We start from the raw sequence: 57671 nt of genomic DNA on the forward strand, positions 1-57671 counted from the left end.
TGCATATGAGCAGGTATTACGGGAGGCAAAAGCCACTGCCATGTCCGAAATGGAAATGCAGGCAAGGGCTTTTGGCGCAACCGGAATAGTGGGGATCGACTTGGATTATGAGACCATCAGGGAAGGAATGCTGATGGTGACCGTAGCAGGCACAGCGGTCAAAATTGAGAAAATCTTTTAATTCACTATTTCAATTTTCCCTGAACTCACTTCGCAAAAGCCCAAGGTGGGATATAAGTATTTCCAGAAGAGGCTTTAAGAGAAGTTTCCGCATTCAATCCTGTTGCTTTAGCAAACAACTGACCGGATGACAAGGTAGCTTTTCTTAAAGCCTTTACTTTTTGACAATCAGATTTTAGACCAAATAAAAAAGCAGCCCTCTCAAAAATTCTTTCGAAAGGCTAAATGGATAAGTCTGTTTACCTCATTGCCTTATCTAGTCGACCATAAACATATTCTAGACTACACCGGAAAATATTTCTCATCGTTCTTGCATATCCGGCAATTCACTTATTTATTTGCATTGTCCTTTCACTTTTTGTGTGGGGATTTATAAAGAAGAGGTAAGAGACAGGCTCTGTGACCCTCTGGCAACCAGGAAAATCCAAGGTGCCAAATCCTGCCAGGTAAAATTTATTTCCTGGAAATATAAATTCTTAACATCATGGATCAATTCCTTTTCAAACATCCCTTCGTTTTAAGATACACGCCATCAGTTTTGGGTGAAATTTTGTGCACCTTTCCGTATTCGGAACTAATTTTTTTCTTTTACCAAACCAAAAGGTTTAAATTTAATCCTTTCAAGATCTATAATTTTTAACAACACCATAAACCAGAGATACCATGTCAAATTATCGTTTCGAAACATTGCAATTGCACGCCGGACAGGTTCCAGATCCTACCACCAATTCCCGCGCGGTGCCCATTTACCAGACAACATCATATGTGTTCAATTCCGCTGAACACGGGGCCAACCTTTTTGCCCTAAAAGAATTCGGAAACATCTATACAAGGATCATGAATCCTACCACGGATGTGTTTGAGCAACGCATTGCTGCATTGGAAGGTGGCGTAGCCGCTTTGGCAACCGCATCCGGACAGGCCGCACAATTCCTTGCGCTCAACAATATCCTTCAGGCGGGAGAAAATTTCGTTTCCACTTCTTTCCTCTACGGAGGTACTTACAACCAATTTAAAGTAGCATTCAAAAGAATCGGCATTGAAGCACGATTTGCCAAAGGCAATGACCCGAAGGAATTTGAAAAACTGATTGATGAGAAGACAAAAGCCATCTATCTGGAGACTATCGGTAATCCTGAATTCAACATCCCGGATTTTGAAGCTATTGCCGCCATGGCAAAAAAACATGACCTGCCTGTCATCGTGGACAATACCTTTGGCGCCGGCGGCTACTTGTTTCAGCCATTGAAGCATGGTGCCAATATCGTCACCGCTTCCGCCACCAAATGGATCGGCGGACATGGTACTTCTATTGGAGGAGTAATCGTCGACGGGGGAAATTACAATTGGGGCAACGGAAAATATCCTCAATTCACAGAACCATCCGAAGGTTATCACGGAATGAAATTTTGGGAAGTATTCGGAGAAAACAACCCATTGGGACTTCCAAACATGGCCTTTATCATCCGTGCAAGGACTGAAGGTCTGAGAGATTTTGGACCGGCATTGAGCCCTTTCAACTCTTTCTTATTAATTCAGGGATTAGAGACTTTATCCCTGAGGGTCCAAAGGACAGTAGACAATGCACTCGCCATCGCGCAATGGCTAGAGGCCCATCCTAAAGTGCAAAAGGTGAATTATCCGGGTTTGAAATCTTCTCCTTACCATGAACTTGCCAAGAAATACCTGAGAAATGGTTTCGGTGGGGTTTTGAGTTTTGAACTGAAAGGTGACAAAGAAAGCACCTCCAACTTTATCAACAACCTCAAATTGATCTCCCACCTTGCCAATGTCGGTGATGCCAAAACATTGATCATCCAACCTGCTGCGACGACGCATCAGCAGTTGAGTGAAACTGAACAAGCCGCTGCGGGTGTCACCCCTACCCTTTTGAGGATTTCATTGGGTATTGAGCATATTGAAGATATCAAAGCCGATTTAGAACACGCTTTCAACAGTTAAAAAAATTCAGGAAAACCTGAGAAGAATTCCAATAGTAAAGTAATGAATGTAGCAAGCAACTACCTGATTATTGATATGGCGCAAGAAACCTACACGCATGAGGGCGTATTTGACCTGGAGTCCGGAGAGTCTCTTCCCGGATTCCAACTGGCTTTTACCACCCAAGGACGTCTGACCACAGCAAAAGACAATGTCATCTGGGTCATCCATGCGCTCACCGGAGATGCCAAAGTCCAAGAATGGTGGAACGGTATGGTCGGAGAAGATAAATTTTATGACCCGGGCAAGTATTTTATCGTTTGCGCCAACTTGCTGGGTTCTTGCTACGGATCGAGCAGTCCCCTTTCAGAAAATCCCCTGACAGGCAAACCTTACTACTATGATTTTCCAAATCTCAGCACAAGGGACATGGCAAGGTCATTGGATTATCTCAGAGAATATCTTGGTATCAATACCATCAATACCGTCATTGGAGGTTCGCTAGGTGGACAGGTAGCTATAGAGTGGGCTTACCTTCTTCAACATCAGGTCAAAAACACCATCATCCTTGCATCAAATGCGAAGACTTCCCCCTGGACCATAGGCTTCAATGAAACCCAAAGAATGGCGATCGAGTCCGATTGTACCTGGGGAGAAAACCATGCGGATGCCGGCAAAAAAGGGATGGAAGCGGCAAGGGCAATTGCCATGCTTTCCTACCGACATCCTGAGGACTTCGCACTCAAGCAAACCGACTCAGAAGAAAAACTCGACAACTTCCGCATTTCCTCTTACCTCAGGTATCAGGGCCAAAAACTCGGGAATAGGTTTAACGCATTTTCATATTGGGTGCTGAGCAAAGCCATGGACAGTCATGACCTTGGACGTGGGCGCAGAGGAACGGAAAAAGTACTCCAACAAATTCCCTCCAAAGTATTGGCAATCGGAGTGGACAGGGATTTATTGTTCCTCAAAGAAGAGTCCCAATTCATATCACGGCATGTTCCCAAAGGAACGTACAGAGAAATCCAATCACCATATGGTCACGATGCTTTTCTCATCGAATATGGGCAGTTACAGTATATTTTGAAGGGATTTTACTTGGAGAATAATGGGTAATTGGTTTTAGCAATAATTAAAAAAAAGATGAAAAAAGCTGGACTTAGTGATGAAGTACAGCTTTTTTTCTTTCTGCCAATTATGAATTCAAAATCGAACATTAGAGAAGTATATGACAACTCCTAACAATTCTGTTGAGTCATTGGTCAGAATGTCTTAGCTTCTATGATGAAATATACTCAAATCAAGGAAACCTGCCTGTATGTCACAGATTTGGATCTGGCAGAAAACTTTTACGGCCAAATCCTTGAAATGCCCATCATATCCAAAGTGGCAGATAGACATATTTTTTTTCGTTGCGGCAGTTCTGTGTTGCTGTGTTTCGTTCCGGAGGTAACAAAATTTGAAAAGACATTGCCTCCACATTATGCTTATGGGAAGCAGCATATCGCTTTTGAGGTAAGTAAGAGAGATTACCTGAAGGCCAAATCCAACCTACTCGAAAAAGGAATCACCCTCACCCATGAGCAGGAATGGAACCACGGCCTGAAAAGTTTTTATTTTGACGATCCTTTTGGAAATGTATTGGAGATTGTGCCTGTCGGGATTTGGGAATGATTGGTATATCTAAGTTTCATTGGTTTTTTGTTTTTTTTGGCGCAAAGGCAAAAGTTTCTTTAAAAAAGTAAGTAGACTTAATCAGATGTTTGAAATACAAAAAATGGATAGTCAATTCTTTCATTAAAAAAAATACTTGATTCTCCCTGTAATCAATTTTCATTCAGGCTTTTGACGAATTTCAATACATCTTGCCGGTTGACACTTTTCAGGTTTTCTATTGCCTCCGGGTCATCTTCTAAAAATTCCTCCAGCTTTTTTTTCCATCCACTGACTCCACTCACCAAAAAATCTATAGAATCTCCTCTAGCATTGAATAACACATAATACGGTGTGGTGATAGTCACTCCGTTGACAATTTCGCTGTTATTTTGAATATACAGCTTGTAGGGATTCCCGTTTTCAATTAGCCGGAAAAATCCGGTTTCTACTTTCCGACCAAGGTCAACGAACAAATAATCAAATGGCACTCCCATCTGATCGAAACCATAAGCAAGAACTTGTTTATCCTTTGTTTTATAAATTTTCCCCTTGCCATCCGCTGTTATGGTAGAGATTTGGGTTTTGTCGGTTCCATTTGGACCACCAAAAACAATTTTACAGGCGATCGTATCGCTTTTTGAAAGAACGACATAACCGTTTTTTAGCTCTTGCGCTTCTCCATTATTGGAAAAACAAAAAATAAGAGCAATAAAAAAGACAGCAACCTGTTTCATGTATTTGTTTGACTTTAAAAGCATTGGAGTTTTTTGTCTCAGACTATAGGCAAATTTAAATGAACCCATGTTTTCAATAGAAGAAATTTTCTATCCCCTACTCCGCCTTCGTCCACTCTACCGTCCTTCCGATCATGGAAAACCCAACAAAGCCCCGGACTTCAAGCGTTTTGGCATTTTTCTTCTTGATGATGCAGGAGTAGGTTTTTCCGTTTTTAGGATCGTAAATAGTCCCGTTTTCCCAAGTATCGCCGGTATGCTCGAAATTACTAAGCAGCTTCATCCCCATGATTGGTCTTGTCCGCTTGGCTTGGTCGGTGTTGTTTTTGTCTGTTTTGGGTTTTCCGTTTTCGGTCGGGTCTTTTAGCCAAACGATTTTTCCGGAATATTTTCCACCTTCTTTGAAGATTTCTACTTGGGCATCTTTCTCGGTGTTGTACCATTTGCCGACAATGGCATCGGCTGATTGTGCTTGGACGTTGATTCCAAACCCTATCATCAATAAAACGATAAATGTCAAAATTGCTTTTCTTTCAGTCATGGTCATGTAATTTTTCAATCTCCGTCGAATAATAATACTTTTACTACGCCAATTCAAGTGGCTATGTTATTTTCTTAATCATTTCATTTGAAATCCCAAAATTTGATCCAAAATCAAGGAATGCAAACCTATCCTAAAGGAACCCAAACCATCCAAATCCAAGACAAGGAAGTTTGCCTTTTGCCAGAAAAAGCTGTTTTCCTCCCCGGAAGCCATTCCTTCCTTATTGCTGATCCGCATTTTGGCAAGGCCGCACATTTCAGAAAATCGGGAATACCTGTTACTGAAAAAGTACACATCCATGATTTTCTCATAATCCAAAAACTGATCGAAAGCCTCCAACCGACGGATATCTATTTTTTGGGAGACCTTTTTCACAGCGATTGGAATGAGTCTTGGAATGACCTTGAAGCATTTGCGGGATATTTCCCGGGATGTCAGTTTCACTTGATCAAAGGCAATCACGACATACTTCCTGAAGCATTTTACCGTTCAGAAGTTTGGAAGGTCCATGCCGAATCTCTGGTTTTGGAAAATTATATCCTTACCCACGAACCCATGGAAAGTGTCCCTGAGGGATTGTTTAACTTCTGTGGACATATCCATCCGGGAATTTCTTTATTTGGAGCAGGCAAGCAGAGATTGACACTTCCCTGCTATTTCCTCTCCGGAAACCAGATGATACTCCCAGCATTTGGAAGGTTTACCGGACTGTTTGGGATGAAATGTGAAAAAAGCGATCAAGCCTTTGCCGTGACGGACAAAAAAGTAATTCCTGTCAATTTCATGCAATAGGTTGGTTTAATTGGCCAAGCTGTTTAATTTTGAACCCATTAGAAAAAAAACATGAGTACATATCCAAGGAAAAAAGCAAAACTGGGAAAATTCAAATTTGCATCAGTTCTTTTTAGCACTACCCTATCCTTGTTTATTTTGGGACTTTTTGGGGTGATCATCATTCAAGCAAAAACCTTGACCAAGATCATCCGGGAGAATATCGAAATCCAGGTTTTTCTCAATAAAAATGCATCTGAAGCCGAACTGAAGGCAATTGGAAAATCCTTTCAATCCAAACCTTATGTCCTGCAGACAGGTGATTCGCTTGCCATCACCTTTATCTCCCAAGATGAAGCTGCGAAATCTTTCCTTGAAGATACCGGCGAGGATTTTACACAGTTTTTGGATGACAATCCTTTGAGGGACAGCTACACGATTGCGATCGCGGAAGAATACCAAACCGCAGCTCAAATCGAAGAAATAGTCAAAGAAATCGAAGCCATGGACGGGGTTTTTGAAGTGACTTACATGGAAGATTTAGTTGAATCGATAAACAAAAACCTCTTCAAAGTGGCCCTTGTCATGGGAGGATTTATTCTGATTTTGGTTTTTACGGTAGTGATGCTGATCAACAATACGATCAGACTGGCGCTATTTTCACAAAGATTTCTGATCAGAAGCATGCAGTTGGTCGGTGCCACAAGAGGTTTTATCCGCAAACCCTTTTTGGGAAGGGCTTTTGTTTTTGGAATGCTTGCGGGCGTCATTGCCTCGGCTATCCTGTTTGGGATCATCGAATATACCAAAGCCAATATTGATGGATTTGCGCTGCTGCAGGACTACAATCTATTATATGCTCTTTTTGGAGGTCTGATTCTTTCTGGCATTTTGCTTTCCGTTTTGAGTACCTTACAGGCAGTAAACAAGTATTTAAACATGTCTTTGGACGAACTATATTAATATGGAGCAATCACAATTTCCTTTTTCCAAAAAGAATTACCGATTGATGCTGATTGGAATCGGGATCATCATTTTGGGTTTTGTCATCATGGGTATGGATTCTGAGCCACACGGCTTTGGTTTTCTTGGCCTTACTTTGGGTCCGATAGTCACTTTGGCGGGATTCATTTTTCAATTTTATGCGATCTTCGCCCATTCTGAAAAGAAATAATTTAGAGTATCATGGAATTTAATTTTCGGTAATTCCATGATGACTGAAGCAACATAAGGTTTCTTTTTGAAAGGTCAGATATTGCCTTCACCAAAGACAAATTAATCTACTTAGCATTTTATTGCTCCTGGGCGGCCTGACCGGGAAATTCACAGATGTATAATTCTAACATGCAAGAGGAACCCTACGGAGAAGTTTTCCTGATCAACAAACCTTATCAATGGACTTCTTTTGATGTGGTCAAAAAGGTAAGGAATGCGTTGAAAATCAAAAAAGTAGGGCACGCTGGGACCTTGGATCCTCTTGCTACAGGACTTTTGATCGTCTGCGCAGGAAAGAAGACCAAGTCCATAGATTCCTTTATGGCGCAGGAAAAAGAGTATACCGGCACCTTTGTTTTGGGAAAAACCACGGAGAGCTTTGACCTGGAAAAAGAAGTCACTGATGTCGCAGATCCCTCTGCCGTCACTTTTGACCAAGTCAAATCAGCAGTCGCTCAACTGACAGGAGATATCCTTCAAATCCCACCCATGCACTCTGCCATCAAAGTTGATGGAAAAAGGGTATATGAATCTGCGCGAAAAGGCATTGAAGTAAAAATGGAAGCTCGACCGGTGACGGTTTCAGAATTTGAAATAACAGCATTTGAAAATCCTGAAGTCCATTTCAGAATTGTCTGCTCCAAAGGAACTTATATCCGGAGCCTTGCAAGAGATTTGGGTGAAATTTTGGGAGTTGGCGCCTATATGTCCGCCTTGACACGAACAAGGATAGGTGAGTTCAGTTTAAAAGATGCAGAAGAATTGACTGCCTTGATCGAAAAAATTAAAGCCAGACAGGATGAGAATCTATGAAGGAATAGAAGACTTCAGGCAAGTGCCAAATCCCGTCGTGACGATTGGGACTTTTGACGGAGTCCATCTTGGTCATCAAAAAATCCTCAATCGCATCAGGGCCATCGCAGACGAAATCGGAGGAGAGACCGTCATGATTACTTTTTGGCCACATCCCAGGCTGATTCTTTATCCGGAAGAGCATAATCTCAGGCTTCTGACGACATTCGAAGAAAAGGCAAAACTGCTCCGGGAATTTGGAATTGACCATTTGTTGACAATCCCTTTTACCAAAGATTTTTCAGAATTGACTTCGGAAGAATTTATCCAAAACATCCTTATTGATAAAATCCAAACACGTAAATTGGTAATCGGCTACGACCACCGCTTCGGTAAAAACAGGGAAGGTAGTTTTGAGTTCCTGAAGGAAAATATCGGCCGCTACCACTTTGAGTTGGAGGAAATATCACGCGAGGACGTGGATGATGTGGGCGTCTCAAGTACCAAAATCCGACAGGCACTTGAAGTAGGTGAAGTGCATATCGCCAATGAATTTCTTGGCAGACCTTATGAACTCAATGGCATCATCATCAAAGGACAGCAACTTGGCCGCTCTATTGGATTTCCGACGGCTAATATCCATATTCCTCACGATTACAAGCTTATCCCTTGTGACGGAGCTTATGCGGTGACCATTGACATCGAAGGAGAGTCTTTCCTTGGCATGCTCAACATCGGCAACCGACCTACCGTAAACGGAAGTAGCAGGACAATCGAAGCGCACTTGTTTGATTTCAATGGAGACTTATATGACAAAAGAGTCTGTGTCCATCTGAAATCCTACCTGAGACCTGAGATCAAATTTTCAGGTTTGGAGTCTCTCCAAGAGCAATTAGCCAAAGACAAGGAAATGGCCCGACAGATTTTGACCCAAGTATAAACCCAAAATAAATTTTTGTATGATCACAAAAACCGTTACGAATGCTGCAGAAGCCGTGAGGGACGTTGTCTCTGATTCGGTGCTGATGTTTGGAGGCTTTGGCCTCTGCGGAATCCCCGAAAATTGTATCCAAGCTTTATTACAAAAAGACCTTACGGGACTCACCTGCATTTCAAACAATGCCGGCGTGGATGATTTTGGCATTGGACTGATGCTCAAGAAACGCATGGTCAAAAAGATGATTTCAAGCTATGTCGGCGAAAATGCGGAGTTTGAAAGGCAGTTGCTGAGCGGAGAACTGGAAGTGGACTTGATCCCACAGGGAACGCTAGCCGAAAGAATCCGTGCCGGCGGCGCAGGTATTCCTGCTTTTTTTACTCCCGCAGGAGTGGGAACCGAAGTGGCTGAGGGAAAAGAGATGAGGGAATTTGATGGAAAAATGTACCTGATGGAAAAAGGCCTGAAAGCGGATTTTGCATTTGTCAAAGCATGGAAAGGTGATACTGCGGGGAATCTGATTTTCAAAGGAACCGCAAGAAACTTTAACCCCATGATGGCGACAGCCGGGAAAATTACCATCGCCGAAGTAGAAGAATTGGTCCCTGCCGGCCAACTCGATCCAAACCATATCCATACTCCGGGCATTTATGTCCAAAGGATCTTTCAAGGTGTCGATTACGAAAAGAGAATCGAGCAGAGGACAGTGAGTAAAGGGTAGATGGTCGCAGTAGGCAGTTTTCAGTGCGCAGTCGCAGTAGGCAGTTATCAGTAATCAGTCTCAGTAGGCAGTTTTCAGTAGGCAGTCTGTGTGTGCAATCAGAAGGTAAACTTGACAACCTGATAACTTGACAACAATTACAACAGCTAAAACCATTACAACAACTACAACCATTACACCATCCCCATGCTAGACAAAACCCAAATAGCCAAAAGAATAGCCCGAGAAGTCAAAAACGGACAATACATCAATCTTGGAATCGGTATTCCGACTTTGGTTGCGAATTATATTCCTGAAAATCTTGAAGTCGTCCTTCAGTCCGAAAACGGATTGTTGGGAATCGGCCCTTTTCCGACCGAGGACAAAATAGATCCGGACCTGATTAACGCCGGCAAGCAGACCATTACCATGGTAAAGGGTTCAGCCTTGTTCAATTCCTCAGATTCATTTGCCATGATCCGTGGCGGTCATGTCCATTTGACTATCCTTGGGGCGATGGAAGTTTCTGAAAACGGAGACATTGCCAACTGGAAAATTCCCGGAAAAATGGTCAAAGGAATGGGTGGGGCGATGGACTTGGTGGCTTCTGCCGAAAACATCATCGTGGCCATGCAGCATTGCAGCAAAGACGGACAGTCCAAACTATTGAAAGAATGCAGCCTTCCGATCACCGGAATCAAATGTGTCAAAAAAATCGTGACCGACCTGGCAGTTTTGGATGTTCTCCCTGAAGGAGGATTCAAATTACTGGAAAGAGCACCTGGAGTAACTGTGGAAGAAATCGTCAGCAAAACTGAAGGCAAACTTTTGGTCGAGGGAGAAATCCCTGAAATGGTTTTTGATTGAAAAGGAAAATTGTTGAGACAAAATTTAAATGAGCAAACAGGAACTTGCAAAGGCCTTTGCTAGTTTTGCATAGAAATTATCAAACCACGATGAAAAATTCAGAAATAAAATTCTCCATAAATCTTGACGATAAAAACCTTCCCAAATCTATTCAATGGGATGCTTCTGACAAGGAAGAAGAAGGATTCGAAACCACAAAGAGCATCAGCCTGAATGTTTGGGACAACCTGAACCAAAGTACCCTGAGGATTGACCTTTGGACTGATGACATGTCTGTAGTCGAAATGAAAAGATTTTATATCGATATCTTGGGAGGAATGGGACAGACCATCCTAAACAGTACCGGAGATGAATACATATCTGAAGAAATCAAAGCCCTTTGTGACAGGTTGGTTGCCCACGTCAACGAAGAGAACAAAAAAACTTTGAAATGATCCAAACCCTGCCTGTCGGCAGGGTTTTTCTTTTTTTACTCCCTAAAGAAAAAATCTCTGTGGGTAATACCTGAATGAAAATTAATTTTTACTAATCCTTATTATATTTTTTGCAATTTTCAGACCTGAGGAATTCAATTCCTCATATTATTTGCAATAAAATGGAATATTGATTAAAATTTTTTTCGGCAAATTATATTGATAATTGGTAATTTCATCTAAATTTCAAACAAATAGTCTACCCTCAAAATAATCAAAAAACAAACCCAATATACCCTATGCAAAAATTTACTAAAAACAGGTGGCAAGTTATACTATTGCTGCTCATGATGGTCTCCTTCACTACCCCCGAGGTTTTCGCCCAAACGACTACGATTTCGGGAAAAGTATTGGAAGAAGGAACAAAAGAAACCCTTGTTGGCGTCAACATAGTGGTCAAAGGAAAAGTAGTCGGTACCATCTCTGACCTTGATGGTAACTTCACCCTAAGGGTAAACCAAGCACCTCCACTTACTTTGATTTTTTCGATGGTTGGTTTTTCCAGTAAGGAAGTTGAAATCACTCAAGACAATGTTTCAAACCTTGAGGTAAGTCTTTCTGAGGCTTCTATCTTGGGTCAGGAAATTGTCGTTTCCGCTTCAAGAGTGGAAGAAAGCGTGCTTCAATCTCCTGTAACAGTAGAGAGAATGGATATCATATCCATCAGAGAGGCTCCACAGGCGAATTTCTATGATGGCTTGAATAACCTGAAAGGTGTAGAAATGAGTACCCAATCACTCACTTTCAAATCCTTCAATACCAGAGGTTTCAATGCAAACGGAAACGTCCGAACTGTTCAAATGGTGGATGGAATGGACAACCAAGCACCGGGATTGAACTTCTCTGTAGGTAACATTGCAGGTATTTCTGAATTGGATCTTGAAAGCCTTGAATTGCTTCCAGGAGCTGCTTCAGCCCTTTATGGACCAAATGCCATTAACGGAATCTTGTTGCTCAACAGCAAGAATCCATTTCAGTACCAAGGACTTTCTGTACAGATGAAAGGTGGAATTATGAGTGCGAATAACAGAAATACTGCAAGCACAGGTTTCTATGACTTTGCAGCAAGGTATGCCACAGCACTCAGTGACAAAGTGGCGATCAAAGTCAATGTCAGTTACCTGAATGCGGACGATTGGGAGGCCAATGACTTCAGGGACCAATCTCTTTTGAACGGTTCAACCATTGAAGGTGGATCAAGAACAAATAACCCAGGATTCAACGGTGTCAATATCTATGGAGATGAGACCAATGTAAATATGCTAAGTGTTGGTAATTCCTTGGTTGCTGCAGGATTGCTTCCCTCAGCAGCGCTGGGATTGATTCCACAAAATACCTTTGTATCCAGAACAGGATATGAAGAAAGAGATGTGGCTGATTATGATACCAAGTCGTTGAAACTGAATGCTGCTTTACATTGGAGAATCAATGACAAAGTGGAAGCGATTTTTCAAGGAAATGTGGGAAGCGGAACCACAGTCTATACTGGTGCTGACAGGTATTCCATTACTAACTTTATGTTGAGCCAATACAAAGCAGAATTAAGAGGATCTAATTGGTTTGTAAGGGCATATACCACACAAGAAAGATCAGGAGATGCATTTGCTGCAGGTATTGCTGCGCAAGGTGTCAACGAGGCTTGGAAATCCAGTCAAACTTGGTTTGGTCAATATGTGGGAACTTACGTGGGCGCAATTAGCCAGGGAGCTTCCCCTGAGGTAGCACATGGTGCTGCTAGAGGTGCTGCCGATACCGGAAGATACTTGCCAGGAACACCTGAATTCAACCAAGCTTTGGCAGACGTAACTTCCAGACCTATCCCAGGTAATCAAAATGGGGTTGGGGCAAAATTTGTCGATAAGACAAACCTTTACCACTACGAAGGTTCATATAGCTTCAAAGACATCAAATTTGCTGACTTTATCGTGGGTGCCAATTTCAGGACATACCAATTGAACTCCGAAAAAACGCTTTTTGCAGTAGATGATGATGGCAATGAATTCACTATCCAAGAATATGGTGGATATGCTCAGGGATCTAAAAGAATGATCAATGACAAATTGAAATTGACTGCATCTATCCGATATGACAAAAATGAGAATTTTGAAGGTCAGTGGTCTCCTAGGGTGTCAGCAGTATACACCGCTGGTCAACATAACTTCAGGGCTTCTTACCAGACAGGCTTCAGGTTACCTACTACACAAGATCAATTCATTGACTTGGTGACACCACAGGCAAGATTGATCGGTGGATTGCCATTGTTCAGAGAGAGGTATAATTTCAATACCAACCCTGTATATACCCTACAGACAGTAACACAATTCGGAGGTGCAGTACAACAATGGGCAGGCACTCCTGCTAACCAAGCGGCGGTATTCGCCGAAGTGCTTAGACTCTTCCCTCCGGGAACATCTCCAAATGATCCAGCTGTTAGGGCCGCATTTGCACAATTGTTACCTGTGCGTGCTGCAGAGGCAAATCAAGATAAAAAAATAGCCTATGAGCCTACGACATTCAAACCTGAAATTGTTAAGTCTTATGAATTTGGATATAAATCTTTGATCAAAAACAAATTATTGATTGATGGTTATTATTACTATAACAGATTTGAAAACTTTATCGGTGGTCAGGTATTGGTTCAGGACAGAAATCCGGGACCAGGTCCAGCTTCCCAATTAGGTTTGAATCTTTTGAGCGCCAATACAAGAAACGTGTATTCCATGCCTGTCAACAGGCAAGAAATTATCAAGTCTTATGGTTGGGCTTTGGGATTGGATTATCAGTTGCCTAAAGGGTACACAGTTGGCGGTAACGTCTCTTTCAACAAGTTGGACAATATCGATGATTTGGATGGCTTCCAGCCTTCATTCAACACGCCGGAATACAGAACTGTGTTTACCTTTGCCAATAGAGAAGTCATCAAAAACCTAGGTTTTGGTATCTCCTGGAGATGGCAAGATGAATTTGTATGGCAGTCTTCTTTTGTTTCAAACGTTGTTTCCACACAAGGACTATCTGTCATGCCTGCATTCAGTATCTTCGATGCGCAGGTCAGCTACAAAGTTCAATCCATCAAATCCATCATCAAAATAGGCGGTACCAACTTATTGAACAGTGGCTATCGTCAGGCTTGGGGTAACCCAACAGTTGGATCCATGTACTTTGTATCCATCACATTTGACGAATTCTTGAATTAATCTAACTTTAATAACCGAGATAAAAAGCCATCCCCCAAGGATGGCTTTTTTTATTGCGTAACAATCATCACAAATTACAATGGCATTTTTTTGGAATTTTGGGGATGATTTCAGGGCTAAACAAACAAGTCCTTGAATTTTGCTAACTTGAGAATAGAATTCCAGCTATGAAAAATAATTTTCTCCAAAGCGTAAAAGGGTACATCCCTATCTTGGAATGGTTGCCCAAATACCAAAAAACAGACCTTCAGGGTGACCTCTCCGCGGGTCTGACGGTGGGTATTATGTTGATCCCTCAAGGGATGGCCTATGCCATGCTTGCCGGATTAGAACCTATCCATGGATTATATGCGGTCACTGTTCCCCTGATCTTATATGCCATTTTCGGAACTTCCAGGCAATTGGCAGTAGGTCCGGTGGCGATGGTCTCCCTGCTGACTGCTGCCGGGATTGCTACACTGAACGCCACCTCACCGGAGCAATACCTCCTCTATGCCCTTTCTTTGGCATTTTTGGTGGGTTTGATCCAGTTTGGAATGGGGCTTTTCAAATTGGGTTTTGTGGTCAACTTCCTCTCCCACCCTGTCATCAGCGGATTTACCTCTGCAGCGGCCATTATCATTGGATTGAGTCAGATCAAGCATTTGTTTAGGATCAACCTTCCCAATTCAGAACACATCCAAGAAATGATTGTTGCCATCTTTCAAAATATCGGGGACATCCATTGGATAACTTTTGGAATTGGCGTAGTAGGAATTATCATTATCAAATACGGAAAGAAAATACATAAAAGCTTTCCTGCACCTTTGGTGGCAGTAGTTGTGGGGATTGCTTTGGTTACAGGCTTTGACCTCACAAGCCAAGGTGTCAAAATCGTCGGCGATGTTCCAAGCGGATTGCCATCGCTTTCCTCTCCTTCTTTTGACCTTGCTACATGGAAAACATTGCTTCCAATAGCCTTGACCATCTCTCTTGTGGGTTTTGCAGAATCTTTTGCAGTAGCAAAAACCATTCAGGCAAAACATAAAAACTATAGACTAAATGCCAATCAGGAATTGACCGCATTGGGACTTGCGAATTTTGGTGCTGCCTTTTTTCAGGGATATCCTGTTACTGGTGGGTTTTCAAGAACAGCAGTAAACAATGATGCAGGTGCCAAAACAACGCTTTCTTCCATCTTCAGTGCCATTTTGATCGTGCTTACCTTATTGTTTTTCACAGGACTATTCTACAACCTTCCAAGTGCCATCCTTGCCGCTGTGGTCTTGGTGGCAGTTTCTGGACTGATTGATTTCAAGGAACCTGTGCATTTGTGGCACAAGGACAAGGCAGACTTCGCCATGTTGGTTGCTACATTTGTCATCACCCTGACCTTGGGGATCGAAACAGGGATTATCTCAGGAATGGTCCTATCCTTGTTGGTAATCATTTACCGGGCTTCAAGACCTCATATTGCACAACTTGGCAGGGTACCGGGAACAAATACCTTCAGAAACATTACAAGATTCAAAAACCTTGAGGTAAGGGATGACCTATTGATGGTGAGGATTGATGGTCCCATTTATTTTGCCAATGTGGAATTTATCAAGGACAAATTGGATCTATGGATTTCCGAAAAAGGAAAGAAAGTGAAAATGCTTGTTTTCAACATGGAAAGTGTCAGCAATATAGACAGTACCGGCGCGCACGAACTCAATGAGTGGATCAATACCTGGCGAAAATCAGGAATGGATATTTCCATGACCAGTATCAAAGGACCTGTAAGGGATGTATTGAACAGATGGGCATTATTGGAAAGTGTCGGTACAGACCATATTTTCTTGGATGACAATACGGCCCTGTCTGCTTTTGACCATGCCATCACGGAGGAAACTTTGGAAAAATATTCATCCTACGCCACTCAAACCAATACAAAGTAATGTGCGCAACAGATATCAATCATTATTTGGAAAATAACCAAAATTGGGTCAAGTCGGTATTGTCCCAAAACAAGGAATATTTTGACGACCTGAAAGAAGGCCAACAGCCCAAAGCGCTTCTCTTGGGTTGTTCGGATAGCCGGGTTTCACCGTCAATGGTTTTGGGTTCAGAACTTGGCGAACTGTTCATCCACCGGAATATAGCCAATGTGGTGTCGCATACAGACCTTAATTTTCTTTCGGTTATGCAGTTTGCAGTAGAAAATCTCGGAGTTAGAGACATTATTGTTTATGGACATTATGGCTGTGGTGGGGTAAAAGCCGCCTTTGAAAACAAGTCCAATGGATTGATAGACAATTGGCTGGCAAATATCAAAGATGTCATCCGTCATCATAAGTCTGAACTTAACAAAATTGAAGACAAAGATGAAAAACTAAACAGGCTGGTAGAATTGAACGTCTTGGAACAGATTGAAAACATCAAACAGACTTCGGTCTACAAGCAAACGATTGAATCGGGGATCAAATTAAAGCTGTATGCATGGGTGTTTGATTTCAACACCGGGCTGGTTCATGACCTCAAAAAGAAATACAATATCATACCAAGCGTTAACTAAATCAAAAAACCGGGGGAACCCGGTTTTATATTTTCTTTTTTTTAAATCAACTAATCAATTCCTCAAAATCGTCCCTCACATAGATAATATTTCTACCGAGTTCGATCCATTTTTTCTTCTCGAGTTGCTTCAATAATCTTGAAATCACTTCTCTTGATGTCCCAAGTTCATTTGCGATTTCCTGATGGGTGGTATGCAATTCATTGGATTTATGTTGTTTCATTTTGGTAAGGATATACCGCATCAATCTTTCGTCCATTCTTTTGAAAGCCACCGCATCCAGGGCAACGAGCATTTCATGAAATCTCGATTGGTAAGTCATTGCAACAAAATCTTTCCACTGTTTGAAATGGTCTGACCACTCTTCGTGTTTTTCAACAGGCACAGCCAAAATCACTGTTCTCTCTTCTGTAACCGCCTTAATCTCACTTGGACGGGAGGAGGTGCAGCAGGTCAGGGAGAGTGCACAGGTTTCGCCCGGTTCGAGATAATACAAAAACAATTCCTTGCCATCTTCATCCATCCTCATGATTTTAATAGAACCTTCCAATACAATCGGAACCATTTTAACAAACTGTCCAGGCTCGGTAATTACTTTCCCGGGCTGAAAAACCAGCTCTTTACCATAATCCAAAAGTGCTTTTAGAAGTGAAGGATCGGTTATATTGGGTAGTTTTTGTTTTAAATCTTCTAATTCCATAATCAAAATTTGGTCAAAAATATCCTTGTCTATTAGGCAATTTAGTGACATCTGCCACAAAAAAAAAGGCTGAAGAAACACTTCAGCCTTTTTAACCTTTTTAACCCTATGAATTTAATTATTACCATCCAATTGGATGACTTCAATTTTTAATTTTTATCTGATTATGAACAATGATCTCTTTGAAATACTCCCCCTACTTGGCGCTTGATACACAGCAGGGAAAATTATTATTGAACATGAATAATTTTTCTTTTTATGCTAAATAACAAATCCGCCATCTACCACATGGATTGATCCTGTGATATATTTGCTTTTATCAGAGGCAAGGAAAGTGACCATGGAGGCAATGTCTTCATTGGTAGCATACCTTCCTAACGGAATCTGACTTTCAAAACCTTTTTTGACCTCTCCGCCTGCCCCAGGCGCAAACCCTTCTTCCAAGGACCGCATCATTCTATTATCCACAGGTCCGGGATGGACAGAATTGACCCGGATTTTATAAGGTGCTCCTTCCAAAGCAGCGACCCTCATGGTACCGATTACGGCATGCTTGCTCGTCGTGTAAGCCATCATCTGCGCCGTGCCTGTGAGTCCGGCTACAGAGGAAGTGATGATAATCGAGCCCCCTGACTTTTGCATATGGGGAAATGCATATTTCAAACCAAGCCAAACTCCTTTGACATTGATATCCAATACTTTATCAAAGATATCCTCAGGATATTCAGTAAGTGGCTTCACCACCCCTTCATACCCGGCATTTAGAAATACAACATCCAGTTTTCCGAATAGCTCTACCGCTTTGTCTGTGTAGGCCTTTACCTCATCCGCCACGGTGATGTCGGCTACAAAACAATGAACTCCCGGATTGTTAAGTTCTTTCTTTGCCTCATCCAAGGCATTTTTGTTTTTATCTACCAATAGCACGTCTTTGCCTCCCTCATCAAGAAACATCCGTGCTGTAGCCATTCCTATACCCCCGGCTCCTCCTGTAATTATGATGGATTTATTATGCAATGGTTTCATGATTTTTGGTATTGTTTTACCAAATCTATCTCATAGACAATTACTTAAATAGGAATATAATCAGACTTCTACATGATTTTGATCATAGATTTTTTTCTATTTAATGTCCAACTTTATCCCATAAGCAAACAAAAATCCGATAACCATGAAAAGAATAATCGTTCCCATCGACTTTTCCTCATACTCTGATTTTGCCTTTTCGAGTGCTTTAAAAATTGCTCAAAAGGCCAACAGCAGCATCACCTGTGTCAACATAGTCAGTTCATTATTAGATTGGCCCAATCTTTCCAACGAACAGAAAGCAAAGAACACGGAAGTCCTGGATCTGGAGGCAGAGGCAAAAGATAAATTGAAAGCATTTGTATTGGAACACAAACTGCATGGAGTTCCTGTCGAATCTGTAGTAGAAATCGGCGTTCCCCAACATGTCATTTTGGAAGTAGCCAAAAAACACAAGGCAAACCTGATTGTAATTGGCACTTATGGCGCCGGGTTTCAGGAAGGAAAATTTATAGGGTCAACAATCCAGCATGTATTGAGAAATGCGGAATGCCCGGTAATGGCCGTCAAAAAAACACTCAATGGAAACGACCTTAGGAAAATGGTTTTTGCCTCCATGTTCAATGAAGATTCCAGGCCTGCGTTCACCAAAATGAAAGCGGTTTTGAAAGATTTTCAGACCTCAGTTCATTTCCTTTTTGTAAATACCCCAAGCCATTTTGTCAATTCTGAGGTTGCAGAATCGAGGATGGATGCTTACGCCAAGGGATTTGAAGACCTTGTCATCCATAAGCATATGTATTGTCACCACGAACCGGAAAACGGGATTGTGGAATTTGCAAAAAGCAGGAACATCGGTTTTATCGGCATTGCCTCCGGAAACCGGAAAGGAATGGCAACTTATCAGGTAGGAGTGACCGATACCGTTCTTTACAAAACTGACATTGCGGTATTGAGCGTCAAAATCGAATAACAATACCGGACCACCACCTTTTGCTTCCTTGCCTCAAACCTTTGAAACAACCTTTCAAAGGTTTGTTTTTATTTAATCAGGGCATGACATCAATGACTTCTTTCTTTTGGTGCTTCCAATGGATAACCGAACTCCCCAAATTGTCCAAGCAGGAAATTACCTGTTTGATGACATTGTTAAGGGTAGAAACAGGAAATTCCAAATCACTGGATTTGAGCTCGGCATACAAATCAGAAATCCATGTTTTATATTGTTTTGAGTTTTCCGTGATCCAGTTTGGTTCTGATTCGGGGGTTTTTTCCAATTTCTTATAGGAGTTCAGTTTTTCAAGGTATTCCATGATGTAAGATTTGATTTTGCCATGTAGCGACACGACCACGCGGTCCTCCTCGTCTTCCATATCACGGATGTTGTGCATGACATCCTTGATATCTTTGGCGGCAAAAACCATTGTCCTAAGGGACAACATCAGGGAGGTAAGTTTTTGGGCTTCCCTTTCACTGAGAAATTCTTCCTGGAGCAGGATATGGTATTTGGTAATCTCGTCTTCGAGTTTTTTGATGCGGTCATACTCTTCGAGCAAATCCAATGGCTGGTACAGAATTTTTCTCCAGATGGAGTTGTTGTTTTCCTCCAAATCCCCGTTTTCCAGGACGTTCAAAATGAAATTCACCGTAGAATCATAGGCCAGCAATATTTCTTTCTCCAATGCCTCCAATGCCACAGAGGGGAGTTTTGGGCTCACGTTTTTGATGAATTTGGATAATCCCAATGGTTCATCTTTCTTGAAAAGCTTTTTGAGCAATCTTTCCAAATGGCTGATGAAAGGATAAAACAAGACTATTCCCACCGCATTGAGGAAGGTATTGAAAAGGACCAGTTCCATCAATGGATCCCTGATAGAAAATACCTTCATGGTAAACTGGAGTATCCAGTCTAAGAAAATAAACACCAAAGTACCAGTCACCAAATTGAATAGAAAATGGGAAAGTGCAAGCCTTTTCTTGTCCGCTGTCCCGCCAAAAGATCCTATGCCAAGGGTTATGGTGGTACCGATATTGGCCCCAATTACCATGGCAGCGCCTTCGGTAAGTCCTATCATGCCGGCATTCATGGTACTAAGAACAATTACTATAGCCGCAGAACTTGATTGGATCACGGCTGTAAGGACCAACCCTACAATTAGGAAAATCCAGGCGCCATAACCTTTAAAAATATCCAAATCCATCCCTTGGGCAATAGCTTCAATAGAGGATTTCATAAAATCCAGCCCTAAGAACATCAATCCAAAACCGATTGAAAAGGCTCCTATATTCTTAAGGTTTGGCCGGTTTTCGAAAATAAGAAACAGGAAGCTTCCTATTCCCAAAAAAGGAAGTGAAAATGATTCTACACTGAATTTGAAACCCAATGTAGCCACAATCCAGGCTGTGGCTGTAGTACCTAAGTTGGCCCCCAAGACGACTCCAATTGCATTTTTCAGATTTAACACACCCGCACCCAAAAATGCCAAAACCATCAAAGTCACCAAAGAACTGCTTTGCAACAAAGCCGTAACAATTGTCCCAATCAAAATTCCTTTCCATGGTGCATTCGTGAAGCGGTGAAGCATCTGCCTGAATGAATTTCCGCCAAGTGCCTTGATCGCATTTTCAAGTTGAAAAATCCCCCAAAGGAAAATCCCTATCCCCGCAAAAAATTTCCAAAAGTCAAAGTCAACATGATCCATAACCTTACAGCCTTAAACAAATATAGAAAGCAAGATTGACAATAAGAATGATTTATGACCCAGGCCGTTTTTTAAATTTTTTGATGATTCTAGGTAAATACCAAAGAAAAAAGCCTGTAAAACATAGCAGTAATAGCCCGGTAGAAGTCAGGGTACTGTAGGTGATTTTGGAAATTTCGGCATCAGATACCATCAAAAAATCAAAAATGCTTCCGTCATGGATTTTTTCAATCAAGTCCGAGTTTCTTTGGCTGACTGAAAGTATCTCTCCCGAATAGCCATCTACCTGGATCTCTGTAAAATGCCTTTTGAAGACAATCTTGGCAATCCCCTTATCTGGTCTGACATCCACCCTGTCGATCAGGTCACTTTTGCCCAGGCTGTCTCTTGCGAATGTTTGCCCGATCTCCATCATTCTCTCCAAGGGAATCCAATTTGAAGGACTCTCAACTTTCGAAGTTTGGGTTTTGGGTATCAGGCCAAATTCTTTTTTCCAAGCCAAAAGAATAGCCGTAATGCCAATGACAACAAGGAAAAACACAAGGACTATACTTATCCATTTGTGTATTCGCCTGTAGATTCTCGCTTTTCCGGCTACTTGGGAAATTTTACTCATTTACATTTATTTTCGGCGAAAATAATTAAAATCAAGACAGGTGAGTCTTATTTTTTTCAAGCGGTTTCTTGAAGGAAAGACGAAACACAGTTTCCAGAAAATTATTGGAATTTGAATACCAGCAAGACCTCAAAATTCTGCGATTATTCTTCCGATATTATTAATTTCAGAACATTAAAAGGAACTCATTTTGTTAGAAAATTCACCCTGTAAAATCCTTTTGGTTAATATTTAATCAGAAAAGTTTATGGGCGACAAGAATAAAAAAACTATTCAGGGCCTATACCTCTTTGTTTCATTTTCGTAGAAATCAAAAAAAGCAAATTTTGAAAAAGGCAGTCTTTATTTTTCTTATTCTCAGTTTTTTGACTGTAAATGCAGAAGCGCAGGTCAGCTCTCACAAGATAGGGCTGGAAAGTCAATACGGATGGATAATTGCCCATAATCCTGAACTCCAGGACCTGGCTTCCAGCCGACCCATTTCTCTAAATCTATCTTCCCAATGGATGAGAACAACCCGTAAAAACTGGGAAGCCTGCAATTGCTTTCATTATTTGGGGCTGAATCTATCAGTCGTAGATTTTCAAAATCCCGAAGAGTTAGGGCAAGCCTGGAATCTTTCAGGTAATTTTGAACCATACCTTTTCCGAACTGACAGGTGGTCGGCGAGTCTTTCTACGGGAATGGGGGTAAGCTACCTTACCCGGATTTATGACCCTATCGAAAATCCAAGGAATACCTTCTTTAGTGCTCCGATCAGTTTTTTACTTTTTATTGCGCCAAAACTTTCCTTTGAACTTAGCCATCATTGGGAATTGCAGGCCTCATTTTCATATAACCACATTTCCAATGGGGGACAAAGTCAGCCAAATCGGGGGATGAACTATCCGATGCTGGGATTGGGAGTTGTTCATTACACCCGAAAAGCCGATTTACCGAGCTATGAAAAAAGCCCTCTCTCGAACAAATGGTCTATTTATGCAGACTTAGGATTCAACACACGGGACTCTGACAATGGAAACCGTCAACCAAACTTTACCCTTGCTGGAGGTACTTACCGTAAATTTACTGGAATAATAGGCTTGGGAGGAGGAATTGAGATCGCTAAGGACTTTTCACTGCCAATCCAAGAAAGCGGAATAGAGGCTGTGATTCCAGGAATCTTTTTGGAGAATCATTTCCTATTTGGAAAATTTGATTTCAGTCAACGCATGGTCAAGTACATGTCCAAACCAATGGGTTATCAAGAGGATAGGGAGTTTTACCAGCGGTATACATTGAATTACATGACGGGAAAAAATATCCGAATTGGAGCCGGACTTAAGGCCCATGGGCATATAGCTGACTATATGGATTTTAGAGTTGGTTGGGTTTTTTAAAAAACTTGTTCTTTTGAATAAAAGAACAAGGCCTATAATCTCCCAATTCAATGAAACACAACCTTGGCAAGTTTCATCGCTACCGCAAATTCCATCCTGTTGAGGTCCAGTTCATACCCTTCCTGTTCCAAAATCCTTATCAGAGATTCCGTGGCCACATTGCCCACAAGGTCATCTTTGGCCATGGGGCAGCCTCCAAATCCCAATACCGCACTGTCAAACCGCAAACATCCGGCTTTCAATGCCGCTGTGATTTTGGATGAAAGCTGTTCGGGATGGGTATGTAAATGCATCCCAAACTCAATTTTAGGATAGGAATGAGAACTGATCGCATACAGTTCTGAGATCAGTGTCGGCTCCGCAGTACCGACGGTATCGGCAAAAGAGATGATTTTGATACCCATTTGATCCAAATTCCTGACAAATTCTGCTACCAAATCAGGGGAGTAAGCATCGCCGTAAGGATTTCCAAAACCCATACTGAGGTAGGTGACCAAGGTTTTGCCTTTGGTTTCACAGAGATTTTGGATTTCTTCTACCGCTTCCAAAGCTTCAGAAATTGACTTGTTGATATTGCGCTGTTGGAAAGTCTCTGAAAGGGAAAGGGGAAAACCCAGGTAATCGATTTCTTCAAAATGGGAAGCGTCTTCCGCTCCCCTAACGTTTGCAACGATGGCAAGAAGTTTGGATTTGGTTCCAAATAGGTCAAGCTGCTCCAAAACATCTGCCGTATCTCTCATTTGGGGTATAGCTTTAGGGCTGACAAAGCTTCCAAAGTCAATGGTATCAAACCCCACCTGTAGCAGTTGGTTGATATAAGCAGCTTTAATAGAAGTATCTATGAACTCCGCCCGGCCCTGCATGGCATCACGGGGACATTCTACTAATTTGATCATGCCACGAATGTAGCAAAATCCCTCAAAAGACTTCTTTGGCTATTTTATAAGTGGCGTCAGCTTTACTCATGGTGTAATAATGCAATACTTCCACGCCGTTTGCTACCAGTTCTTTGCTTTGCTGAATAGCCCATGCTATGCCTACTTCTTTGACTTCGGTATTTGTTTTACACTTATCCAGTTCATCCATCAGGGCATCAGGCATATCAAGGAAAAAAGTCCTTGGCAACATTCCGATCTGCCCCAAAGTGGTGATCGGCTTTAACCCCGGAATGATAGGAACGGTGATTCCCAAGGCCCTCACATTCTTCACAAAATCAAAATATTTTTGGTTGTCAAAAAACATTTGGGTAACTATATATTCGGCACCGGCATCTATTTTTTCCTTCAGATGCTTCAAGTCAAATTTCATATTGGGAGCCTCAAAGTGCTTTTCAGGATACCCTCCTACCCCTACACAAAAATCAGTATGGAAACCGGTTTCTGTCTCTTCATGCAAATACCGTCCATGGTTCATCCCCACGATCTGCTTGACCAGATCCTTGGTAAATTCATGTCCATTGGGCTCAGGCCTGAATGTTCCCTCGTTTTTTGGGGCATCACCTCTCAGAGCCAACACATTCTGAACACCAATAAAATTGAGATCAATGAGGGCGTTTTCAGTTTCCTCTTTGGTAAACCCTCCACAAAGCAAATGGGGTACGGCATCTACTTTGAATCTATTCATCAAGGCTGCACAAATCCCGACGGTACCCGGACGCTTTTTGGTACTTACTTTTTCCAAAAGCCCGTTGGGATGCTTTTTATAAATAAACTCTTCCCTATGATAAGTCACATCCACAAAAGGTGGCTTGAATTCCATCAATGGCTCTATCCCTATACAAAGTTCATTTAAACTCTGTCCCTTCAATGGGGGTAAAATTTCAAAAGAAAACAGGGTTTTTTTCGCCTGTTCTATATGTTCAGTGATTTTCATGTAGTTTTTTCTTGAACTTGTAACAATGGTGAGTAAGCTAAGTTTGGTGATAACCATCTTTCAGCCTGCCCCTTACTGACTCCTTTTCGTTTGCCATAATCTTCCACCTGATCTTCCCCTATTTTGCCCAGACCAAAATACTTGCTTTCAGGATGACCAAAGTAAAAACCACTTACTGAGGATGTCGGATACATCGCATAACTATCGGTTAGGGTAATTCCGATACTTTTCTCCACCTGCATCAAATCAAAAAGCGTCTTTTTCTCGGAATGTTCAGGACAAGCAGGATATCCCGGTGCCGGTCGGATTCCTTGATATTCTTCCTTGATCAATGCTTCGTTTTCCAATATTTCTGACTTGGCATAGCCCCAAAGCTCTTTTCGGACGAGTTCATGCAGATACTCAGCACCTGCTTCTGCAAGCCGGTCTGCCAACGCCTTGAGCATGATGTCATGGTAATCATCGTGGTTTTTTTGGAATTCCTCCAGTTTGGATTCAATTCCCCAACCGGCAGTCACCGCAAATCCGCCCATATAATCTGTTTTGGAAGGATGGATATAATCCACCAAAGACCTGTTGGGAACACCTTTCCCCTTTTTGCCCTGCTGACGAAGGAAATGGAAGTTGAAGCCGGTCTCAATTCCTTTGGAAAGGACAGCTACATCTTCCCCATTTCTTTTGACAGGAAACAAATTCACTATTGCTTTGGCCTGCAGCCATTTTTCAGCAATCACCTGATCGAGCATCTTGTTGGCTTCATCAAATAGTTTTTTCGCCTCATTTCCCACTACCTCATCATCAAAGATTTTGGGATACCTTCCTGTCAGCATCCAAGTGCTGAAAAACGGCGTCCAATCAATGTATTTTCTCAAAACCGACAAATCAAGATCATGGAAAACCGTTTCTCCCAATTTAGCCGGAACCTCAGGTTCATAATGCTCCCAATCGATATAAACCGGATTGGCTTTGGCTTCCTCATAAGTAACAAGCTGTTTCACCTGTTGCTTTGCCTCATGCTCAACCCGCAACTGCCTATAGGTTTCCTTGATCTGTTTGTGATAAGCTGTCTTGGTCTCTTCATTGATGGATTCTCCTGCAATCGGAACCGACTTGGAAGCGTCAGTCACATGGATGACGATCCCGCTGTAGACTGGATCAATTTTCACCGCAGTGTGGATTCTTGAAGTCGTAGCACCTCCGATCAACAATGGAATCTGCATTCCCTGACGCTCCATTTCGGAGGCCACATAGACCATTTCGTCCAGGGAAGGCGTGATCAGACCGCTCAATCCAATAATATCAACTTTATTTTTAATGGCCTCATCGATGATTTTCTGTGCGTCTACCATCACACCAAGGTCGATAATCTGATAGCTGTTGCAAGCCAAAACCACCCCGACAATGTTTTTTCCGATATCGTGAACGTCCCCTTTGACAGTAGCCAAGAGGATTTTTTTGATGCTGCTTTGCTCGGCATTGTAATCCAAATCCCCGATTTTGGGCATAAATGGCTCCAAATAAGCAACGGCTTTTTTCATCACCCTTGCAGATTTCACTACTTGGGGAAGGAACATTTTGCCCTCACCAAATAAATCCCCGACCACATTCATCCCGTCCATCAGAGGCCCTTCGATGACTTTGAGTGGGTTTTGGTATTTCAACCTAGCCTCTTCCGTATCTTCAATGACAAAGTCAATAATACCTTTGACCAATGCATGCTCTATCCTTTTTTCAACAGGAAATTCCCTCCAGGCTTCATTGACAATTTCTTTCTTTCCGGAAGCTTTTACAGTTTCTGCAAAAGCAAGCAATTGCTCGGTAGCATCTTCAGACCTATCAAAAAGGACATCTTCGACTCTTTGAAGCAAATCTTTTGGAATATCGTCATAGACCTCAAGCATGGTTGGATTCACAATTCCCATATCCATCCCGTGACGAATGGCGTGGTAGAGGAAAGCGGCGTGCATGGCTTCCCTCACAGGATCATTGCCTCTGAAAGAAAAACTCACATTGCTTACACCGCCACTGACTTTGGCTCCCGGAAGATTTTGTTTGATCCATTGGGTGGCATGAAAAAAGTCAAGGGCGTTTTTCCTATGCTCGTCCATTCCGGTTGCAACAGGAAAGATATTCGGATCAAAAATGATGTCCTGAGGGTTGAATCTGACAATATTGACCAAAATATCATAGCTCCTCTTGCAAATATCTATCCGGCGCTGATAAGTATCGGCCTGACCTTTTTCATCAAAAGCCATGACCACCACCGCCGCACCAAATTTTTTGATGGTCTTGGCCTGATTGATAAATTCGGTTTCGCCATTCTTTAAACTGATCGAATTGACAATTCCTTTTCCTTGAATGCATTTGAGTCCGGCAAGAATTATCTCCCAACGTGAACTGTCGATCATGATCGGAATCCTGCTGATTTCCGGTTCGGAAGCAATAAGGTTAAGAAACTTTTTCATAGCCACCACACCGTCAAGCATGCCTTCATCCATGCAGACGTCCAATACCTGTGCGCCGCCTCTGACTTGATCCAATGCAATTCCAAGCGCTTCATCGTATTGGCCATTGAGAATCAGTCTGGCAAATTTCTTTGACCCGGTGATATTTGTTCTTTCACCGACATTGACAAAATTGATTTCAGGAGTGAAAACCAACGGTTCCAGACCTGACAATTTCATGGCATTATATTTTTGAATTTTACTCATTTTCTGCTGTGACAATTTCAACCTTACGTGGGGCGTATTTTTCAGCCGCTTTGGCTATGGCAGCAATATGTTCGGGTGTCGTTCCGCAACAACCTCCCAAAATATTGACGTACCCTTCTTTCAAAAACTCCTCGATCTGCCCTGCCATTTCACTTGCCCCTTGATCGTATTGACCAAATTCATTTGGCAAACCGGCATTGGGATAGGCAGAAACCAGAAATGGCGCATTGTCAGCCATAACTTTGAGGTAAGGTCTGAGCTCCTTGGCTCCAAGTGCACAATTCAATCCTACACTGAAAAGCGGAACATGGGAAACTGAAATCAAAAATGCTTCCGTCGTCTGTCCTGAAAGCGTCCTTCCTGAGGCATCAGTTATGGTTCCTGAGATCATGATGGGAATGCCACCTTCCTCAGGATTCAACGGGATATTTCTTTCTTCAAAGACTTCCTGAATGGCGAAAAGAGCGGCTTTTGCATTGAGGGTATCAAAAATAGTTTCTACCAAAAGAATGTCTGATCCACCATCCAGCAATCCCCTTACCTGTTCTTTGTAAGCTTCAGACAACTGGTCAAACGTGATTGCCCGGTATCCCGGATCATTGACATCAGGAGAAAGAGATGCTGTTTTATTGGTCGGCCCCAATGCACCTGCCACAAAACGTGGTTTGTCCGGGTTTTTGGCGGTGAATTCATCAGCCACTTCGCGGGCAATTTTTGCAGATTGGAAATTGATCTCATAGGCTAAGTGCTGCAAACCATAATCTTCCTGTGCTATGGATGTCCCGCTAAATGTGTTGGTTTCAATGATGTCGGCCCCAACTTCCAAGTAAGCAGCATGGATAGATTTGATAACATCCGGTCTCGAAAGTGAGAGCAGGTCATTGTTACCCTTCAATGGTTTGGGGTGATTTGCAAGTTCGGGTGTTCTAAAATCCTCCTCATTCAGCTTAAAACGCTGAATCATCGTGCCCATGGCACCATCAAGGATAAGGATTTTTTTCTTGGCTAAGGAGAGTAATAACGCGGTTCTGTTCATGAATATGGAGTATCAAAAACTTATGCGAGCAAGAACCGGAAAAAAGACTTTATTTTTTCCGCTCATCTTCTTCCGGCTTCTCCGGAATAGGAATTAGCACCTTGTTTATTCAGGTTGCCAAGACGTCATGGGGCCTTTCCCTCGGTCTTTCTCGATAAGCTGTTCAAATTTAAAAGCAATTCTTGGATTTTGTATTTTTTTATGGAGATTCTTTAATGGAATAGGTATATTTCTCACATTCCAAAATTCAGACCAGATTACATTTCAAGAATTAATCACAAAACCTTAACCTCCTTTCCTACTATCTTATGGAATTCAAAGCCATTCACCCCAGATCTGTTTCTTTCCTAATGCTTCTTTTTATGCTGTTTTTTGCTGTTTCATGCAATTCCCCGGAAGTTCAACCTCAGCAACAATCCGAAGTAATTTGGGATGCTGAGCAAAAACTCAAAGACTTGGGCATAATCTTGCCGGAGGCAAGTTCTCCTGTGGCCAATTATGTCAATGCGGTTAGAAGCGGCAACCTTCTTTTTCTTGCCGGAAAAGGTCCGGGCTTACCGGATGGCACTTTTATAACAGGAAAAGTAGGCCAAGACCTGACTATAGAGGAGGGAAAAGAAGCCGCCCGTATGGTGGCAATCAACCAACTCGCTGTTCTAAAAGCTGAATTGGGAGATTTAAACAAAGTCAAAAGGATCGTAAAAGTTTTGGGTATGGTGAATTGCAATTCCGATTTTACCCATCAGCCACAGGTCATCAATGGATTTTCCGACTTGATGGTGGAAGTTTTTGGCGAAAAAGGAAAACATGCAAGATCCGCTGTCGGCATGAATGCCTTGCCAATGAACATTGCTGTAGAAGTGGAATTGATAGTGGAGATTGAAGACAATTAATGTTTGATCCCTACACTCAACTGAAAGTAGGGATTGGACATGTAGCTTGCCATAGGCAGGTCAAGCAGTTTGTAATTGGCCAACGGAATTTCATAACCCCCATTTATTCCAAACATAATTTTGGAGGAGTGGTTTTGTGAAAAAGGAACCCCGTAAGCAATAAAAACTTCCGGTTTGGCCATCAAGCCACCCTTGCGCAAAAATGCATCATGAAGAGGCTCTTCAAATAATCTTGGAAAATCCGGCTTATCATTACTGATGAGACTGTAACGGATATTGCCATAACCGAGTCCCCCTGTTCCGCCCAATTCAAGATTTTTTCTTTCAAAAAATTTCAGGCCTACATTTCCATAAATACGCAGGCTATTTAAGGTATGGCTTCTAGATTCATCTGCCTCACCCGAAAGTCCAAGATTGTAAAAATCAAGTCCATAAAGAAGTCCCCGGCTTTCTCCCAATACCTTCAAACCGATGTTGTTTGGTCTTCCTTTGAATGGGGCAAGCCCATTTGCAACAAGAACTTCATTGAATCCATCTGGTTTGGTAAAATGAAACCCATAAACAAAATGGCCACCGATAGCGGCATCTTTATAAAAAAAGTTATGGTCAGGAATGGTAATACCCGCTCCCATTCTGATAAATGCCCCACTTTGGGCGCTGTTAAATCTGATACCATTCAGTTTCCAGGAATCTTCAAAAGGGCTAAAGGAATATCCAAATCTTGCCATGAGCTCAATCGCTTCTTCTCTTCCGGGGATCGGCACATCATAACTCATCTGAAACCCGATTTCAGTCAAGAACCCTGTCATATTCAAAGATCCTTTGTGAAGGTTGCCATCTCTAAGGATAAAACCATGCTCAGGATTTTCAAAAAAGGTTTCGAGATTTTGAGCGGGATTTTCCTTCAACATCTGGAAATTGAGAAATCCTGTCCCCACAGACATGTAATGAATCAATTGAAAATTTCCTTCTTCAGTAAAGGCAAATCCGACATTCAAATAAAATCTGGTACTATGGTAATCAATAACATATCCATCAAAATTGGATCTTGGCCCACTGTTTTGAAAAAGCTCCAATCCCAGGATAAAGTCATTGAACCTAGTCAGATATCCAAAACTCAGGTTGGAATAGCTGTTTCTCATCTGGGAAAGACCTTTGTTGGCGAGCATTTGGTTAAACTCCCTTAGGTTTGCCCCTGTTTTGCCATAGGTCATATACATGGTAGTCCTATTGGACTTCGGGGACTGGGAAAAAGCAGAAAATACAAAAGATAGCGAAAGCAGCAGTACCAAGAAAAACCTCATACTAATTAGTTTGCCTCCAAAATTAAAATGAAAGCGGTAATCGCTAACTCCCTTTTTCAATTTTATGGTTTAAGGTATTTGAGTATTTTGGTATAAAGATTATCAGGGTTAAACGGCTTGCTGATGTAATCATCCATTCCCACTTTATCCAATTGTTCTTTCACTTCGATCAACGATGAAGCAGTCAATGCAATTATGGGAACGCTCTTCTTTTTTTGATCGTCCATGGTTCGGATAAATTCAGCAACTTGGAAACCATCCTTTTCAGGCATCTGCAAGTCAAGCAAAATAAGGTTAAAATCCTGTTTGAGGTATGCCTCAATGGCTTCATTTCCGTCGTTTGAAATCACTACATTTTTTACCCCCCATTTATGGAGAAATTTTTTGATCATGATCTGGTTTACCAGGTTATCCTCTGCTACCAAAATACTTGCATCCTCCATGAACTTTAATCCATCCGAATGGTCATTCTGTGATAGGATTGCCTTCGTTTGGGGTTTTTCAAATATTGCAGTAAAAGTAAATCTTGTTCCTCCTTCTTCTCTTTGGTAGGCTTTGATCTCCGCTCCAAATAGCTGAACCAATCTTTTGACAATGGCAAGTCCAAGACCTGTTCCACCATATTTTCTTGTTGTGGCGGCACTTGCCTGGGTAAATGCCTCAAAAACCAAGTCAAGCTTGTCTTTTGGAATGCCGATACCCGAATCTTCGAAGTCAAACCGAATCGCAATTTTTCGGTCGTCTTCATTTTCATTGGTAAGCTTTATTTTGATAAACCCCTTTTCGGTGAATTTTACAGCATTGGAAACCAGATTATTCACTATTTGACCCAACCTTACAGGGTCTCCAATAAGGTTTTGAGGGAGGGAAGGGTCCGCTTCAAATACCACATTGAGTGCTTTTTCCCTTGCCTGATAAGAATAGGAATGAAGGATTCTGTTAAAAACATTGTTCAGTTCAAAATTGACTTTTTCAAGTTCTACTTTCCCTGAGTCAATTTTGCTGTAATCCAAAATATCATTGATCAATCCCAACAAGTTTTCTGCTGAAAACTGCAATGTTTTCAAATTCTCAAGCTGGTCAGGGCGCGGGTCATCTTCGATCAGAAGGTGTGCCATTCCGATCACCGCATTCATCGGTGTCCTGATCTCATGGCTCATGATGGACAGGAATTGAGACTTAATGGTGGAAGCCTGTTCTGCTTTTTCTTTGGCATGGAAAAGCTCTTTTTGGGCTTCTTTGAGCTTTGTAATATCCCTTGCAATTCCAGTATAATACATTTTTTTCCCTTCCTCATCAGTCACCAACTTACCATTGGAACTGAATACCCTGTAATCTCCGGCCTGGTGTCTAAGCCGGAACTCGAGATATTGGTTTTCCCTAAAAAAATTCGGCTCTGATTTGCTTCTTTCAGCGAATACAAAAAGGTCATCCGGATGTAAAAAATCCGTCAGTCTTTTCCGCATTACCTCTTCGGAAGGATAGCCTAAAAATTGCTTTACATTTGGAGAGATGTAAGTCAGGGTCATTTCCAAATCGAGTGAGAAAATTATCTCAGTGGACTCTTCTACAAGTTTCCTGTATTTTTCTTCATTTTTTCTGAGGTTTTCTTTGGCTTGATGCTCCTCATTGATATCCCTCAAAATCCCAAGGGCATACTCGATCTCTCCTCCGTACATGATCGGTCGGACGGTGATCTCATATACACGGCGACGGAATACTAAATGCTTTTGAATAATCTCATTTTTGAGCAATGCCCTGGTGACAATGGGCTGGATTTCGTTGAGATTGCCGGGATGGACTTCTGCGAGTGTTTTTCCCTCAAAATCAGAGGCAGTCATACCCCAGTCGGCAAAATTAGTTCCCTGTGCAACTATGTATCTGAGATCCCTATCAATCAAAAAGATGCTTGTCCCAGGAATATTGGAAGCCAAAACCCGGTATCTTTCCTGACTGCGAAGGATCTCTTCACGGTTGTTTTTCCTTTCCGTGATATCCTGAAGGATACCTTCATGGACAAAAATCCTTCCTTCGGAATCATAAACTTCTCTCGTTCTGTCCTCCACCCAACGGTAAGATCCATCACCTTTTCTGATTCTGTATTCTCCCGAGTAAGCAGGTATACCGTTTTCATTCTCTTTGGCATAATGGTAATCCAAAAGCCGGATGACATCATCGGGGTGTATCAAATCCAGAATGCTGGTTTTTGAGTTGACCAGCTTTGAAGAATTATAACCGAATTGCCTGATGTTTTCAGTTATATAGAGGATTCTGAAATTTTCATTTGGGTCCACTGTAAACAATACGGCAGGACTGTTTTCAACGATCATCTGGGCCTTTCTGGCAATGGCTTCCTGTCTGACCTGAAGAGATAAGTTCCGGATCACAAATGAATATCCGATTTTCTCTTTTTCATCATTTAAAAAATGTTGGACAGAGACTTCATAAGGATCTACAACTCCGGTCCTAAGTCGGAGCTGCATCTGTTTGGTTATACCCTCATTGGATTTCAGGCTATTTAAAAACCTCTCCAAGGTATTGGAGTCCTCGAAAATAAACTCAAAAAGGTCAGTTATTTTCCCTTGGAAGTTTTCATTTTCTCCGATTTTACACTCTTTTAAGCCCGCTTTGTTGATGTAAATAATTTTGAGTGAACCGTCTGTCACTACAATAGGGTCATCCACTTGGGTCAGAATCTGGGACTGAAGTTTCAGATAGTTTTCCGCATCTTTTTTGTGGGTAATGTCAGAACAATACCCAAAAACCTCAACGTCTTCACTATTCTCTATTTCCCTTACCTGGATGGTGAAACTTATAAATTTCTCTTTTCCCTCAGTTGTGAATATGCTGAACTCTCCGTATGTGGTGCTTTTGGTATTGACAGCTAATTTCAATCTTTCAAGAAATTCTCTCCGATCCCCTTTTTTAATTTTTTTCAAAAATCCTGCTAAATCGGAGGAATAAATATTCTCATCCAATTCGAATATTCTTTTCAACCCTGAAGAATAAAATATTCTCCTCTTGGTATTGCTGAATCTCCAAGAGCCGGATTTTGCCAATATCTCTGTAGAGGCTAGAAGCTTTTCATTTCTTTCCAGTCTCTTTTTGATCGCTCTATTGATAAAACTTCCCGCATAGACGTCTCCAAGCTGCCTGAGGACATATTCATCTTTTTCGTGCCATGCCCTTTTCTCATGGACGGCATCCAATCCAAAAAATCCAATCAGTTTGTTTTCAGAAAAAATCGGAATCAGGACAAAAGATTTTATACCCTGTTGCTGGTATATTTCTTTTTCTGCTTCAAATTTTTCGGGCATAAGATCTACATCCGGTACCACCAAAATCTCCCCTTTTCTAAGAGATTCGATAGTAAGATTCTCGGCTGTGATCGGCAGATTTTTTAGGTATTGAATCTGGGGTTCAATTCCCACAGCAGTCCACTCGTAGACATTTTCAATTTCCTGGAGGTCATCATGGACAATAAAAATATATGCCCTGTCAGCTTTTTCAAATTCACCCAACATTTTCAAAGACAATTTGAAAACCTGGTCAACCTGATTATAACCTGCATTGACAAACTTAGCTGAAATTCTATTGATCAGATTCTCAAGCTCATATCTTTTTTGAAGTGATTTTTTGGCTTTCCAATAAGCCGTTATATCTCTTGCACTGAAAAGGATTCCGTTGATATTGGGATCATCCAGTAAATTTCTACTGTAGCTTTCAATATAAACCTTCTTTCCATCAGGGATATTGATCCAAAAATTGATGTTTATTTCAGATTTTGAGGTAAAAATCTGATCCAATTCTCCCTCATCTATTTTTATAATTCCTTCCGAAATAAAATCTCTGAAAGATTTTCCGATAATTCTTGATGGGTCAACACCCAATTTATCGATAACAGCTGCACTTATAAACTTATACTTTCCCTCCCCATCCAAAATCGCAACCATATCATGGCTATGTCGCAAGACACTGGAAACAAAATTAAGGTCATTGATGATCGTATTTTGCTCCAAATATGATCCTTCGCCAGGAAATCCCTCCAATCTATTCTCTGGTTTCTTTCCAATAGCAGCACAAAACCGCTGATTATGATCCCCGAATATCTTTCTGAATTCCCAATTGTAATCCAAAGCGATTCCTTCCACACTTATCAGAGGAGAAAAATAGACTCCATCGGCTAATTCGCCTTTTGAAAAAAAACCATGGACAAGATTTTTTATTTCTTCAGTACAAAAAATTTCTTCCCAACTTGAAGTAGGCACAAAGAAGTTTTTCTTGAAGTAATCATTCAAAAAAATGTCATTTCCTTCAGAAAAAACAACAACAGGCTCCTGTATTTGATTAAAAAAACCTAAAATATCTAATTTTTTGACTACACTCATGAATCAGGGATAGAATGCCAGCTCAATTTGAAATGATAGCTTCTGCTTGGGTAACCGGGGATTAAATTAATCCATTTATAAGTCGAAGTTTAATCAATTTAATAACAAAATCAACCAAATTGTTCAAATTAAAATTTTCTTAAATCCAGTCTTAACTCAGTTGTCCCGGCAATGAATAATCGATATTGAATTTTGAAACAGTAAAATGATCACCTCAGGAATATCATTAAAGGTTAAGCTTTCAAATACCAAAATTCAAATCAGAATGAAGTTGAAGGAAATTGGAAGTTCAAATAAAAAAACATTAAAATATTAGTCTTGATTTTCATCAAAAGAAATGTTTTATAAAAAATAAAAAAATGACAGATGGAGAAAAAATTACATTATACTTATATTGAATATTGAAATTTCAATTTATTGATCAAAAAAATACCCAGTATTGGTTATTTTTTTAAGGTTTTTAATTTTCTAAGTTTGAATATCTATTGGAGGTTCTCTGATAAGTGTTTAAGTTCAAAAAAGGGTTTAACCCAAAACAAAAATCCCCGGTTTTACCGGGGATTTTTTTTATCCAGATATTTAAAATGGATTAGTTTGTTGCAGTAGAATCAACAGCTGTAGTATCTACAGGAGCTTCTTCAACAACTTCAGGAGCAACTTCTTCAACTGGAGTTTCAACTACTTCTACTTCTTCAGTTGTTTTGTTGCCGCAAGAAGCCATAAAAGCAGAAGCAGCGATCATCATTGCAAAGATTGTCTTTTTCATAGTGTTTGTTTGTTTAATGTCCTTTTGAGACGGTTTGTTTGATTTTTATTTTAATTTTTTAATTGATCCTTTAGCTAGTATTTGATATCCCCTAAGTTTAAATTAATCCTAGGAACGTAATTAATCCTTTAAATGCAAAACACTATTTTGCAACTTCAAGAAGAATATTTCAAATGCCTGTATTATTTTGGGGTTAGCGCAATTCAATTTACTTTTTAAATTGCTTTAATCGTTGGGTGTAATCAAGTCCAATCAGGGTGCATTCGTATTCAATGTATGTTTGAATATTGAAGTGATTGGGAAAAATATATTTATTGTGCCTGCGACAGACTTAATTTCAATTGAAGGAATCTCCAAAACAGAATATAGTGCCCTTTTAAAAGGTTGAATTAATTCAATTTTTTCGATTTTGGAAATTTTATTACCCGATGGGTATTGGAGAATGTTTGGAAGTTCGATGAATTTAAAATCGGCTTCAGAAACAAATTCCCCTGCATAGATTATATCAGCTTTGTTTTGGAAACTGTCAACTATGGCTAAAAAAGAAAAAAATACAGCCATGGAGCAGACAAAAAGTCTGATGCCATTAGATAAACCATATTTTAACCTTGATTTCATTCTGCAAAATTAAATAATTTTTTATTATTCCTAGCCTTTTTTTTCAACTGGATCAATTATTCCTTATTTTTTTGATAAATAATCAACAGAATTACAAGATGATTGCGATTAATAAAATATCAACATTTGGAATAATTAAATGTGTTTAAATTTATATATCTGTATAAAATTGAAATATTATACTTATTTTAATAACTTTTTCAAAATTAAATTTCTTTTAACTTCATCCAAAAAATTTTTTTAAAACTTAAAAATACCCCAGGCAAAAAAATAAATCCCGAACTTTAAAATCCAATAGAAAAGAAAAATGGATAAAAAATTAAGGATTGTTTTCATGGGAACCCCAGAATTTGCGGTTCCTTCTTTGGAAATTTTGGTGAAAAATGGTTGGAATGTGGTGGCGGTAGTGACTGCGCCTGACAGACCCCAAGGACGAGGGCAAAAATTAATCCCTTCACCGGTGAAGGTGGCTGCTTTGGGCTGTAATATTCCTGTCTTGCAGCCAACCAATCTCAAATCGGAAAATTTTATTGAAGAGTTGAGAAATTTAAAAGCGGATCTGCAAATAGTGGTGGCATTCAGAATGCTGCCCGAAGTGGTATGGAATATGCCGCCCCGAGGGACATTCAACCTCCATGCGTCTTTGCTTCCAAACTATAGAGGAGCAGCCCCCATAAACTGGGCTATTATCAAAGGAGAAAAAGAGACAGGTTTGACCACTTTTTTCCTTAAACATGAAATTGATACAGGAAGCATCATTTTTCAGGAAAAGGAGCCCATAAATGCTGAGGACAATATTGGGACTTTGTACGAAAGACTTATGAATAAAGGAGCCCAGCTGGTTTTGAAAACGACAGAGGCAATCGAAAACAACAATGTTGTAACCTTGCCCCAAAATGAAGCACTTGCAATCCACCATGCTCCAAAAATCTTTAAGGAAACCTGCGAAATTGACTGGAAAAAACCCGTTACCGACATACACAACCTCATCAGAGGGCTTTCTCCTTATCCCGGAGCTTGGACAATTTTGGATGGAAAGACCTGTAAAATATACAAGAGTGAAATTTCCGATAAAAATCCAGAAGGATTGCTTCCCGGAGAATACAGATCAGATGGTAAAAAAGAGCTTCTCTTCCAGACAGGAAATGGAACGTTGAAAATTCTGGAACTTCAGATGGAAGGTAAGAAGAAGCTTGTTATTGAAGAATTTTTGAGAGGTTATAAGCTTCTCTAGCCAATCCAATAAGTGAAATTCCATAAGAATCTCCACTTAGCGAATCTACCCGCAGGAATACGGTTCTAACCTTGTCTTTCTGCCACAAAAGAAATAAATTGTATTTCCATAATCCTTCAAAAAGATGAAAAGAAATATCCTGTTTTTCTCCGCGCTTGCATTCTTATTGACAACTTTTTCGGTCAATGCCCAATTTATAAACCGGATTAAAAATGCTGCTGAAAGGGGCGTGAGTAAAGCTATCGAAAAGAAAGTCGAAAGTGAAATGGAAAAAGTGGCAAGACGGAAGCTGGACAAAATGTTTAAGGATGTGTATGGAACCGATAATCCTGATTCCCTTCCCGGGGTGGACATCGAAAAAATGATGTCGTCGATATATAATGACTTAGAAGTAGATGAGTCTTATGGTTTTGAGGGATTTGCAATTTTAGAAATCACCGGCGAAGATGCCAAAGGAAAGCAAAATGAACCCATTCACCTGACGTCTTTTTACTCCAAAGATCCTAAAATCACAGCAATGAAATTTACCGACTCGGAAAAAAAAGAAGACGGTACTTATGTCCTTATTTATGACTTTAACAGAAATGTCGGAATCACTTTGCTTGAAAATGAGGGAGAAAAAATGAGAATGACTTTTGAATACGACTACGCAGCTATGAGTCAAACAGACTCGCCGGACGGAGCCGAAAGTTCAGAAAATGAGGAAGTGACATTCAAAAAAACCGGGAATTCGAAAATAATCTCAGGCCATGAATGTGAGGAGTATTTTTTGGAAACCTCGGAAAACAAAACCCTCTATTGGGTGACAAAAACTTCTATCACAGGACAAACCCCATTCTGGAGCCAAAACAACCCATTTTTGACAGCCCGGATGAAAGACCAAAATCCTGATCTTTTTAATAATCTCCCTGCAGGGAACCTGCTGGAAGCCCATGTGGTCAGCAAAATTGACAAAAGCACTATGGACATGGTCACTATTGAACTACAGGAAAACAGCAAACAGGTATTTTTGATGACAGATTATCCAAGTATTGCCAAATCGACGAAATAAACCCTGAAATACACGTTACAATTTTTTGATATGATTCTATAAACAAAGAAAAGTGGGACTAGACTACCCATTCTTTTCACACAAGATTTCCTGAATGGATAAACCTTGGTAACTTAGCCCAAATCTTAAAAAACATTGAAAATATCCATCATCGTTGCCAAGTCATTGAATAATGTCATAGGCAAAGACAACCAATTGATATGGCGTCTGTCAGCTGATTTACAGCTTTTCAAAACCCATACTTCAGGCCACCACATTATCATGGGCCGAAAAACTTTTGAATCAATAGGGAAACCACTTCCCAACCGCACATCTATTGTGATCAGCAGAAACCCTAATTTCAGCGTACCTGAAGGCCATTTTATTTCTCATTCTTTGGAAGAGGCCATCCAAATCTGCATAGGGAAAAAATTAGATCAGGTATTTATCATTGGGGGGGCTGAAATTTACAGTCAGGCTATTGCCATTGCCGATGAATTATTGGTGACTGAAGTTAATGCCATTCTGGAAGGTGATGTGTTTTTCCCCGAAATCGATAAGAATGAATGGACTGTAATTTCTTCCCATTCTTATAAAAAAGATGAGAAAAACCAATTCGACTTTGATTTTGTAGTGTATAAAAGAAACTCAAAATGACAAAATATAAAGAAGTCAGTGCCGAAATTATTTCCATTGGTGATGAGCTACTTTATGGTCAGATTACTGACACCAACAGTCAATGGATCAGTCAGGAGCTAGACAAAATCGGGGTGCGCGTCGTCCATAGAAGTACCATTGGAGACAGCCGGGAATCCATTCTGGCAAGCTTTGAAGCCGCCGAAAAAAGAGCAGATATCATTTTGATGACAGGAGGTCTGGGACCTACCAATGATGACCTTACCAAACCGCTTTTGGCAGAATATTTTGGATGTGGGATAGAATTGGTGCCGGAAGCTTTGGAAGCTGTAAGGACTTTTTTTGAAAAAAGAGGAAGAGAATTGACCGACTTGAATAGAATGCAGGCTCATTTGCCCACCAAATGTGTTTATGTGCCCAATGAATTGGGAACTGCACCTGGAATGTGGTTTGAAGAGAACGGAAAAAAATGGATGTCGATGCCGGGAGTGCCACATGAAATGAAAAACCTCATGTTGCAACATGTCATTCCAAAAATCAAATCTCAGTTTACCCTTCCAAATATTTACCACAAAGTCATAAAAACAGTCGGGATTGGTGAAAGCTGGCTAGCTGACTTGATAAAAGATTGGGAAAAAAATCTCCCTTCTCATATCAAACTCGCTTACCTGCCCTCTTTGGGCCAGGTCAAACTCAGACTGACCGCTTTCGGTGAGGATCTTTTTAGCCTCAAAAATGACGTGGAAATTGAAATCGAAAAGGTAAAGCCAATAATCGAAAAGTATATCTACGGCTACAACACAGAAACTCTCGAGGAGGCTGTGGGGGCACTCCTGAAACAAAAAGGTCAAAAAGTCGCATTGGCAGAAAGTTGTACAGGAGGTTATATTTCTCATTTGGTCACCAGTATTGCGGGGAGCAGTGATTATTTTCAGGGAAGCATGATTCCATACCACAATCATTTCAAAAACAGATTGCTTGGCGTTGAAAATAAAATCTTGGAAACTTATGGTGCGGTGAGCGAACCAACAGTCATCCAAATGGCAGAAAATATCAGAAAACAATTTAATGCTGATTTTGGATTGGCAAGTAGCGGGATAGCGGGACCCGGTGGAGGTTGGGCCGAAAAACCAGTTGGGACAGTTTGGATTGCTTGCGCATTTGAAGGAAAGACAGTGACCAAAAAACTCCAGCTCACCCAAGACAGAATGCTCAATATCCAACTTACTGCAGTGGCAGTTTTGAATTTGTTGAGAATATGCATTTTAGGGAAAACAGAATAAAAATTATATTCACTGATTTTGCATTGGTTAAAATAAAATTTAATTTTAAAACTTGGAAATAAACCCAATTAAATAATAAAAGAATGGCAAATGTAGAAATGCTGATGCCCAAGATGGGTGAAAGTATAATTGAAGGAACTATACTCACTTGGCTAAAAAAAGAAGGGGATTTTATTGAGCAAGATGAATCAGTCTTGGAAGTTGCCACAGATAAAGTCGACACCGAAGTACCTGCAACCCATGCGGGAATTTTAAAGAAAATTTTGGTTAAAGTAGGAGAAGTCGTCGCTGTGGGTGCGCCTATTGCAATCATTGAATCGGTTTCTGATTCAACGCCGATTTCCGAAAAACCAATAATTGAACCTGAATATTCCTCTTCCAAAGAAGAATTATTAAGTCTCTCACCTGCACAGACAGCAACGATTATTTCAACTTTTCCGGAAGTAGAAAAACCGGGAGAAGATGACAGGTTCTATTCTCCTTTGGTACTGAGCATTGCAAAAGAAGAAAAAATCAGTAAATCTGAATTGTCTACCATATTGGGTTCGGGAAAAGACGGTCGGGTTACAAAGCAAGACATGCTCTCCTACCTGAAAAACCGTGAAGCAAGCACTATTGGAAAACCTGATTTTTCCTCAACAGCCGCTGCCTCCACAATGTCTGCTCCAAGGGTCGAAATGAGTATCTCAGCGCAAGATGAGATCATGGAAATGGACAGGATGCGTAAAATGATCGCACAGAGAATGGTGGATTCCAAACGTATATCTGCTCACGTAACTTCTTTTGTTGAGGCTGATGTGACGAATATAGTTTTGTGGAGAAACAAGGTGAAAGACGCTTACAAGAAAAAAGAAGGGGAGGCATTGACCTTTACCCCATTCTTTATTGAAGCTGTGGCCAAAGCCATTAAGGATTTCCCGATGATCAATATTTCTGTCGATGGGGATAAAATCATCAAAAGAAAAGACATCAACATTGGTGTGGCTGTTGCATTGCCTTCAGGTAACCTGATAGTACCTGTAGTGCGGAATGCCGATCAGCTCAACCTCATGGGTCTTTCCAAAAAGATCAACGATATTGCCAACCGTGCACGGATCAATAAATTATCCCCGGACGAATTGAGCGGAGGAACATATACTGTATCAAACGTCGGTTCATTTGGCAATGTAATGGGAACTCCCATCATCATGCAGCCTCAGGTCGCTATCCTTGCCATCGGAGCAATCCAGAAAAAACCTGCTGTGGTAGAAACCCCTACCGGGGATGTGATCGCCATAAGACATAAAATGTTCCTTTCCCATTCTTATGACCACCGCGTGGTAGATGGATCTTTAGGGGGAATGTTTGTGAGAAAAGTAGCCGATTATCTCGAGGCATTTGATTTGGATACGGAATTATAAAAAGAGGTCAATCGACCTCTTTTTTTATGGCTAATTTTTCCGCACAGGTCCTGATAATATTTGTGATTTCATTTATTTTCAATGGCTTGGTGATGTACGAATCCATCCCGATCTCCATGGCCAAATCTACATCTTCCTGAAAAGCATTTGCAGATAATCCGACAATGGTGATTTTCCTGCCCTTTGATTTTCTGATAATTTTTGTGGCTTCCAGACCATTCATCACCGGCATCTGGATGTCCATCAATACCAGGTCATAGTCGGATTCTTTTACCTTTCTGACAGCCTCTGAACCATTTCTTGCAACATCATATCCATAGCCCAACTGGGCCATCAGCATATCCATAAAGAGCAAATTGGTGGAGTTATCCTCTGCCAATAAGATTCTCAAAGGATATTCCTGTGCCATATTTTTCCAGATAAAACCCTCTTCTTCTTCCTCAGGTATATTTTCCTCTGTGTTATCCTCCTTGATCCATATTTTCCCAAATATGCTGAAGGAGAACACCGACCCCACACCAAAATCACTTTTGATGGTCAGTTCACCGCCCATGAGTTCGATGATTTTTTGTGAAATCGCCAATCCCAATCCTGTTCCCTGGTGTTTTTTGGTATTACTGCTATCCAACTGGAAGAAAGGTTTTGTCAACATTTCAATTTTATCGGAAGGGATACCGATGCCGTTATCCTTTACTTCAAAGTTTAGAATGACATTTTTTTCAAAAAAGGATTCTGCGGAAATATCCACCGAAATTGTCCCTCCGTCAGGAGTGAATTTTATGGCATTGCCTATGATATTGATCAAAATCTGCCTGAGTTTTTCTTTATCCAACTCCACAAAATCAGGCACCATTTCTCCAAATCGGTAAGAAAATTGGAGGTTTTTCTCTTTTATCAGCCCTGAAAATATTTTAATTGTTTTTTCAATTTCATTCTTGAAATTAAATACTGATTTATAAAGCGTCATTTCTCCCGATTCAATCTTGGAATAATCGAGAATATCCTTGATGATATTGAGCAGGGATTCACCGGAATCCTTGATGATTTGTAAATATTCCTTTTGACTCGAGTCCAAAGAGGTTGTTTCCATCAAAGGAATGATTCCCAAAAGGCCATTCATCGGCGTCCTAATCTCGTGACTCATGTTTGCAAGGAATTCTGATTTGGCCAAATTAGCTTGTTCGGCAGCCTTCTTTGCCTCCATCAAACCTCTTTCCCAAAGCTTTTGACCAGTGATGTCACGCGCGATGGACATCACTTTGCTATTGTCAAGTCTAAAAAATCGTGCCTCAAAGAGTCTTTTACCCGAAGGAATATCCACTTCATATTCCGCTGTCTGCATGTTCCCGCTTTTGATGGTATTGTTAAAAACCTGTTGGATCGGTTTTGCAAGCTTCTCAGGTAATATTTCGGTCATTTTCTTACCGATGGCACCTTCAAGCGGGGCTACGAGAAGGCTTTTGTCTTTGACATGAAAATCAAGGTACCGGCCTTCATTGTCATAAATAAAAATAAGATCCGGCAAACTGTTCAAAACGGCCCTCAACCTGTTTTCACTGTTGACAATTTCCTGTTCCCGCTCATACTTCTCTTGTATGTCGGTGCAAATCCCAACATTTCCCAAAAAATTTCCATCCGCATCAAATTCCAAGGTTTCAAAAATCTTGGTCCTCAACAATTTTCCAGATTTGGTTTTGAAATCAACCTCAAAGGAAATATTGTCTTTTTTGTGTGAAATGGCTTCGGATAGAATTTTCCCAAGTCTGTGTATATCACTTTTTGAAATGTACTTTTTGAAATTTTCAGCAAAATCTTCTTTTTCAAACCCCAGAATTTTTTTGACTTCACTTCCTACGCTTGTCATTTTTCCATTTTGATCCTGGAAATAAATAAAGCCCTTTGTTTCATGCAAAAGCAAAGCCTGCCTCCTAAACAACTCCGAAATCTCGTCTGCATTCTTTGACAATACGCTATTGGTAATCTGGGAATTTTTGATTGACTTAAATAAAATCAAAATCACAAGAGCCAACAATGCCAACAATGCCAAAATAAGGTAGAAATAGGTACTGAAAATACCCGTCGTCACCACATTACGGTCGACCACAAAGACTGTGGTAAATTTGCTTTCTAATGGATAGAGGGAAAATGGGTAATGTTGGATCAGGGATTCAAATTCAATCTTTTCATTTTCATTGATGAATTTTCCACGGAAGTCCCCTTTCAATCCTTCATCAACTTGGACGGCCAATTGATTCAAAATATCCTCCTCAATTATAAACCCATCTTTTAACTTCTGTTGGTGAGTTCCCCTGAGCTTTCCGTCACAAAAAATCAATTTTTCACCCGAAATCCCAAGGTAATAATTGGTCATTTCATCAATAAAAAAACGCTCGAGATCTACAAAAGCGCGGATAGTGACTTGATTCTTTTTGTTATTCACAACAATCTCATTCTTGCCCAAAGCAGGGTTTATTTGCTGAATGTCAAGTTTGGATTTAATAAAATTGTTGCGGTTGTCAAAATGAAAAATTACCGCCTGATCTGGAAACAAGACTTTGATCGTATCCAAAAGATCCCGGTGGTTGTTGAAAATTCTCCTTGCCCTTTTTTCAAATGCAAGTATTTCGCTATCACTATTGCGGTAAGTTTCAGGCTCGAGGTTATTGACAAAAAAAGACATGTCATCATAAAAAGCCGTAAACCTTTTTTCAATCTGTTTGGAGGCAAGTTCAGCCTGTTTATTGAGGGTGGCTTTACTTGAATTAATTTGGTTTTCATTGAGGACCTGGAAAAACGCCATTCCCAAAAAAGTGATTAAAAAAACAACAAAAATCCCCAAAACCACTAAAATGCGGTATAAGCCTGTTTCAGATTTGGGCAATGAATAATCTTTAGGAACCATCTAAAATTGGATTTCAAGAACATACCAATTGAGTTTGCTCATTTTTTTTGCTAATATTTTGAGTTTCGCATTATTCTCAGATAGAGACAGGGTCTCCTCGTTGGCATTGATGATTTTGTCGGCAATAATACGGACATTTTTATCCTTGCTTTTAAATAAATTGAAATCTTCCTTCCTGTAACTATCCGAGGTGATAGTTTGGGTATAGGCATAGTTTTTAAGAGACGGAAGCGCAAGGGCTTCGATGGCCTTTGCTTTTCCTGCTACCACTGTCCCGTTTCCATCCACAATAATCAGTTCCTGAGTCGATTTGTTGATATAATTTTCAATGATATCATTCAAAGTGATGTCGAAGCCCAAAACCATTTTCAAATCTCCATCGACGTACACAGGATGTGCTAAGGTTACCATCCACCCTCTTCCGACAGGATCTATGTACATTTCATCTACCCAAACAGGTCCCTTGGAGGGGTTATGCTGTTCATCCCCTTCGTAATAGAAATTGAATTTGGTCAAATCAAGATCCGGTTCCAACATCTCCTCGACGTTAAAGGGAGGATAAAGTCTATTGAGTTGGACTTTGGAATTGAAATAGACCTGGGATACAGTCGGGTATTTTTCTGTGATTTTTTTAAACTCCTCATCCAAAGGATTGGTCAAAAGTATCATTTGACGAATAGCTTCTCTATCCTTGCCGAAATTTGAAAAAAAGAGAGAACTGTATTCGGGATTTGCCCCCGGTTCGGAATTGGAAGAAATACCTTCCAATTTGAAATCACTATCTGCTATGCCCCCCGAAGGGTTTTCCAACAGATTTTGGCTCGTTGCACCCAATTTGATTATTTCTTCCTCCAGAAGACCAAGGTCATATTCAAGTAATGAAACAAAGGTGTTGATTTCAAAAAAATCAGCTTGGGCTCCATTATCACTGGAAGGCTGACATGAAACAAAGCTAAAAAAAACAAAAACCGCGATAAGGGTTGACACTTTCATTTTTATGCTTTAAGTAATTCCTTAAATCTAAAGATTTTCAAGCTGTTTTTGAAAGCTTTCTCCCATTTCTTTAAATCTTGAAACAACCTTATCAAAAAATTCTCCCTGATAAAATGAATCCAGGTCAGATTCCTCCAAGATGTCCGTTTCAGGAATCTTGAAGGTTTGTTCCATAGGGCCCAATTCATATTTTAACAGGTATTTATTGTTCCAAGAAAACACCGAAACCCTGATTCCGTCCTTTGAAAACTCGCTGACTACCCTCATTCCGGTCTCCTGACTTCAGAGATATGTCTGATTTCTGACTTTAAGGATGAGGCTACCGAACAGTATTTTTCTACTGCCAAGGTTACAACTTTGGCGAATTCTTCCTCAGTAGCATCAGGGGAAACCAATACAAATTTCATATCAATCTGGGTATAATATTTTGGGATTCCTTCGTGCCTATTGCCTATTATTTCAATAAAAAAATCAGTGATGGTCCTTCTCTTCTTTTTCATCATCAGGACGGCATCCACAGCTGAGCAACCCCCTAAAGCCGATAAAAGCAATTCCATGGGAGATTGGGCTTTCTTGTGCTCGCTGTCGTACATATCGATATCCACTTTGTTGCCAAAGTGATTGGTAGATTCATATTCCATATCCGCCTTCATTCTGACGGTGACGTGTTTTTTGCTCATTGCGGTTGGTTTATTAGGTTAATGGTATTTGGTTATTGGGTTATTGGTTATCGGGTTCTAGGTGTTGTAATTGTTATAGTGGTTGTAATTGTTGTCTGCTTTGCGTTGTCTGGTTGTTAAGTTTTCATCACCTCTTACTTCTGACTTCCAACTTCCTTACATCCTAACTTCCCACTTCATACTTCTTACTTCCCACATCCTACTTCCCCTACATATTCCTTCTGTACTGGCCGCCTACTTCATAAAGTGACCTTGTAATCTGTCCCAAAGAACAGGTTTTGGCAGCTTCCATCAGTCTTTCAAATATGTTTTCATTCCGAACAGCGACATGTTGTAGTTCGTTCAACTGGCTTGACGTCAGGTCGGCGTTTTTTTCATGAAGTTGGAGAAGCGTCTGAATCTGGGCTTCTTTTTCTTCTTGGGTCGCACGGATGACCTCGCCTGGAATGACAGTCGGTGAACCTTCAGATGACAGGAATGTATTGACTCCGATAATCGGATATTCTCCGGTATGTTTCAAAGTCTCGTAATAGAGGCTTTCTTCCTGGATTTTACCCCTTTGGTACATCGTCTCCATAGCACCTAGGACTCCTCCCCTTTCGGTAATTCTGTCAAATTCTTTATATACCGCTTCCTCTACCAAATCTGTAAGTTCTTCGATGATAAAAGCCCCCTGAATCGGGTTTTCATTTTTTGCCAATCCCAATTCCTTGTTGATGATCAGTTGAATGGCCATAGCCCGCCTAACGGAAGCTTCTGTCGGAGTAGTGATGGCTTCGTCATAAGCATTCGTGTGAAGGGAATTGCAATTGTCATAGATCGCATACAGTGCCTGAAGCGTCGTACGGATATCATTGAAGTCAATCTCCTGTGCATGTAGCGAGCGCCCTGAAGTCTGGATATGGTACTTGAGCATTTGCGAACGCTCATTCGCACCATATTTCAATTTCATTGCCTTTGCCCAGATCCTTCTTGCAACCCTGCCGATTACTGCATATTCCGGATCAATCCCATTGGAAAAGAAGAAGGAAAGGTTCGGCGCAAATTGGTTGATGTCCATTCCCCTTGATACATAATATTCCACATAGGTAAAACCATTGGAAAGTGTCAAAGCCAATTGGGTAATCGGATTTGCTCCGGCCTCAGCGATATGGTAACCCGAAATAGAAACAGAATAAAAATTTCTGACATTTTGGTCAATAAAATACTGCTGCATATCCCCCATCAATCTCAGGGAAAATTCAGTGGAGAAAATGCAGGTATTCTGAGCCTGATCTTCTTTGAGAATGTCAGCCTGTACGGTTCCTCTTACATTGGCCAAAGTAAAAGCCTTGATTTTTTCATAGGCTTCCTTCGGCAAAACCTGATCGCCTGTCACGCCCAAAAGCATCAGGCCAAGGCCGTCATTTCCTTCAGGAATAGGAGCATTGTAAGTAGGCCGTATAGCACCCTTCTCTTTGTAGATGGCTTCTATTTTGGAATTGACCTCTTCTTCCAATCCATTTTCTTTGATATAAATCTCACATTGCTGGTCAATGGCCGCATTCATAAAAAATGCCGTCATGGCTGCAGCAGGACCGTTTATCGTCATGGATACCGAGGTCATCGGGTTGGTAAGGTTAAACCCTGAATACAGCTTCTTGGCATCATCCAAGCAACAAATGTTGACTCCGGAATTTCCGATTTTGCCATAGATATCAGGTCTGTAATCCGGATCCTCACCGTACAAGGTCACTGAATCAAATGCTGTAGAAAGTCTTTTGGCAGGCAATCCTTTAGATACATAATGGAAGCGCTTATTGGTCCTCTCGGGCCCTCCTTCTCCTGCAAACATCCTCGTGGGATCTTCTCCTTCCCGCTTGAAAGGGAAAACGCCTGAGGTGTAGGGAAATTCCCCGGGTACGTTTTCTGTCAGTCCCCATTTCAACAAATCTCCCCAAGCTTCATATTTTGGAAGGGAAATCTTCGGGATTTTGGATTGGGAAAGGGAAGTGTAATAAGTCTGAATCTTGATTTCCTTATCCCTGACTTTGAACACATAAAAATCATCTACATACTTTTGCGCTTTTTCAGGCCATTGTTCAAGCCATTTTTTGTTTTTGGGATCAAGCTCCAATTCTACTTGCGCATAGACTTCCTGAAGTTCTTTGACCAATCTATCAACATCAGCCACTTTCGTGGATTTGACTGCCTTTATTGATTTTTGGATGCTATAAAGCTTTTGGGCTACTTCCTTTTGGGCAGCCACCCATTTGTCATAACCCCGGTTATTTTCGGAGATTTCTGACAGGTACCTGGTTCGTGCTGGAGGAATGATATATATCTTTTCAGACATTTCCTTACTGAGCTTAAAGGAAGTCTGCAGGTCAACGCCTGTTTTTTCTACCATTTTATGGATAATCCCTTTGTAAAGGTTATTCATCCCCGGATCATTGAATTGTGAAGCAATGGTACCGAAAACGGGAATATCCTCGTCGGCTATATCCCAAAGATAATGGTTGCGTTTGTATTGTTTTTTGACATCTCGGAGTGCATCCTGCGCACCTCTTTTGTCAAACTTGTTTAGAGCAATGATATCCGCAAAATCAAGCATGTCGATTTTCTCCAATTGGGTGGCGGCACCATATTCGGGCGTCATCACATACAATGACATGTCTGAGTGCTCGATGATCTCGGTGTCCGACTGACCGATTCCTGAAGTTTCCAAAATAATCAAGTCGAAATCGGCTGCTTTGACAATATCTACCGCATCCTGCACATATTTGGAAAGGGCAAGATTGGATTGCCTTGTGGCCAACGACCGCATGTAGACATGGGAATGATTGATGGCATTCATTCGGATTCTGTCGCCCAAAAGCGCACCTCCGGTCTTCCTTTTGGAAGGATCTACCGAGATTATGGCAATGTTTTTATCAGTAAAATCAATCAAAAACCTCCTGACCAATTCATCCACAAGGGAAGATTTGCCCGCTCCTCCCGTACCGGTGATTCCCAAAACTGGAGCTTTGCTGTTGCTTGCCGATTTCCTGATTTCTTCCAAAAGGGATTTACTTTCCTCAGGAAAATTCTCCGCAGCAGAAATAATCCGCGCAATGCTTGATTGATTCGATTTGTCCAATTTGATGTTTTGGAAATCATCTCCAACCGGGAAATCAGAGGTACTGACAAGGTCATTGATCATGCCCTGCAAACCCATCGCACGTCCGTCGTCGGGTGAATAAATCCGGGTGATCCCATATTCATGCAGTTCTTTGATCTCCTCGGGCAAAATCGTGCCTCCTCCACCGCCAAAAATCTTGATATGACCTGCGCCTTGCTCCTGAAGCAAATCAAACATGTATTTGAAAAATTCCACATGGCCACCTTGGTAGGAGGTGATTGCAATCGCCTGAACATCCTCCTGAATGGCACAATCGACAATTTCTTGAACCGACCTGTTGTGGCCGAGGTGGATCACCTCACAGCCTGTCGCCTGGATGATCCTCCTCATAATGTTGATCGCAGCGTCATGCCCATCAAAAAGAGAGGCAGCGGTAACAAGTCTGATGTGGTTTTTGGGTTTATAAATCTCTTGCGTAATTGACATTTTATTTGGGTTAATATGTCCTACAAACAGCCGAAGATCATCAGTGTTTGGGATGATAAATGGAATAAATTAATTCATAAATAATCGAATGCGAATATAAGAAAAATAAAAAAGTCGAAAGGTTAAAAAACCAGTCTTTCCCAAACATTATTTGGAATTATATCTCCATAATACTTATCACCAAACAGACTTTGGATTTCTCTCCAAAATACAGGGGAATTCACAACTCTTTTACAAAAAGAGAATCATTTTTATTCCTGACCAATATCAGCGTTTTTGAGACTTTTGACTCTTTTCTTTGTAGGGTACACCGATAAAATGGCTTAAATTCGGATTCAGCCATCCACTTAACTTGATTCTTATGAAATTATCCTTGTCATTGGGAAGTTACAAAAATGTAAAGGTTTTTATCCATTGGACTTTTTCACTCTTACTTTTATGGATCATTATTTCCAATTTCCGACAAGGGATGCCGGGAATGGATATTCTGTGGATCATCATCTTTGTTTTGGCACTTTTTGCCTGTGTTGTTTTTCATGAATTTGGACATGCTTTGGCCGCCCAGAAATATGGGATTCAGACCAAGGACATCGTCTTGTATCCTATCGGTGGTGTTGCCAGGCTGGAAAAATTACCCGAAGAACCCAAGCAGGAACTTTGGGTTGCCATAGCAGGTCCTTTGGTGAATATTGGGATATTCTTGATTTTATCGCTTGTCCTGAATTTTACAGGATTTGACATGAGCAATCTGGAACAGCTCGAAAGTATCAAAATCGGTCCCAGCACCATAGTCCTCTACCTTGCTTCTGCTAATTTGATCTTGGCACTTTTCAATCTCATTCCTGCATTTCCTATGGATGGAGGAAGGATTTTGAGGGCATTTTTGGCGATCCGTATGCCAAGAGCAAAGGCTACCAAAATCGCAGGAAGCATCGGTCAATTTTTGGCTATTTTCTTTATTTTCTTTGGCCTTTTCAATAACCCCATATTGGTTCTGATCGGGGTATTTATTTTTCTTGGAGCAGCAGCTGAAGTCAGCCATACTCAACAGGAAAGTTTGCTCAAAGGGTTTAAGGTAAAAGATGCCTTAATGATGAAATTCCAGATTCTTGGTATAGACGCACCGCTTTCGAAGGCAGTTGAAAAGTTACTCAATTCCCAGGCTACTCATTTTGTGGTCGTCAAGGACGATGTCGCAGTAGGAACTTTGAGCAGAAATGAAATCATCAAGGGATTGCAGGAGGGTGGAGAAAACCTGTTGATTGAAAAAGTCGCTGATTTGAATCCTATGAAAGTAGAAACAGAAGAAGACTTGGATGAGGCTTGGAAAAGGATGCTCACAGAAAGTAGGAAAGTTGCTTTTGTAATAGAAAACGGTCATTTTCTCGGGATATTGGACCAAGAAAATATCAGTGAATTTGTCATGGTGAAGACAGCCATCAGCAAATGATTTCATTGCCTGCAAATCCCCACAGCATTGAAGCCAAAGAGCTCCTACGTCAGCTGGGAAGCAGGGAGGACGGGATTTCAGGTGAAGAATCGCAAAAAAGATTACAGGAGTTTGGGCCCAATGAAATTCCTGATGCGGGTAGAAAACCCATTTGGAAGATTGTACTGAAGCAGTTCAACAACCTGATGGTTTACATCCTTTTGGCTGCAGCTTTAATCTCATTTTTCACAAAGCATTATGTAGATGTTTACGTCATCCTTGCGATCATCATCATCAATGCCATTATTGGATTTGTTCAGGAATACAAAGCGGAAGGGGCGCTGATTGCGCTCAAGAACCTGCTTGTTCCACAATGCAAAGTTATCCGAAACGGAGGGTTGCAGACCGTAAATTCCAGGGAATTGGTACCCGGAGACATCATTGCTTTGGAAGAGGGAGATAATATCCCTGCAGATGCGCGGGTTATTTATGCCAAAAATGCAAGGACTTCTGAAGCTTCTCTGACAGGCGAATCGGTACCTGTCACCAAAACCTCAGATACCCTATTTGGTGAAATTCCTTTGGCCGAAAAATCAAATATGGTATGGAAAGGCACTTTTTTGGCAGGAGGATCAATCAAAGCCGTGGTAACAGGCACAGGTTTAAAGACCCAAATTGGTGAAATCGCCACCAGCATCCTGCAGATTGAACCCAAAAAGACCAATTTCCAAAACAAAACTGATAAGCTCGCCCGTCAGATGGCCCTCATTGCCATTGCGAGTGCGGTAGTGCTATTTGTGGTAGCCTACTTTTTTAATGATTTTGAGATCAACGAGATTTTGTTGATTTCCATCGCGTCACTTGTATCTGCCATTCCCGAAGGACTACCAGCTGTACTTTCTATCGTCATGGCAGTGGGGTCACACCGGATGTCAAAAAACAATGCGATCATCCGGGAAATCACAGCAACAGAAAGCCTCGGATCTGTCAGCACGATCGTCACAGATAAGACAGGGACACTCACCCAAAACACCATGACCATCAAAAAAGTATGGGTTCCCAATGCCAAAGAGGTGGACGTACTAGGGGAAGGATGGGAAAGTGAGGGGGAATTATCAGGGCAAAAAGAGGATATCGAAGCTATCGATTTGTTGCTGGAAATAGCCTCCCATTGTCACAATTCGGCCATTCAGGAAGATGACAAAGGCATGTTGGTCGTGACAGGTGACCCGACAGAGGCGGCCTTTTTGGTATTGGGAAACAAAGCCGGTAAATCCAAAGACCATACCATCCTTGAGGATGTGGCCTTTAACTCAGACATCAAATACCGCTCGACTTTGGTGGAAAAAGGAGAAAAAAAAATCCGGTTTTATATCGGTGCGCCTGAATCCATATCGGAGATCTGCTCCTCTATTAAACTCAGTGACGGGGAAACAAAAACCCTTGATGACGCAGAAAAATCCATCATAAATGAAAAAATTTCTTCTTGGTCCAAGGAAAGCCTGCGGGTATTGGCGCTTGCCATAAAGGAAGAACACACCGGTTCGCAATCAGACCAAAACCTGGAATTCATTGGGTTGGCAGGGATGATGGACCCTCCACGCCCGGGAGTATATGAAGCCGTCAAATCCTGCCATTTGGCAGGTATCAGGGTAATCATGGCCACTGGAGACCATGCTGATACCGCTTTGGCAATCGCCAAATCTGTTGGTATTGTGAAGGAAGGACGAGAAAAAGTCTACACCGACTCCGATCTCTCAAAAATGTCACAGGAAGCGTTTGACCTTGCTGTCCAAGAATCCGATGTATTCTGCAGGCTTACCCCTGTGATGAAACTCAACATCGCAAAATCCCTTCAAAAACAAGGCGAACTGATTGCCATGACAGGTGACGGGGTAAATGACGCCCCCGCATTAAAGCAGGCCAACATCGGAATATCCATGGGGATTTTGGGCACTGATGTGGCCAAAGATGCCTCAATGATGGTCTTGGCTGATGATAATTTTGCTACCATCGTCAAGGCTATTGAGCAAGGGAGAATTGTCTTCAATAATGCCAGAAGAACCTCATTCTTTTTGATTTCTACCAATTTTGCCGAAATATTGATCTTGATATTGGCAGTTTCATTTGGACTGCCCATGCCACTGACTGCTACTCAGATTCTTTGGATCAATCTGGTGACAGACGGCTTTTGCGACAAAGCTTTGGCTGCCGAACAGGGAAAAGGAAACGAGCTCCAATCTCCTCCCATTGATCCCAAAGAGAATATTCTGAACAAATCGGTCTACCCTTTTTTGATCATCAATACCTTACTAATGACCGGAATTTCTTTGACAGCTTATCTCTATTACCTCCCGGAAAGCCTGGAAAAAGCCAGAACCATAGTATTTATAACCATGGCCTTTAGTCAGCTTTTCAATGTGCTCAATATGCGGAACCTGGAAGGATCAACTTTCAAAATCGGGCTTTTCAGCAATAAATGGGTGAATTATTCACTCTTGATATCTATTTTACTTCAGATCATAATTATTGAGATTCCCTCTATGGCTACTTTATTTAAATTTATTCCGATCACATTCTGGGAATTCATCTTTTGGGCGGGCATTACTTCTCTGGTGTTTTGGATCACCGAAGTTTTCAAATATTTTAGGTTCAAATAAAAACTAGCCCTAATTTGTGTGACCAATCTCAGCTACATTAACAATCATTGAAATCAATCCCATGAGAAAATCAATCTTTCTATCCCTTCTATTGAGTTTTTGGACTATCCTACTTTGGGCTCAGACTTTGCAATCCCCAGATGGTAACCTAAAATTAAACTTCGAACTGATCGAAGGCCATCCTACATACCAACTGACTTTCAAAGGAAAAGAAGTCATCAAGCCAAGCAAATTGGGTTTGGAGCTCAAAAACAAGCCTTCACTTACAGATGGATTCAGCCTGAAAGACTCCAAGCTTGACTCCAAGAATGAAACCTGGACACCGGTCTGGGGAGAGGAAAAAGAGATCCGTAACCATTACAATGAGTTGGCTGTCACCCTAACACAGCCAGAAACAAGCAGGACCTTGGTCATCAGGTTCCGTCTGTTTGATGATGGTCTGGGATTCCGGTATGAATTCCCTTCCCAGCCTAATCTTGCGCATTTCGCGATCAAGGAAGAAAAAACCCAGTTTGCAATGGCAGGTGACCATACTGCTTTTTGGATTGCTGGAGATTATGACACACAAGAATACGACTACACCGAATCCAAACTTTCTGAAATCCGTCCTTTGATGGCTTCTGCTGTCACAGCCAATTTAGCGCAAAAGCCATTTTCTCCTACAGGAATACAGACATCGCTGATGATGAAAACGGATGATGGTCTTTATATCAACCTTCACGAGGCGGCGTTGATCGATTACTCGACCATGCACCTCAACCTCGATGATAAAAATATGGTTTTCGAATCCTGGCTGACACCCGATGTATTGGGGGACAAAGGCTATTTGCAGACCCCAAGTCATTCGCCATGGAGAACCATCATCGTAAGCGACGATGCAAGAAAAATCCTCGCATCAAGGATGACCTACAACCTCAACGAACCATCCAAAATCGAGGACACTTCATGGATCAAACCCATGAAATATGTTGGTGTTTGGTGGGAAATGATCACCGGAAAAAGTTCTTGGGCATATACAGACGAGTTTCCTGCCGTGAGAATCGGAGAAACTGATTTCTCCAAAGCGAAGCCAAACGGCAAGCATGGTGCGACGACTGCTAATGTCAAAAAATACATCGATTTCGCAGCTGAGCATGGTTTTGATGGCGTTTTGGTGGAAGGATGGAATGTTGGCTGGGAAGATTGGTTTGGCAATTCCAAAGATTTTGTATTTGATTTCCTGACACCTTATCCTGATTTTGACCTGGTTGGAATCCGCGATTATGCCAAGAGCAAAGGCGTAGAAATGGTCATGCACCACGAAACGTCTTCTTCTGTCAGGAACTACGAAAGGTTTATGGATGAGGCCTACAAATTCATGAAGGACAATGGCTACAACGCCGTGAAAAGCGGATATGTTGGTTTTATACTTCCCCGAGGAGAGAATCACTACAGTCAGTGGATTGTCAACCACTACCAATATGCTTTGGAAAAAGCAGCTGAATACAAAATTATGGTCAATGCCCACGAGGCTGTTCGTCCGACGGGGATCGGCCGAACCTACCCCAACCTGATCGGAAATGAATCAGCAAGGGGAACAGAATACCAGGCATTTGGCGGTTCAAAACCAAACCACGTCACCGTCCTTCCATTTACCCGATTGATCGGAGGGCCGATGGACTATACTCCAGGGGTTTTTGAAATGGATATCAGCAAGATCAATCCACAGAATAACTCTTGGGTCAACAGTACTTTGGCCAACCAACTTGCGCTCTATGTGACCATGTACAGCCCGCTTCAGATGGCTGCTGACTTACCGGAAAATTACGACAGGTTTCCCGATGCATTCCAGTTTATCAAAGATGTAGCTTTGGATTGGGATGAAAGCAGGTACTTAGAAGCAGAACCCGGATATTACCTTACAATTGCAAGGAAAGAAAAAGGGGCTTCGAACTGGTTTGTAGGAAACGTGAACGGAACGAGTGAGAGGGTTTCCAACATCAATTTTGACTTCTTGGATGCAGGCAAAACCTACATTGCGACCATTTATTCAGATGCAAAAGATGCTCACTACCGAAACAATCCCCAAGCCTACAACATCAGAAAAGTGGTCGTTACTTCCAAATCCAAATTATCCCAAATGAGCGCTCCCGGCGGTGGCTATGCTATCAGCCTCAAGGAAGCAAGTAAAGAGGAAATAAAGGGGCTGAAAAAATTGTAAATCATAGAGTTATTTTGAGAGGAGATATTTCCAAAACCATGAAAAAAATTAATCTTTTACCCTTCTTATTATTTCCAATTTTGACGATTTCGTGTGATCAGAAAGTACCTGAGGTACAAGAATCAACCAAAGAATTTAACGAACCTCACCGGCCTCAATACCACTTTACGCCTGCCGCCAATTGGATGAATGATCCAAATGGCATGGTGTATCTCGATGGGGAATACCATCTGTTTTACCAATATTATCCGGACAGTACCATATGGGGGCCGATGCATTGGGGACATGCGATTTCCACTGATTTGGTTCATTGGGAGCACCTTCCTGTAGCCATCGAACCCGATTCTTTGGGATATATTTTCTCAGGTTCGGCAGTGATCGACCACGACAACACGAGCGGATTGGGAACCAAAGAGAATCCTGCCATGGTAGCCATTTATACCTACCATGATTCTGTGGGAGAAAAAGAAAAAAGAATGGATTTCCAGACTCAAGGGATAGCATACAGCACGGATAAAGGCAGAACCTGGACAAAATATACCGGGAATCCCGTGTTGAAAAATCCGGGAATAAAAGACTTCAGAGATCCAAAAGTGTCTTGGATAAAAGGAGATGATGGTTCCGGCAAATGGGTCATGGCCTTGGCAGTATTGGACAGGATCAGTTTTTATTCTTCTCCAAACCTGTTGGACTGGACTTTGGAAAGTGACTTCAACCCGGATTGGGCGGCTTATGGAGGCGTTTGGGAATGCCCTGATTTGTTCCAATTGAAAGCAGCAGACGGAACTGAAAAGTGGGTTCTGTTTGTCAGCATCAATCCCGGAGGTCCAAACGGCGGCTCCGCAACCCAATATTTTATTGGAGACTTTGATGGAAAAAATTTCACAGCAGAACATGACGATGTCAAATGGCTTGATTATGGTGCGGACAATTACGCCGGGGTCACTTGGTCAAATGTGCCTGAGCAAGACGGAAGAAGGCTTTTTATTGGTTGGATGAGTAATTGGGATTATGCCCAAGTCGTACCATCCCACCCCTGGCGATCGGCGACAACTTTGCCTAGAAGTCTAGAATTGGTTAC

46 protein-coding genes and 2 riboswitches (2 of these 48 running past the window's edge) are annotated in these 57671 nt (G+C 41.3%); of the genes, 27 read left to right on the forward strand and 19 right to left on the reverse strand.

What is annotated here, in order from left to right:
- The 4 genes from DQW11_RS05265 to DQW11_RS05280 form a co-directional block, all read left to right on the forward strand.
- Positions 1-181 carry the 3' portion of a YbjQ family protein gene (locus DQW11_RS05265; RefSeq protein ID WP_113922913.1) on the forward strand. Its footprint begins 143 nt before the window's first position, so only the last 181 of its 324 coding nucleotides appear in the window; its start codon lies off the left edge, out of view; the stop codon is at positions 179-181.
- Positions 182-547: 366 nt separating this feature from the next.
- A riboswitch (SAM riboswitch) is annotated at positions 548-655 on the forward strand.
- 188 nt (positions 656-843) lie between these two features.
- Positions 844-2142, forward strand: a complete 1299-nt coding sequence (locus DQW11_RS05270; RefSeq protein WP_113922914.1) for an O-acetylhomoserine aminocarboxypropyltransferase/cysteine synthase family protein — start codon at positions 844-846, stop codon at positions 2140-2142.
- A 42-nt stretch (positions 2143-2184) separates the two neighbouring features.
- Positions 2185-3240 carry a homoserine O-acetyltransferase family protein gene (locus DQW11_RS05275; protein ID WP_113922915.1) on the forward strand — a complete coding sequence of 352 codons (1056 nt, stop codon included), beginning with the start codon at positions 2185-2187 and terminating at the stop codon, positions 3238-3240.
- 168 nt (positions 3241-3408) lie between these two features.
- On the forward strand, positions 3409-3798 hold the full coding sequence (locus tag DQW11_RS05280; RefSeq protein WP_113923228.1) for a VOC family protein: 390 nt from the start codon (positions 3409-3411) through the stop codon (positions 3796-3798).
- A gap of 152 nt (positions 3799-3950) precedes the next feature.
- Here DQW11_RS05280 and DQW11_RS05285 read toward each other — a convergent pair whose 3' ends face one another.
- Positions 3951-4583 carry a hypothetical protein gene (locus DQW11_RS05285; protein WP_157966039.1) on the reverse strand — a complete coding sequence of 211 codons (633 nt, stop codon included), beginning with the start codon at positions 4581-4583 and terminating at the stop codon, positions 3951-3953.
- A gap of 28 nt (positions 4584-4611) precedes the next feature.
- Complete coding sequence (locus tag DQW11_RS05290) at positions 4612-5055, reverse strand: DUF2147 domain-containing protein (protein WP_113923229.1); 444 nt, start codon at positions 5053-5055, stop codon at positions 4612-4614.
- 120 nt (positions 5056-5175) lie between these two features.
- Between DQW11_RS05290 and pdeM the strand changes: the two genes are divergently transcribed.
- The 11 genes from pdeM to DQW11_RS05345 all read left to right on the forward strand — a co-directional run bounded on the left by pdeM (position 5176) and on the right by DQW11_RS05345 (position 16546).
- Positions 5176-5850 (forward strand): ligase-associated DNA damage response endonuclease PdeM, encoded by a 675-nt coding sequence (gene pdeM, locus DQW11_RS05295; protein WP_113923230.1) that lies wholly within the window; start codon positions 5176-5178, stop codon positions 5848-5850.
- A gap of 51 nt (positions 5851-5901) precedes the next feature.
- On the forward strand, positions 5902-6792 hold the full coding sequence (locus DQW11_RS05300; protein WP_113922917.1) for a cell division protein FtsX: 891 nt from the start codon (positions 5902-5904) through the stop codon (positions 6790-6792).
- A gap of 1 nt (position 6793) precedes the next feature.
- Positions 6794-7003: a DUF3098 domain-containing protein gene (locus tag DQW11_RS05305; RefSeq protein ID WP_113922918.1), complete on the forward strand. Its 210-nt coding sequence runs from the start codon at positions 6794-6796 to the stop codon at positions 7001-7003.
- A 170-nt stretch (positions 7004-7173) separates the two neighbouring features.
- Positions 7174-7857, forward strand: coding sequence for a tRNA pseudouridine(55) synthase TruB (gene truB, locus DQW11_RS05310; protein WP_113923231.1), 684 nt, complete (start codon positions 7174-7176; stop codon positions 7855-7857).
- The gene (locus DQW11_RS05315) at positions 7844-8776 is read left to right on the forward strand and encodes a bifunctional riboflavin kinase/FAD synthetase (protein WP_113922919.1); all 933 of its coding nucleotides are present in this window, start codon (positions 7844-7846) and stop codon (positions 8774-8776) included. Before truB ends, DQW11_RS05315 begins: the two co-directional genes overlap by 14 nt.
- 19 nt (positions 8777-8795) lie before the next feature.
- Entirely contained in the window at positions 8796-9494 is a 699-nt protein-coding gene (locus DQW11_RS05320) for a CoA transferase subunit A (RefSeq protein WP_113922920.1), read from the forward strand.
- Between the two features lie 186 nt (positions 9495-9680).
- Positions 9681-10340, forward strand: coding sequence for a 3-oxoacid CoA-transferase subunit B (locus DQW11_RS05325; protein WP_113922921.1), 660 nt, complete (start codon positions 9681-9683; stop codon positions 10338-10340).
- An 89-nt stretch (positions 10341-10429) separates the two neighbouring features.
- Positions 10430-10774 (forward strand): gliding motility protein GldC, encoded by a 345-nt coding sequence (gene gldC, locus DQW11_RS05330; RefSeq protein ID WP_113922922.1) that lies wholly within the window; start codon positions 10430-10432, stop codon positions 10772-10774.
- A 278-nt stretch (positions 10775-11052) separates the two neighbouring features.
- Entirely contained in the window at positions 11053-14010 is a 2958-nt protein-coding gene (locus tag DQW11_RS05335) for a TonB-dependent receptor (protein WP_113922923.1), read from the forward strand.
- 167 nt (positions 14011-14177) lie between these two features.
- Entirely contained in the window at positions 14178-15929 is a 1752-nt protein-coding gene (locus tag DQW11_RS05340) for a SulP family inorganic anion transporter (RefSeq protein WP_113922924.1), read from the forward strand.
- Positions 15929-16546, forward strand: coding sequence for a carbonic anhydrase (locus tag DQW11_RS05345; RefSeq protein WP_113922925.1), 618 nt, complete (start codon positions 15929-15931; stop codon positions 16544-16546). Before DQW11_RS05340 ends, DQW11_RS05345 begins: the two co-directional genes overlap by 1 nt.
- Positions 16547-16592: 46 nt before the next feature.
- Here DQW11_RS05345 and DQW11_RS05350 read toward each other — a convergent pair whose 3' ends face one another.
- Together DQW11_RS05350 and DQW11_RS05355 are read right to left on the reverse strand one after the other, a co-directional pair.
- Positions 16593-17246 (reverse strand): Crp/Fnr family transcriptional regulator, encoded by a 654-nt coding sequence (locus DQW11_RS05350; protein WP_113923232.1) that lies wholly within the window; start codon positions 17244-17246, stop codon positions 16593-16595.
- Between the two features lie 261 nt (positions 17247-17507).
- On the reverse strand, positions 17508-18272 hold the full coding sequence (locus DQW11_RS05355) for an SDR family NAD(P)-dependent oxidoreductase (RefSeq protein WP_113922926.1): 765 nt from the start codon (positions 18270-18272) through the stop codon (positions 17508-17510).
- A gap of 145 nt (positions 18273-18417) precedes the next feature.
- Between DQW11_RS05355 and DQW11_RS05360 the strand changes: the two genes are divergently transcribed.
- Complete coding sequence (locus DQW11_RS05360) at positions 18418-19245, forward strand: universal stress protein (RefSeq protein WP_113922927.1); 828 nt, start codon at positions 18418-18420, stop codon at positions 19243-19245.
- Between the two features lie 76 nt (positions 19246-19321).
- On the opposite strand, the gene DQW11_RS05365 is transcribed toward DQW11_RS05360, so the two are convergent.
- Both DQW11_RS05365 and DQW11_RS05370 read right to left on the reverse strand, forming a co-directional pair.
- Positions 19322-20974 carry a Na/Pi cotransporter family protein gene (locus tag DQW11_RS05365; protein ID WP_113922928.1) on the reverse strand — a complete coding sequence of 551 codons (1653 nt, stop codon included), beginning with the start codon at positions 20972-20974 and terminating at the stop codon, positions 19322-19324.
- A 52-nt stretch (positions 20975-21026) separates the two neighbouring features.
- The gene (locus tag DQW11_RS05370; RefSeq protein ID WP_113922929.1) at positions 21027-21590 is read right to left on the reverse strand and encodes a PepSY-associated TM helix domain-containing protein; all 564 of its coding nucleotides are present in this window, start codon (positions 21588-21590) and stop codon (positions 21027-21029) included.
- 326 nt (positions 21591-21916) lie between these two features.
- On the opposite strand from DQW11_RS05370, the gene DQW11_RS05375 reads away from it, so the two are divergent.
- The gene (locus tag DQW11_RS05375; protein ID WP_113922930.1) at positions 21917-22969 is read left to right on the forward strand and encodes an acyloxyacyl hydrolase; all 1053 of its coding nucleotides are present in this window, start codon (positions 21917-21919) and stop codon (positions 22967-22969) included.
- Between the two features lie 47 nt (positions 22970-23016).
- Here DQW11_RS05375 and DQW11_RS05380 read toward each other — a convergent pair whose 3' ends face one another.
- Genes DQW11_RS05380 through DQW11_RS05395 form a run of 4 tightly spaced genes read right to left on the reverse strand, consistent with a single transcriptional unit; the run spans position 23017 to position 28588 of the window.
- Positions 23017-23865: a hydroxymethylglutaryl-CoA lyase gene (locus tag DQW11_RS05380; RefSeq protein WP_113922931.1), complete on the reverse strand. Its 849-nt coding sequence runs from the start codon at positions 23863-23865 to the stop codon at positions 23017-23019.
- 22 nt (positions 23866-23887) lie between these two features.
- A complete protein-coding gene (metF, locus tag DQW11_RS05385) occupies positions 23888-24841 on the reverse strand; it encodes a methylenetetrahydrofolate reductase [NAD(P)H] (protein WP_113922932.1) in 954 nt (317 codons plus the stop codon).
- The gene (gene metH, locus DQW11_RS05390; protein WP_394337132.1) at positions 24838-27525 is read right to left on the reverse strand and encodes a methionine synthase; all 2688 of its coding nucleotides are present in this window, start codon (positions 27523-27525) and stop codon (positions 24838-24840) included. The genes metF and metH overlap by 4 nt, the downstream gene beginning before the upstream one ends.
- Positions 27526-27544: 19 nt before the next feature.
- On the reverse strand, positions 27545-28588 hold the full coding sequence (locus DQW11_RS05395; RefSeq protein ID WP_113922934.1) for a homocysteine S-methyltransferase family protein: 1044 nt from the start codon (positions 28586-28588) through the stop codon (positions 27545-27547).
- 59 nt (positions 28589-28647) lie between these two features.
- A riboswitch (SAM riboswitch) is annotated at positions 28648-28749 on the reverse strand.
- A 147-nt stretch (positions 28750-28896) separates the two neighbouring features.
- Here DQW11_RS05395 and DQW11_RS05400 point away from each other — a divergent pair.
- Positions 28897-29481 carry a RidA family protein gene (locus tag DQW11_RS05400; RefSeq protein ID WP_232826682.1) on the forward strand — a complete coding sequence of 195 codons (585 nt, stop codon included), beginning with the start codon at positions 28897-28899 and terminating at the stop codon, positions 29479-29481.
- Here the strand turns inward: DQW11_RS05400 and DQW11_RS05405 are convergent.
- The 4 genes from DQW11_RS05405 to DQW11_RS05415 all read right to left on the reverse strand — a co-directional run bounded on the left by DQW11_RS05405 (position 29478) and on the right by DQW11_RS05415 (position 36500).
- On the reverse strand, positions 29478-30785 hold the full coding sequence (locus DQW11_RS05405; protein ID WP_113922935.1) for a hypothetical protein: 1308 nt from the start codon (positions 30783-30785) through the stop codon (positions 29478-29480). The two genes, DQW11_RS05400 and DQW11_RS05405, sit on opposite strands and share 4 nt — an antisense overlap.
- 62 nt (positions 30786-30847) lie before the next feature.
- The gene (locus tag DQW11_RS05410; protein ID WP_113922936.1) at positions 30848-35173 is read right to left on the reverse strand and encodes a PAS domain S-box protein; all 4326 of its coding nucleotides are present in this window, start codon (positions 35171-35173) and stop codon (positions 30848-30850) included.
- A 589-nt stretch (positions 35174-35762) separates the two neighbouring features.
- Entirely contained in the window at positions 35763-35939 is a 177-nt protein-coding gene (locus DQW11_RS22365; protein ID WP_198669844.1) for a hypothetical protein, read from the reverse strand.
- Positions 35940-36191: 252 nt separating this feature from the next.
- On the reverse strand, positions 36192-36500 hold the full coding sequence (locus DQW11_RS05415) for a hypothetical protein (protein ID WP_157966040.1): 309 nt from the start codon (positions 36498-36500) through the stop codon (positions 36192-36194).
- A 364-nt stretch (positions 36501-36864) separates the two neighbouring features.
- Between DQW11_RS05415 and fmt the strand changes: the two genes are divergently transcribed.
- The 5 genes from fmt (at position 36865) to DQW11_RS05440 (ending at position 42140) form a co-directional block, all read left to right on the forward strand.
- Positions 36865-37791, forward strand: a complete 927-nt coding sequence (gene fmt / locus DQW11_RS05420; protein WP_113922938.1) for a methionyl-tRNA formyltransferase — start codon at positions 36865-36867, stop codon at positions 37789-37791.
- A gap of 124 nt (positions 37792-37915) precedes the next feature.
- On the forward strand, positions 37916-38842 hold the full coding sequence (locus DQW11_RS05425; RefSeq protein WP_113922939.1) for a DUF4412 domain-containing protein: 927 nt from the start codon (positions 37916-37918) through the stop codon (positions 38840-38842).
- Between the two features lie 135 nt (positions 38843-38977).
- Positions 38978-39478, forward strand: coding sequence for a dihydrofolate reductase (locus tag DQW11_RS05430; RefSeq protein WP_113922940.1), 501 nt, complete (start codon positions 38978-38980; stop codon positions 39476-39478).
- Entirely contained in the window at positions 39475-40740 is a 1266-nt protein-coding gene (locus tag DQW11_RS05435) for a competence/damage-inducible protein A (protein ID WP_113922941.1), read from the forward strand. Before DQW11_RS05430 ends, DQW11_RS05435 begins: the two co-directional genes overlap by 4 nt.
- A gap of 83 nt (positions 40741-40823) precedes the next feature.
- The gene (locus DQW11_RS05440) at positions 40824-42140 is read left to right on the forward strand and encodes a dihydrolipoamide acetyltransferase family protein (protein WP_113922942.1); all 1317 of its coding nucleotides are present in this window, start codon (positions 40824-40826) and stop codon (positions 42138-42140) included.
- Between the two features lie 7 nt (positions 42141-42147).
- Here the strand turns inward: DQW11_RS05440 and DQW11_RS05445 are convergent, their stop codons facing one another.
- The 5 genes from DQW11_RS05445 to DQW11_RS05465 all read right to left on the reverse strand — a co-directional run bounded on the left by DQW11_RS05445 (position 42148) and on the right by DQW11_RS05465 (position 50301).
- A complete protein-coding gene (locus DQW11_RS05445) occupies positions 42148-45042 on the reverse strand; it encodes a PAS domain-containing hybrid sensor histidine kinase/response regulator (protein WP_113922943.1) in 2895 nt (964 codons plus the stop codon).
- The gene (locus DQW11_RS05450) at positions 45043-46035 is read right to left on the reverse strand and encodes a PDC sensor domain-containing protein (RefSeq protein ID WP_113922944.1); all 993 of its coding nucleotides are present in this window, start codon (positions 46033-46035) and stop codon (positions 45043-45045) included.
- A gap of 27 nt (positions 46036-46062) precedes the next feature.
- On the reverse strand, positions 46063-46302 hold the full coding sequence (locus DQW11_RS05455) for a hypothetical protein (RefSeq protein ID WP_113922945.1): 240 nt from the start codon (positions 46300-46302) through the stop codon (positions 46063-46065).
- Complete coding sequence (locus DQW11_RS05460; protein ID WP_113922946.1) at positions 46299-46715, reverse strand: OsmC family protein; 417 nt, start codon at positions 46713-46715, stop codon at positions 46299-46301. The genes DQW11_RS05455 and DQW11_RS05460 overlap by 4 nt, the downstream gene beginning before the upstream one ends.
- A gap of 208 nt (positions 46716-46923) precedes the next feature.
- Entirely contained in the window at positions 46924-50301 is a 3378-nt protein-coding gene (locus tag DQW11_RS05465) for a methylmalonyl-CoA mutase family protein (protein WP_113922947.1), read from the reverse strand.
- 361 nt (positions 50302-50662) lie between these two features.
- Here DQW11_RS05465 and DQW11_RS05470 point away from each other — a divergent pair, with 361 nt between their 5' ends.
- From DQW11_RS05470 to DQW11_RS05485, 4 genes are all read left to right on the forward strand, one after another.
- Positions 50663-51751, forward strand: a complete 1089-nt coding sequence (locus DQW11_RS05470) for a site-2 protease family protein (RefSeq protein ID WP_113922948.1) — start codon at positions 50663-50665, stop codon at positions 51749-51751.
- Positions 51748-54390 carry a cation-translocating P-type ATPase gene (locus tag DQW11_RS05475; RefSeq protein ID WP_113922949.1) on the forward strand — a complete coding sequence of 881 codons (2643 nt, stop codon included), beginning with the start codon at positions 51748-51750 and terminating at the stop codon, positions 54388-54390. The genes DQW11_RS05470 and DQW11_RS05475 overlap by 4 nt, the downstream gene beginning before the upstream one ends.
- Before the next feature lie 61 nt (positions 54391-54451).
- Complete coding sequence (locus DQW11_RS05480; protein WP_113922950.1) at positions 54452-56590, forward strand: glycoside hydrolase family 97 protein; 2139 nt, start codon at positions 54452-54454, stop codon at positions 56588-56590.
- A 38-nt stretch (positions 56591-56628) separates the two neighbouring features.
- Positions 56629-57671, forward strand: partial view of a glycoside hydrolase family 32 protein gene (locus DQW11_RS05485; RefSeq protein ID WP_113922951.1) — the 5' portion only. Its footprint extends 463 nt past the window's final position; only the first 1043 of its 1506 coding nucleotides appear in the window; the start codon lies at positions 56629-56631; its stop codon lies off the right edge, out of view.

Origin of the sequence: Cognataquiflexum aquatile, from assembly GCF_003316845.1 — a bacterium.
In the GTDB taxonomy this organism is placed as follows: domain Bacteria; phylum Bacteroidota; class Bacteroidia; order Cytophagales; family Cyclobacteriaceae; genus Cognataquiflexum; species Cognataquiflexum aquatile.

Excerpts from the sequence above, each read along its gene's own strand:
- DQW11_RS05345 (WP_113922925.1), top strand. The coding sequence starts at position 15,929 with ATGTGCGCAACAGATATCAATCATTATTTGGAAAATAACCAAAATTGG.
- truB (WP_113923231.1), top strand. The coding sequence starts at position 7,174 with ATGCAAGAGGAACCCTACGGAGAAGTTTTCCTGATCAACAAACCTTAT.
- DQW11_RS05380 (WP_113922931.1), bottom strand. The coding sequence starts at position 23,865 with ATGATCAAATTAGTAGAATGTCCCCGTGATGCCATGCAGGGCCGGGCG.
- DQW11_RS05460 (WP_113922946.1), bottom strand. The coding sequence starts at position 46,715 with ATGAGCAAAAAACACGTCACCGTCAGAATGAAGGCGGATATGGAATAT.
- DQW11_RS05455 (WP_113922945.1), bottom strand. The coding sequence starts at position 46,302 with ATGAGGGTAGTCAGCGAGTTTTCAAAGGACGGAATCAGGGTTTCGGTG.
- DQW11_RS05415 (WP_157966040.1), bottom strand. The coding sequence starts at position 36,500 with ATGGCTGTATTTTTTTCTTTTTTAGCCATAGTTGACAGTTTCCAAAAC.
- DQW11_RS05480 (WP_113922950.1), top strand. The coding sequence starts at position 54,452 with ATGAGAAAATCAATCTTTCTATCCCTTCTATTGAGTTTTTGGACTATC.
- DQW11_RS05275 (WP_113922915.1), top strand. The coding sequence starts at position 2,185 with ATGAATGTAGCAAGCAACTACCTGATTATTGATATGGCGCAAGAAACC.
- DQW11_RS05440 (WP_113922942.1), top strand. The coding sequence starts at position 40,824 with ATGGCAAATGTAGAAATGCTGATGCCCAAGATGGGTGAAAGTATAATT.
- DQW11_RS05370 (WP_113922929.1), bottom strand. The coding sequence starts at position 21,590 with ATGAGTAAAATTTCCCAAGTAGCCGGAAAAGCGAGAATCTACAGGCGA.
- DQW11_RS05405 (WP_113922935.1), bottom strand. The coding sequence starts at position 30,785 with ATGAGGTTTTTCTTGGTACTGCTGCTTTCGCTATCTTTTGTATTTTCT.
- DQW11_RS05285 (WP_157966039.1), bottom strand. The coding sequence starts at position 4,583 with ATGGGTTCATTTAAATTTGCCTATAGTCTGAGACAAAAAACTCCAATG.
- DQW11_RS05400 (WP_232826682.1), top strand. The coding sequence starts at position 28,897 with ATGGAATTCAAAGCCATTCACCCCAGATCTGTTTCTTTCCTAATGCTT.
- metF (WP_113922932.1), bottom strand. The coding sequence starts at position 24,841 with ATGAAAATCACTGAACATATAGAACAGGCGAAAAAAACCCTGTTTTCT.
- fmt (WP_113922938.1), top strand. The coding sequence starts at position 36,865 with ATGGATAAAAAATTAAGGATTGTTTTCATGGGAACCCCAGAATTTGCG.
- DQW11_RS05425 (WP_113922939.1), top strand. The coding sequence starts at position 37,916 with ATGAAAAGAAATATCCTGTTTTTCTCCGCGCTTGCATTCTTATTGACA.
- DQW11_RS05270 (WP_113922914.1), top strand. The coding sequence starts at position 844 with ATGTCAAATTATCGTTTCGAAACATTGCAATTGCACGCCGGACAGGTT.
- metH (WP_394337132.1), bottom strand. The coding sequence starts at position 27,525 with ATGAAATTGTCAGGTCTGGAACCGTTGGTTTTCACTCCTGAAATCAAT.
- DQW11_RS05325 (WP_113922921.1), top strand. The coding sequence starts at position 9,681 with ATGCTAGACAAAACCCAAATAGCCAAAAGAATAGCCCGAGAAGTCAAA.
- DQW11_RS05300 (WP_113922917.1), top strand. The coding sequence starts at position 5,902 with ATGAGTACATATCCAAGGAAAAAAGCAAAACTGGGAAAATTCAAATTT.
- DQW11_RS05365 (WP_113922928.1), bottom strand. The coding sequence starts at position 20,974 with ATGGATCATGTTGACTTTGACTTTTGGAAATTTTTTGCGGGGATAGGG.
- DQW11_RS05320 (WP_113922920.1), top strand. The coding sequence starts at position 8,796 with ATGATCACAAAAACCGTTACGAATGCTGCAGAAGCCGTGAGGGACGTT.
- DQW11_RS05395 (WP_113922934.1), bottom strand. The coding sequence starts at position 28,588 with ATGAACAGAACCGCGTTATTACTCTCCTTAGCCAAGAAAAAAATCCTT.
- DQW11_RS05350 (WP_113923232.1), bottom strand. The coding sequence starts at position 17,246 with ATGGAATTAGAAGATTTAAAACAAAAACTACCCAATATAACCGATCCT.
- DQW11_RS05470 (WP_113922948.1), top strand. The coding sequence starts at position 50,663 with ATGAAATTATCCTTGTCATTGGGAAGTTACAAAAATGTAAAGGTTTTT.
- gldC (WP_113922922.1), top strand. The coding sequence starts at position 10,430 with ATGAAAAATTCAGAAATAAAATTCTCCATAAATCTTGACGATAAAAAC.
- DQW11_RS05475 (WP_113922949.1), top strand. The coding sequence starts at position 51,748 with ATGATTTCATTGCCTGCAAATCCCCACAGCATTGAAGCCAAAGAGCTC.
- DQW11_RS05340 (WP_113922924.1), top strand. The coding sequence starts at position 14,178 with ATGAAAAATAATTTTCTCCAAAGCGTAAAAGGGTACATCCCTATCTTG.
- DQW11_RS05280 (WP_113923228.1), top strand. The coding sequence starts at position 3,409 with ATGAAATATACTCAAATCAAGGAAACCTGCCTGTATGTCACAGATTTG.
- DQW11_RS05335 (WP_113922923.1), top strand. The coding sequence starts at position 11,053 with ATGCAAAAATTTACTAAAAACAGGTGGCAAGTTATACTATTGCTGCTC.
- DQW11_RS05465 (WP_113922947.1), bottom strand. The coding sequence starts at position 50,301 with ATGTCAATTACGCAAGAGATTTATAAACCCAAAAACCACATCAGACTT.
- DQW11_RS05445 (WP_113922943.1), bottom strand. The coding sequence starts at position 45,042 with ATGGTTCCTAAAGATTATTCATTGCCCAAATCTGAAACAGGCTTATAC.
- DQW11_RS05450 (WP_113922944.1), bottom strand. The coding sequence starts at position 46,035 with ATGAAAGTGTCAACCCTTATCGCGGTTTTTGTTTTTTTTAGCTTTGTT.
- DQW11_RS05315 (WP_113922919.1), top strand. The coding sequence starts at position 7,844 with ATGAGAATCTATGAAGGAATAGAAGACTTCAGGCAAGTGCCAAATCCC.
- DQW11_RS05290 (WP_113923229.1), bottom strand. The coding sequence starts at position 5,055 with ATGACTGAAAGAAAAGCAATTTTGACATTTATCGTTTTATTGATGATA.
- DQW11_RS22365 (WP_198669844.1), bottom strand. The coding sequence starts at position 35,939 with ATGAAAAAGACAATCTTTGCAATGATGATCGCTGCTTCTGCTTTTATG.
- DQW11_RS05410 (WP_113922936.1), bottom strand. The coding sequence starts at position 35,173 with ATGAGTGTAGTCAAAAAATTAGATATTTTAGGTTTTTTTAATCAAATA.
- DQW11_RS05355 (WP_113922926.1), bottom strand. The coding sequence starts at position 18,272 with ATGAAACCATTGCATAATAAATCCATCATAATTACAGGAGGAGCCGGG.
- DQW11_RS05435 (WP_113922941.1), top strand. The coding sequence starts at position 39,475 with ATGACAAAATATAAAGAAGTCAGTGCCGAAATTATTTCCATTGGTGAT.
- DQW11_RS05305 (WP_113922918.1), top strand. The coding sequence starts at position 6,794 with ATGGAGCAATCACAATTTCCTTTTTCCAAAAAGAATTACCGATTGATG.
- pdeM (WP_113923230.1), top strand. The coding sequence starts at position 5,176 with ATGCAAACCTATCCTAAAGGAACCCAAACCATCCAAATCCAAGACAAG.
- DQW11_RS05360 (WP_113922927.1), top strand. The coding sequence starts at position 18,418 with ATGAAAAGAATAATCGTTCCCATCGACTTTTCCTCATACTCTGATTTT.